We start from the raw sequence: 57,671 nt of genomic DNA on the forward strand, positions 1-57,671 counted from the left end.
CGCGGTGCGACGCTGTGGGAACAGACGGTCGTCCGCGAGGAGATGTGGGCACACCACGAGCCACGAGGCGCCCAGTACATGGGCGTCAACTGGGTCGGCCCGGCGATCATGCGGCACGGCACGGCCGAGCAGCAGCAGCGCCACCTGCCGCCGATCGCCCGCGGTGAGGTGATCTGGTGCCAGGGCTTCAGCGAGCCGGAATCCGGCTCCGACCTCGCCTCGCTGCGCACCACCGCCCATCCGGACGAGGAGTCCGGCGGCTGGCGGGTCAGCGGCCAGAAGGTCTGGACGTCCTACGCGACCATGGCGCAGTGGTGCTTCCTGCTGGCCCGCACCTCCCGGGAGAAGCGGCGGCAGCAGGGGCTGACGGTGTTCCTGGTGCCGATGTCCGACCCGGCGATCGAGGTCCGCCCGATCCCCAGCATGCTCGGCCCGCACCATCTCAACGAGGTCTTCTTCGACGAGCTGCGGGTGACCGAGGCGGACGTCCTCGGCACCGTCGGCGGGGGCTGGTCGATCGTCCAGGAGGTTCTCGCCTTCGAGCGGGTGGGCATCGCCCGCTACGCCCGGGTCGAGCGCCTGCTCCAGGCCGCGCCGGCCGCGCTGGGCGCCGAATGGGACGTGCTGCCGGAGGAGCTGCGCAGCCGTTGGGCCCGGATGCTCGTCCACGCCCGGCGGGCCCGTCTGCTCGCCTACCGCGTCGTCTCCCTGCAGGCCGGTGGACGGATCAGACCGGACGACTCCGCGGCCTACCGGATCGCGGTGACCCGACTGGACCAGGAGAGCGCGGAGGTGCTCATGGACATCGTCGCCGGCGCGTCGCTGCCCGGGGAGGAAGGCCGGCGGTTCCGCCGTGCCGTGGAGGACCACCGGCGTTACTCGGTGTCCGCCACCGTGGCCTCGGGCAGCGTCGAGATGCAGCGGATCCTCATGTCGCGCTCGCTGTTGGCGGCGAGGTGAACACCGAGCTGAGCGAGGAGGCCGTCGAGTACGGCCGGACGGCCCTGCGCGCCTTCGAGGCGGCCGGTGGCGACCAGATCGTCCAGGACGCGGAGCGCGAGCCGGCCCGGCGGGCCGACCTCGTGGAGCCGGTCCTGGCCGAGCTCGGTGCCTGGGATCTCGACCCGCGCGGGGGCGCCGACGAACTCGAGGCGGTGGCCGCGCTGTGCCGGGTGGCCGGCTGGTGGGCGCTGCCCTACCCGGTCGCCGAACGGCTCGCCCGCCCCGCCGACGGCTCCACCGACGGCCTCGTCGTCATCGCGGGCACCGGACCCGGCGGCGCGGCCGGCGCTGCCGGCGCGGGCGACGCCCGCGATGCGGGCGATGCAGGCGATGCGGGCCTCGTCGGGTACGGCCCGGCGGCGCCCGTCGCCGGTCTCGGGCGGCGGTGGTCGACGGTGACGTTCGACGGAGGCCGCGGCGTCGCCACCGCCGCGCCGCCGACGACGACCCCCCGCTACGGCGCCTTCGTCACCGGGCTGGTCGACGATCCGGCGCTCGTCCCGAGCCAGGCGTCCCGCGACGGCGACGGGCTCGCCGACCTGGCGCTCGGCCTGGTGCTGCCGTGCTGGACCCTGCTCGGCATGCTCGACCGGGCGATCGACCTGACCCGCGCCCATGTCCTCGCGCGCGAGCAGTTCGGCCAGCCCCTCGCGCGGTTCCAGGGAGTGCAGTTCCAGCTGACCGACGCCGAGGTGGAACGGCTCGGGGTCGAGGAGCTGGCGAAGTACGCCCTGTGGGCCGTCGCCACCGGCCGCGGCGAGGCCGTCGACGACGCGCTCGCGCTGCGCCTCGCCATCCTCGAAGCCGCTGACCAGGTGTTCCGTGTCGCGCATCAGCTCCACGGCGCGATGGGCTTCTGCGACGAGACCACGCTGTCGTGGATCTCGCGGTACAGCCAGCCGGTCCGGCGCCTGCCGCTGGGTCTGTCGGCCACCCGTGACGAGCTCACCCGCCGGATCGGCCGGGCGGGCCTGGCCGGGCCCTTCGCCCCGCGCCGCGAGCCGAACCTGGAGGTGCAGCCGCTGTGACGAGCCCCGCGATCTCCACTGCGGATCTGGCGGAGTTCCGGGCCGAGGTGCGGCGCTGGTGCCGTGCCGAGGTGCCGTCCGACTGGCGGCGCACGCAGGCCGGCGCGTCCGACGACGAGTTCGTCCGCTTCCAGCAGGAGTGGTTCCAGCGGCTGCGCACGGCGGGTTTCGCCGTCCCGCACTGGCCCGCCGAGTGGGGCGGCGGGATGCCGGTCGCCCAGCAGGTGGTGCTGTACCAGGAGCTGGCGGCACATGACGCACCCCGGCTCGTCCTCGGCTTCGTCTCGATCCACCACGCGGCGTCGACGCTGCTCGCGGCGGGGACGGACGAGCAGCGGCGCCGGCACCTGCCCGCGATCCTCGACGGCGAGATCTGGGTGCAGGGCTTCTCCGAGCCCGAAGCCGGCTCCGACCTGGCCAGCCTGCGCACCACCGCGCGCCGCGAGGGCGACGGGTTCGTCGTCGACGGGCAGAAGCTGTGGGCCAGCGGGGCCGCGCACGCCGACTGGTGCCTCCTGCTCGCCCGGACCGACCCGGCCGCGCCCAAGCGGCGGGGGATCTCCTACTTCCTGATGGACATGCGCACGCCCGGCATCGACGTCCGGCCGGTGCGTAACGCGGCGGGCGAGTCGCACTTCTGCGAGATCTTCCTCAACGGTGTGGTGATCCCGGCCGAGAACCTGGTCGGCCCGGTCGACCAGGGCTGGCAGGTGGCCCAGTCGACGCTGAGCGCCGAACGTGGGATGACCATGCTGGAACTGGCCGAGCGGCTGGGCAACGCGGGCTTCCGGTGGCTGGTGGAGACCTGCCGCACGCCGGGGCCCGGCGGCGGGCGTCCCGTCGACGACCCGCGGGTACTGGACCGGCTGGCGGAGCTCGACACCGAGATCGCCGGCCTGCGGGCGTTGTGTCGCGGCCTGGTCGAGCGGCACGAGGCGGGCACCGCCGGCCCGGTGGAGGCCTCGGTGGTGAAGCTGTACTACAGCGAACTGCTGCAACGGACCATGGACTTCGCCGTCGAGGTGGCCGGGCTGCCCGCCCACGCCGAGCTGCGCAAGCCCGCGTCCAGCGGCTGGGAGTCGGGAGCGTGGGTGCTGGACTTCATCGGATCGTGGGAGTGGACGATCCCCGGCGGGACGAGCGAGATCCAGCGGACCATCATCGGTGAGCGCGGCCTCGGCCTGCCCCGGGAGCCGGTGGTGTCGTCATGAGCGCCCGTCCCGACGAGCAGGGCGGCTCGGGCAGCGCGGGCGGTTCGGGCGGCTCCGGCGGTGCGGCCGATCTCGGCGATCTCGGCGAGCTGCACCGGGAGCTGCGCGCTGTGGCCCGGGACCTGCTGCGCCGCAACGCAGCCAAGGCCGGCCCCGACCAGACGTATGCCACGGTCGACTGGTCGCTGCTCGCCGACACCGGCTGGCTCGGGTTGGAGGCACCGGAGGAGCTCGACGGCGCGGGTGTGACCTTCGCCGAGGTCGCGGTCGTCCTGCACGAGCTCGGTCGGGCCGCGGCGAGCACCCCCTACCTGGGCTCGGCTGTGCTCGGTGTCGGCGCACTGCGTCTGCTCGAGGCCGGGCCGGGGCGGGACGAGCTGCTGCGCGCGGCCGCCGTGGGCAGCCAGCGCCTCGCGGTCGCGCTGCCCACGGGCGATGACGACACGGCCGCCTTCCGGCTCGACGCGCACCGGGTGAGCGGCCAGGCCGACTTCGTGCCGGACGCGGCCGGCGCCGACCAGGTCCTGCTGCTCGCCGTCGACCCGGACGGGCTGCCGGTGGTGGTGCGGGTCCGCCCGGGCGACCCGGGTGTCACCGTCACCGACCGGCCCGTTCTGGACGAGACCCGCGGTCTCGGCACCGTGGTCGTCGACGGTGCCCCGGTTGACCCAGCCTCGGTGTGGCGGTTCGGCGGTGACGACCCGGCGGCGGCCGCCCGGCGGCTGCGTGACCGAGCCGCGCTGGCGATGGCCTGCGACGGCCTCGGCCTGGCGGAGGCGATGCTCGAGACCACTGTCGAGTACGCGGGGACCCGTCGGCAGTTCGGACGTCCCATCGGCTCGTTCCAGGCGGTGAAGCACGCCTGCGCCGACATGTTCGTCCAGATAGYGGTCGGGCGGGAGCTGCTCGGCGAGGCGGTGCGGTCGGTGGCGGCCGACGACCCCGATGCCGGTGTCGCCGTGTCGCGGGCGAAGTCGTACGTCTGCGCCGCCGCCGTCGACATCGTGGGCGCGGCGATGCAGCTGCACGGCGGCATCGGCTACACCTGGGAGGGTGGGGTCCACGTCTACCTGAAACGGGCGCTGCTGAACCGGTCGCTGTTCGGCGCCCCGGCGGCGCACCGCGCCCGGCTCGGCGCGAGGTTCTCCGCCCCCTGAGCGCCCGGACGACTGCATTACGGCCGGATCAGGGGACAACCCCGAGTGACCTGCGGCACAGCGTGAAGCAATATGTCCAGGTCAATAAACGGCCAATACGCGAAATGAACTGACTACAGAAACTAATCGCATGCAGCGGGGCCGGCCCGCGAACCGAATCCCGGTGCAGGGATTCGGTTCGGGACCGGCCCCGAGCTGGCCGACCTGATTACCGTGGATGTCAGCCGAGTGCGCGCACCTTCGAGACGGCGAAGGAGGCACCGTTGGCCGTGCTGCCGTCGAATCCGTAAGTGAGGTGTGCGAAGACGTTGAATCCGCCGGCGCAGACCGGGTCACCCAGGTTGCAGAACTCCTTGGCCTTCGGGCCGTAGAGCGGGCTCGCCGTGGTGATCTTCTGGCCGAACAGCGCGAGCGGGTTACCGAAGACGACGACCGCGGCGACGCGCGGCGCGAGGTCGGCCGGGATGGTCTCGCCGGAGCCGAGGAAGGTCCGGATGCCGATCGAGATGTCGGTGACGCTGCCGCCCTGCGAGTAGCCACCCAGCACGAACTTCGTGTTCGGGCAGGAGGCGGCCACCGAGCGGACGTGCCGGGTCATGTCGGTGGCCCCCGCGCCGGCGGAGGTCTGGGCGATGTCGGCCGCGTAGTTGACGGCGTAGGAGCTGACCGTCTTCCCAGCGAGCCCCTGCTTCACGGAGTTGACGAACGGGGTGCCGGTGATTCCAAGGCCCGGGAATTCGCCACTGCCGCGGGCGAATACCACATCGACGTCGGAACAGGTCGCCGCGGAGGCGGGGCTGGCCGTAATTCCGGCACCCAGTGTGCCGGCGACAGCAGTCAGGAAGACCGCCACAGCGCGCTGTTTCCAGGAACGGGCAAGCCTCATGTGAGTGAGTCTCCTTGCGGGGTTGCTCGACCTTGCACAGCGGCAACCCCAGTCATCCCCCCCATTGGAATGACCTTGCAGTGCAGAAAATATCGTCCGCTCTGTGGAGGTTCAACACCGCCCCCAAGGGTGCTCCCCAAAGGTGCCGGTATTGCTACCGAGAGGTGGTCGCACCCTGGTGCGTGGGGATGGTTTCCCGTCAGTGTTCACCGCGCACCGGCGTGAGATAGCTCCGCGCCGCCACGAGGTCGCGCCCGGTGAATGACGTCGACGGAATGCACGCGGAGCTGCGTGTGCGGCGGGGGGACGGCTATGGCTACGGGTCCGCCGGAGCCTGGCCGTGCCGGGCGGTGCCAGGGATGGGCGGAGCGGGGCCGGCGGGATGCGTGGTCGACCCGTCTGGCGGGTCGGAGCGCGGCCGGCCCCGGCGTCGCGGATGGATCGGCGGGTGTCGCCGGGTGTCGTGCCGTCAGCCCGGTGCGCGTACCCGGGCGGCGGCGAAGGACGCGCTGTCGGGATGCCGATGGAGATGTCGGTGACGCTGGCGCCCTGCGAGTAGCCGCCGAGTAGGAACGTGGTGTTCGGGCAGGAGGCCGCGACCGAGACGACGTGGCGGGTCATGTCGGTGGCGCCGGGTCCGGCGGAGGTCTGGGCGACGTCGGCCGCGTAGTTCACCGCGTAGGAGCTGACCGACTTCCCGGTGAGGTTCTGCCGCAGGGAGTTGACGAACGGGGTGCCGGTGATTCCCAGGCCGGGTGATTCACCGCTGCCCCGGGCGAAGTCGATGTCCACGTCGGAACATGCTGCAGCGCTGGCCGGTCCGGCCGTGAAACCGATTCCAACCGTGCCGGCGGAGGTGGCCATGGCCAGTGCTACTGCCACCCTTTTTCAGGAACGAAGTATTTTCATGCACATCTCTCCCAAGAATAATTCGCCTGATGCTGCGGATTATTCCCAGTCATCCCCCATTGTGGATGACCTTGCGCATGAGAAACTAGTGTCCGTGCTAATTGGAATCAACTTCTCCGCCTGCGGGGCTCCCCCAAGGCGCCGGCGCGGTCGCTGCGCGTGAACACGGTGTGGGTGAGCCGGTGACGACCTGGCYAACACCCGCCTTCGGGAGGGAGCGCGGGGTCGTCATGCGTGCCTGTCCGGCTACATCAGCGATCCACCGTGGGTCGGCCGAGAACCGCGGTTGGGTCGCCGTGGGTGTGCGCGGGGGCGGATGGGGTGAAGCCGGGGTCGCGGATCGTGCGCCGCGGCCCCGGCTTCATGGCTGGGTCAGCGGGGTGTCCCAGCGGGTCGGCCTGTCAGCCCAGTGCACGCACCCGGGTTGCGGCGAAGGTGGCACCGTTGGCTGTGCTGCCGTCGAACCCGTAGGTGAGATGCGCGTAGATGTTGAAACCGCCGGCGCAGACCGGGTCGCCGAGGTTGCAGTACTCCTTGGCCTTCGGGCCGTAGAGCGGGCTGACCGTGGTGATCCGCTGGCCGTAGAGGGCGAGCGGGTTGCCGAACACGACGACCGCGGCGACCCGCGGCGCGAGGTTGGTGGGGATGGTCTGGCCCGAGCCGAGCAGCGTCGGGATGCCGATGGAGATGTCGGTGACGCTGCCTCCCTGCGAGTACCCGCCGAGCACGAACTTGGTGTTCGGGCAGGAGGCCGCGACCGAGACGACGTGGCGGGTCATGTCGGTGGCGCCGGGTCCGGCGGAGGTCTGGGCGACGTCGGCCGCGTAGTTCACCGCGTAGGAGCTGACCGACTTCCCGGTGAGGTTCTGCCGCAGGGAGTTCACGAACGGTGTGCCGGTGATGCCCAGCCCAGGTGCTTCGCCGCTGCCGCGGGCAAACACGATGTCCACGTCGGAACACGTCGCAGCGCTGGCCGGACCGGCGGCCAGCCCGATTCCCATCGTTCCGGCGGCGACTGCCATTGTCAGTGCCAGGGTCCGCCTTTTCCAGGAGCGGATGATTTTCACGTGCGCCTCGTCTCTCGGGAACAGTCGGCCTGGTTCAGCCGGCTATTTCCGGTCATCCCCCCCGTTGTGAATGACCGTGCGCACGAGAAACTAGTGTCCGTCCTAATTCGAATCAACTTGTCCCCTTGCGGGGCTACCCCAAGGTGCCATCGTGGTCGCGGGGTGTGCCTCCAGTGGGGCGGACCGGCGCCCGACCCGGTCGTTGCTTCCGCGGAGGTCGGACTTTGTTGCCCTGTGTACGTGGCCGGCTACAGTCTGGCCGGGTCTGCTGTCAGGGCAGGACTGCGACGAACTTCCAGTCGAGCACGTCGCGGTCGGGGTCCCCGTCGGCGCGCACGCGGGAGCGGAGGCCGACGAGCCCGCCGCCGGCGGCGAGCGGGGTCAGGTCCTCGACGGTGATCTCGCTGCGCAGGGTGTCACCCTCGTACACCGGGCCGACGTGGTCGCACCCGTGCCAGCCCGCGACCGTCACCAGCGCCGGCAGCGCCCGCGTGACCTGCGCGAACGCCAGCCCGATCGTGTGGCCGCCGTAGACCAGCCGACGTCCGCCGCCGGCGGTGCTGTCGTGGTGGACCTGCGCGATGTTGAGGGTGAGCCTGGCCAGTTCCGGCGCGCTCGACACGACGTCCCCGCCGCCGACGAGCCAGCTCTGCCCGGCCTTCAGGTCGGCGAAGCGGGCGCCCTCGGCGGCGGCGGCGAAGCGGGCGAGGTCCCAGCCGTCGACGACGGCGGCAAGCTCCGCCGGGGCCGGTGGGGCACCGACGGACTCGACGTCGTCGTGGTGGCCGGTCGCCCGCTCCGGGTCACGCAGCGGCAGCATCGCGCAGCGCCAGAAGTCCAGGACCGGACGTCCGTGCTGGTCGACGGTGGTGATCCGGAGCACCGCGAGGCCGGTGGGCCGCCGGCCGGGCCGCACGCTGTTCTGCCGCAGTGCGACGACCTCGGTGGACGTCCGCAGGGTGTCGCCGATCGCCGGGGTGCGGCGGAAGACCAGGCCCCGGTAGAAGAGGTTGGCCTTGACGTGATGGGTGACGACGGTGGACTGGCCGATGGCGACGTCCCAGACGACGTTCGGCGGCGCGAGCGCGGCGCCGCCGGTGACCTCGGCGCACAGCGCGGTGTCGAGGGCGAGCGCGAGCCGGCCGCCGACGATGGAACGGTGGACGTCGGCCAGGCCCGGCGTGAGCGTCACCCCCGGCGCGGAACGGAACGTCTGCCCGACGGCCAGCTCGTCGAAGTAGGGACCCTCGGCGACAGCTCCGATCGTCACCCGCGCGCTCCCGCCGACTCGCCCGACCCTGCCGTGGGCCGGCTGATCACGCCGCTGTCGACCAGCCGCCCGATCTCGGCGTCGCCGAGCCCGAGGACCTCGGCCAGGACGGGCACGGTGTGCTCGCCGAGGCGGGGAGCGGCACCGGGGGCACCGTACCGGCCGTTCCACCGCATCGGCGAGCGTGCGGTGATCGCCGTGACCGGACCGGTCGCCTGGTCCTGGGTGGGCAGCTCGACGTCCGCGAGCACGGGGAGGGGGTTCGCGGCGTGGGCGGCGACGACGTCGACCATGCCCCGGTACCGGCCCCACAGCACCCGGGCGGCGTCGAGCTCGCCCGCGACCTGGGGGTAGTCGCGGGCGGCGAACCAGGGGCGCAGCACCGCGGCGATGGTCTCGCGCAGCCGGTACCGGTCGGCCTCCTGGGTGAGGTCGGCGTCCAGGGCGGTCTCCAACGCCGCGAACACCTCGCCGGTCTTGGTCACCGAGCAGAGCGCCGCCCACTGGCCCTCGGTGAGCGCGACGACCATCACCCGGTTGCCGTCGCTGCAGGTGAAGTCGACACCGAAGCTGCCGTAGACATGGTTGCCGTGCCGCGGCCGCTCCACCCCGCGGGCGGCGGCCTCGGACAGCCAGCCCATGTTCGCGACACCGGCCAGCGCCACGTCGGAGAGGGCCAGCTCGATGAACGCCCCGGCTCCGGTGCGGTCACGGTCGCGCAGCGCGGCGAGGACGGCGGTCGACACACTCATACCGGTGATGTAGTCCCAGGCTGGCAGCACGTGGTTGACCGGCGCGCCGCCCTCCTCTCGACCGGTGATGCCGGGCAGGCCGACCTCGGCGTTGACCGTGTAGTCGACGGCCGGCCGTCCGTCCGGATAGCCCTGGACCCGGACGTGGATCAGGTCCGCCCGGCGCTCGGCGAGGGCGTCGTGTGCCATCCAGCGCCGCCCGACGACATTGTCGACGAGCACGCCCTGCTCCGGGCCCGGTGCGGTGATCAGGGCCGCCACCAGCTCCTTGCCCGCGGGGGAGCGCATGTCGATCGCGACGGAGCGTTTCGCCTTGTTGAGGGACGTCCAGTAGTAGCTCTCGCCGGTCGGGGCGACGGGCCAGCGCTGGTGGTCACTGCCGCCGCCGACCGGGTCGATCCTGATCACGTCGGCGCCGAGCTGGGCGAGGGTCATCCCACCGGTGGGCCCGGCGACGAAGCTCGCACACTCGACCACCCGCAGGCCCGCGAGAGGCCGGGCCACCTCGGGCGTCGTCACGACGCCCGCCCGGCGGTCGGGGCGGGCGCGCTGCGCCAGGTCGCTCCCCGGTCGGCCTCGATGTCCATGCGGGCACCGCCATCCTGCTCGAAGGAATCCGCTGACCCGCACGGCTCGACACTGAGCGTTCTTGCTCGCCGACGCAGGGTGATATTTCTGTTTCCTTCTTCGTTCCTATCAGAATTCAGGCGATGGCATAACTATCTTTCCGGTCCTCGAAGGCGTTGGCGTCGGCGTCGGCCGCCACCGCCGGCAGCCCCGCCGCCGGCGCACCGGAACCGAGGGGTCAGGAGACGCTCGCACCCGCCCCCGAGCGGGCCGCGGCGGTCGACGTCGGACGCTGGTCGGGGACGACGGCGCCGGCTGGCCGCGCCGCCCGTCCGGGAATGGCCAGTGCGAGCAGGCAGGCGGCCAGCGCGGCCCCCGCGCCGATCAGGAACCCGACCCGCATGCCGGTGAGCGAGGGCACGGTGCTCGCGCCGAAGGAGATCGTCATGTTGGCCAGGACCACACCGATCACCGCACTGGCGGTGGACGTCCCGATCGAGCGCATCAGGGTGTTGAGGCCGTTGGCGGYCGCGCCCTCGGACGCCGGCGCCGACGTCATGATCAGGGTCGGCATCGCCGCGTACGCGAGACCGACGCCGGTGCTGATCACCGCGGTGACGATGAGCAGGCCCCACGGCGTGCCGAGCAGGCCCTGCGCCAGCAGGTAGCCCGCCGTGATCACCGCGGACCCGGTGATGAGGGCGGCCCTCGGCCCGCGGGCGGCGATCAGCCGGCCGGCGACCGGTGACATGGCCATCATCACCAGGCCGCCGGGAGCCATCCACAGGCCGGTGGCGACCAGCGACTGGCCGAGGCCGTGCCCGGTCGCCCGGGGCAGCTGCAGCAGCTGCGGACTGATCAGCGACATCGCGTACATCGCGAAGCCCAGCACCGTCGACGCGACGTTCGTCAGGAGCACCGGGCGCCGGCTGGACGTCCGCAGGTCGACCAGGGGAGCGGCGGTGCGGGTCTCCCACCAGCCCCAGGCCAGCAGGACCAGGACGGCGCCCGCGAACAGCCCCAGGGTGGTGGCGCTCGCCCAGCCCCAGGCCGCGCCCTTCGTCACCGCGAGCAGCAGGGCCACCAGGCCGGCGGAGAGCGCCACCGCGCCGGGCAGATCGAAGGTGCCCGTCCCCCGGACGGGGGACTCCGGCACGACCACGGTGATCAGGAYGACGAGGGCGCCGGCCGCGACCAGGGACCCCCAGAACAGCACGTGCCAGTCGAAGTTCTGCGCCACGACCGCCGCGATCGGCAGGCCCAGCGCCCCGCCGATGCCCAGCGAGGAGCTCATCAGGGCCATCGCCGGAATGAGCCGCTTGGGGGGCAGGAGGTCCCGCATGATGCTGATGCCCAGCGGGATGATCGGCAGGCCGAGGCCCTGCAGGGCGCGCCCGGCGACGATCGGCACCAGCGAGCCGCTCAGCGCGCAGATCAGCGACCCGGCGGCGAGGCAGTAGGCGGCGACGAGCAGCATCCGCCGCTTGCCGAAGAGATCACCGAGACGCCCGAACACCGGGTTGGCGACGGCGCCGGTCAGCAGGGTCGCGGTGATGGCCCAGGAGGCGTCCGCGGCACTGCTGTCCAGCAGTCGGGGCAGCACCGGGATCAGCGGGACCATCAGGGTCTGCATCAGCGCGACGACGACGCCCGCCGAGGCCAGGACGGCGATGACCACTTCGACGCGCCGCGCCCCGCCCTCGGTCGCCCCGCCCGCGGAGCCTGCGTCGGGAACCGGCCGGGAGCTGCCAGGGACTTCGCTGGACACCATGTGCACCCCACAGTTAGCTGTATCGTACAACTATGTGTATCACGCACATCGGGGAACGTCCGTGCACGGCCGGTGGGTCGTTGGTCACACCGGGCTTCGAGGCGTCCGGCTGTCGGTCCTGGGTCGTGTCGTGGTCGGCCGGGCAGCGGTTCTGACCCGGAATCTGGCCTGTTTTCCCAGCTCATAAGTATTTGTGCGCACTCGGGGCGCGATGGCTACTATCCTGCGGCATCAACTGAATCATCGGAAAGCGTGACCTGTTGTTGGCGATGGGCGTCTCGACGGGCGTGGCTCGCTACGGTCTGCGACGGCATGGATGTCGTTCGCGTCAGCAAAGGGGATCTCATGCRTAAACACGGACTCGCCGGACCCTTAGGTCTGGCAGCCGCGCTGGCCGTGGCTGCCGTGACGAGCTGCTCCACACCCGGCGCCGGTGCCGAGGCGAACATCGCCTGCGACACGCCCGGTGTCACCGCTGATCACGTGAACCTGGGGTTCGTGTTCTCCAACTCGGGTGTCGGTAGCGCGGCGCTCTCGTCCGCCCGCTCCGGGGTGGACRCGCGGTTGGGCCTGGYCAATGCCAACGGGGGYATCCACGGCCRCACCGTCCTCTACGACTGGCGGGATGACGGCACCTCGCCCATGGCGAACGAACGCATGACGACCGAGCTTGTCCAGCAGCAGTCGGTCTTCGGGCTGCTTATGGTGTCGTCCACGATCGGCGGTTCGCCGGAGCGGCTGGCAAGGGAGGGCATACCGGTCGTCGGGCTCCCGCAGACCGACTTCGCGAAGTACCCGAACTGGTTCTCGCACCTCTACGACGTGTCACCCCAGACCATTGGTCGCTACCTGACCATCCGTGGCGGGTCGAAGGTCGCCGTCGTGACAACCGGTTCGACGCAGTTCGTCCAGGATCTCGCCCGGCGCTACGCGGCCGCGTTCCAGGAGGTCGGGCTCCCGACGGCCGAGATCATCCCCTTCGCGTCCACCGGCGACAGCCCGCGCCAGATCGCGCGGCGGATCGCCGAGAGCGGCGCGGACTCGCTGGTCGGTTTCACCACTCTGGACGACTTCGCGCAGATCTCGCAGGCCGTCCGTGAGACCCGGGTGGAGCTGGCCGCCAGTGTCTCCCTCAGCGGCTACGACCGCAGCACGCTGAGCCGCCTCGGGAAGCAGCTCGTCGGCGTGTCCTTCCCTGTGTACTTCCACCCGTTCGAGGGCGGCGGCCCGGCGATCGAGACCTATCGTGAGGCGATGGGCCGGTTCGCGCCGGAGACCGGGCAGCCCGATCAGCAGTTCGCGATGTACGGGTACATCTACGCCGACATGTTCCTGCGCGGTCTCGAGCTCGCCGRCGACTGCCCCACWCGGGAGTCCTTCATCAGCTCCCTGCGCAACGTGCCCGACTTCGACGCGGGCGGCCTGATCGAACCCATCGACCTGCGCACCAACGCCACCACCCCGCTCCAGTGCAGCGCGTTCGTCGAGATCGACCCGACCGGCCTGGCGTTCGCCGTCGCGCGGGAGAAGCTCTGCGCCAACGACGCGACCTGATCGGCGCACATGCCCCGCTGTGCTGCCTCGGTGGTGGCGTTACTCCCGCCGGTGCTGATCCACCGCTGATCCACCGTCGATCCACCGTCGATCCGACCTCGAACGTCGCCGTGCCGTGCCGCACCRCACCGCACCGCACCTCGTCCGCGGGTGCCGTTGACCGGCACCCGCGGGCCCTGGTGTGTCCGGAACGGGCAGCCGGCGTGCCGCGGGTTTGACGGATCCAGGCGTGTGCCCACATAGTGAGGGGTCCTCATTATGAGGGTCTGGTACTTTTCGGGCCCGGTGAACAACCGCTGTGCGCGCCTGCCGCACCGCAGCGGGATCGGCAGGAGACCGTATGGGCGACACCCGCCGCCGTGGGTCTGACCAGCGTGTTGTCGTCGCCGCGCTCTTCGTCGCGACGATGTTCATCACGATCATGGACAGCACGATCGTGAACGTGGCGCTCCCGTCCATCGCGCGCGACCTCGGAGTCGCGTCCGATTCGGTCGACGAGATCGTGATCAGTTATCTGGTCAGTCTCGCCGTGGTGATCCCGGCCTCGGGCTGGCTGGCGGACAGGTTCGGCACCCGCAGGGTGTTCCTGACCGCCCTCGCGGTCTTCACGGCTGCCTCCGCGCTGTGCGCGCTCGCCGACAGTCTCAGCCAGCTGGTGGCGTTCCGCATCCTGCAGGGGGCTGGTGGCGGGCTGCTCACCCCGGTCGGCATGGCGATGCTCTTCCACGTCTACCCGCCGGCCGACCGGGCCCGCGCCGCGCGCATCCTCGTCGTCCCGACGATCATCGCCCCGGCGGTCGGCCCGGTCCTCGGCGGGGTGCTCACCGACCAGGCCTCCTGGCACTGGGTGTTCCTGGTCAACCTCCCGATCGGCGCGACCGCGTTCATCGTCGGTGCCCTCTTCCTGGTCGATCGCCAGGGGACGCCTACCGGCCGCTTCGACGCGGTCGGTTTCGTGCTCTCCGCGGTCGGTTTCGCGCTGGTCCTGTACGCCCTGTCCGCCGGGCCGACGAAGGGCTGGTCCTCGGCCACGACRCTCGCCGCCGCCGGTGTCGGGATCGCCGCGACCGCGGCGACCGCCTGGTGGGAGCTGCGGCGAACAGGTCCGTTGCTGGAGCTGCGGCTGTTCTCCAACCGGCTGTACCGCAGCGTCAGCCTCACCATCAGCACGATGTTCATGGCCTTCATGGGTGTGCTGTTCCTGATCCCGCTGCTCATGCAGACGGCACGCGGGGCCAGCGCGACGGTGTCCGGGCTGGTGGTCTTCCCCGAGGCCATCGGCGTGCTCGTTGCCACGCAGATCGCGGGAAGCATCTACCCGACGGTCGGGCCGCGCCGGCTGATGACCGGAGGTCTGATCGTCGTCGCCACCGCCGCCCTGACGATGGGGCTGGTGGAGGTCGACGTCTCGCTGTGGGTGCTGCGTGCCCTGCTCTTCGTCTTCGGTCTGGGCGCCGGGTTCGTGATGATGCCGGCACAGGCCGCCGCCTTCGCCACGATCACGCCTGCGCAGAACGCTCAGGCGTCCGCCCTGTTCAACGTGCTGCGCCAGCTGGCCGCGGCCATCGGCGTCGCTCTCGCCTCGACCGCGCTCAGCCTCGCCGGGGGCGACAGCGCCAGCGGGCCGGGCGGGTCCGCCGACCCGGGCGCCTTCCAGTGGGGCTTCTACGTCGCCGCGGTGCTGGCCGTGGTCGGGCTCGCCGTCGCCGTCCGCGTCCACGACGCCGACGCCGTCGTCACGATGCGCCGGCCTGGCGCCCCGCCCCGCGGCGCCAACCCGGATTCCGACAACGGGCCGGTCAGCGAAGGCTCCTGAGTAGCCGCCGCCCGCCCGCCGTCATCCACCTGCCCGGGTCCCGGCCGCCTGGACGTCGCCCACCGCCACCGGGTCGCCGGCCGTCGGGCTGTCGGCCGTCGGACTGCCGGGCACCGGGCCGCCGGCGATCTCGCCGCTGGCCGGCGTTCCGGGGTAGGTCACGCCGGCGAGCGTGTGCAGGCCGGCGCGGATGCGCTGCAGCGACATCTCCCGCGCGGTCATGAGGTAGTCGACGACGTCCGCCCGCAACGCGGTGAACAGGACGTGCGCCAGGTAGTCGGCGTCCTCCTCCGGGCGGGCCACCGTGAGGCGCCGGGTCAGCTCGGCGATCCAGTACCGGCTGGACGCGTTGGCGTAGTAGACGTTCGGTCCGCGGTTCTCCAGCGCCCGGATCAACGTGCGGTTGCCGACCACGAAATCGAGCAGCGCGTCGAGGTAGGCGCGGGTGGCCTCCGCGGGGGAGCCGCCGGGGCCCAGCGGCGGCGCACCGTGCTCGACCTGCTGGCTCAGCCCGTTCACCCGCGGCATCAGAACAGCCTCGATCAGCGCCGTGCGATCACCGAACCGCCGGAAGACGGTGCCCTTCCCGACCCCCGCGGCCTCGGCGATGTCGCTCATCGACACGCTCTCGGCGCCGTCCCGATCGAACAGCGCCGCCGCCGCCGCCAGGATCGCCGCGCGGTTCCGGGCTGCGTCGACGCGCTCCTGCCCATCCATCCGCGGGCCTCCTCCACCTGGTCTGCTGCCTGCACGACGCCCGCGGGCCTCGCCGTCCGTGCAGCTGTATACCCGTACGGTAACGAATGCTCCCTGGCTGGCCCGCCGTTCGACGGTGCCTGGCAACGCCGGCACGCCGGTGGTCGGGGCTGCCCCGTTCGGTCCAGGCACTGACACCGCGGACGAAGATATTTTGCCAGGAGTTCGCCCTGGGCGCCCAGGCATCGGGTGACGAGGCGGTGACCAACGGTGCTGTGGGCGGGCCGCGTCGTGGGTGCTGCCGACGGGCGGCCGCGGTCCATCCCGGACCGTGCACCCGCGAGTCGACCGTGGCGCGGCCCGGGCGAGCGCCGGGCGGGCACCGCGTGGGCGTGCCGGCGCCCCCCTCGTTCCCGCCTGGACCGGACACCGCTCCGTGTACGGAACGGCATTCGGTTCTCCAGATCGGCTCGCGGTGAACTGTGGATGTCGGGACAGTGACGGTGCCRCATTGCCTTCGTGTTCGGGATTAGCGTTGGGCTCAGCCGGAAGGAAATGTGGCCCGGGGTCCGGCCAGCCGGCTCGGGGCTGCCCGGTCGTCGGAACAGTTCAGTCGGCGTGTGCGCGGTGGAATTCCTGCCGAGACGGCCCATGCCGCCGGGGCTCTCTCTGCGACCCACCCCGACTGGTTGCGCGGCTCGACCGCCGACGCGGGGATCGTGCCGATCGGCGGCACCGGTGGCCCGATCAAGGACGGTCCGATCGTGATCTATCCCCCCGTCAGGTAGAAGCACCGCGTCGGGCTGATGCCGGGGCGGCGCGGCACACCGCGGTCCCACGGGCGCGCCGCCGGCCGGCGGCATCAGCCCGTCACCAGCTCCGCAACGGCAGCCGCGAGAGGATGACATGTCGGTCGCCGTGACCATGACGATCACGATCGCGGCGGTGGCGGTCGGTGTGCTGGAACGGCCGCAGCTGCTCATCGGGTTCGTGATCTGCGCGCCCGTCTTCGTGCCGCTCGAACAGCTGGTTCCGCTGGTCCGGCGGCCACCGCGGCGGGACTGGCTCGTCGACGTGGTGCACAGCTTCGCCAACCGGCTGCCGATCACCATCGCCTTCGCGTTGCTGCTCGGTCTGCTCGGTCTGCTCGGGCCCGCACTGCACGCCGCCGTGYCCGAGGTGCTGCGGCGGATCGTGCTGGGTCAGCCCGGCTGGCTGCAGTTCGTCATCCTGGTCCTGCTGGCCGATCTGGCGAACTACGCCGGTCGCCGGGCGCTCCACGAGGTTCCGGTGCTGTGGCGGCTGCACGCGGTGCACCATTCGAGCACCGACCTGGACTGGCTCTCCACCAGTCGTGGCCACCCACTCGACCAGATCATAAACCTGGTCGTGACCGTCGTCCCGGTGTATGCGATCGGTTTCGACGTGACCTTTTCCGCGGCTTTCCTGGTCTTCCAGTTCTACTTTCCGTTCCTGGCCCATGCGAACACCCGCATCATCCTGCGGCCGCTCAGCTCGGTTTTCGTCACCCCCGCGTTTCACCACTGGCATCACGCGCTGGAACCGGCGGCCRTCAACCGCAACTACGGTGCTGTGCTGTCCGTATGGGACTGGCTTTTCCGCACCGCACATCTCCCGGCCGCGATGCCTATCCGCTACGGGATCGGGCAGGAACTGCCGGCGAGTTGGCTCGGCCAGCTCGCCGCCCCCTTCCGCCCGCGGGCGGGGGCCGTGACGCACCTCGAGCCCGAGCCCCGGACGTGACGGGTCACACATGGGTCACGCGCGGCGGCCAGCCGGTCTGGTCCAGTTGAGCCACCACCCGCCGACTCCACGCGGTCGCGTGCCGTCCGCGTGGTTCGGGCGGTCTCGGCGCTCCTTTTCCTGGCCCGGCCAGAAGAGACAGCTGCCCTGGTGAGGTGGGGTGAGTCGGCTCCGCTCGGTGCTGGTGGCGTCTCCATGAGCGAGCATGCGCGGGTGGGTACCCGCAATACTGCGTCCGTGACTCGGACGACGCGCGAGCAGACGGACAGCACACTCACCGGCAGCCAGGACACCACCACGGTTGCCGCCCCGAACGCGACGGTGTCGGTGGCCGCGAACGGGGACGCGACCGCCTCGGCGACCGGGCCGGCGGCCGCGGCCGCAGCGGCGGCGTCAGCGGYGAAGGCCGCAGCGAAGGCGACGGCGACCGCCAGTGGCGCGGCGGCAGACGGGAACGGGGAGGTGGCCGCGCGGCGCTGGGGGATGACGATCCCGCTGCCGGGCGTGCCGCTGCCAGAGCTGCCGGCGTGGTGCGGGCGCCTCGCCGACCTCGGGTTCACCGACGTCTGGTCCTCCGAGGCGACAGCGACCGACGGCATCATCCCGCTGGCGCTCGCGGCCGCCGAGCCGCGGCTGCGGCTGGGCAGCGCGATTCTCCCGGTGTACACGCGGGGCCCGGCACTGCTCGCCCAGACCGCGGCGACGCTGGCGGCGGCCGCTCCGGGCCGGTTCGTCCTCGGCCTGGGCACCTCGTCGAACGTGATCGTCTCGAACTGGAACTCCGTCCCGTTCACCCGTCCCTACCAGCGGGTGCTGGACACCGTCCGCTTCCTGCGCCGGGCGTTCGCCGGTGAGAAGATCAACGAGGAGTTCCCCTCCTTCACGGTGCGCGGTTTCCGGCTCGGCGTCGCCCTGCCGACCCCGCCGAAGATCATGGTGGCGGCGCTGCGGCCACGGATGCTGGAGCTCGCCGGCCGCGAGGCCGACGGAGTCATCCTCAACTGGCTCTCGCCGGACGACTGCGACACCGTCCTCCCGCACGTGCGTGAGCACGGCCCGGACGCCGAGGTGATCGCCCGGATCTTCGTGTACGTCCACGACGGTGACCGGGAGCGGGCCCGTCCGGCGCTGCGGCAGCTGGTCGCCGCCTACCTCACGGTGCCGGTGTACCGGCAGTTCCACGTCTGGCTCGGCCGCGAGGCGGCCCTGGCGGGCATGTGGGAGGCCTGGGAGGCCGGGGACCGCAGGGGCGCGCTGGCCGCCATCCCGGACGAGGTCGTCGACGACCTGATCGTGCACGGGACGGCGGAGCAGTGCCGGGCCGGTCTCCAGCGGTACGTCGACCACGGGATCACCACCCCTGTGCTCGCTCTCATGAACAGCGGCCCGGACGTCGCGGACGCCGTGTCGGCCCTCGCCGCGCCCTGAGCCCTGCCCCTGATCCCGTCGCCGTCGGGCGGAGCCGGTCAGGCCTCGACGGGGTGGTTGGCCCGCACGACGTCCCCGGGGTCGAACGTGGCCTTCACCTGGCGGAGTCGCTGGTACGTCCCGGTGCCGAACAGGTCCGCACCGGGGCGGCGCCGCTCGGTGAAGTTCGCCGCCGAGCCGCTACGGGGTCAGCTCTTCCCGACGCTCCCGATCGCGGTGACGAGGCGCTGCGCGACGTCGACGATCTCGTGGCCCGGGGCCGTCGCGAGGATCTCGGCCGTCAGGACGACGTCCTTGGCGAGCGTGGGCCCGGCGGGCGTCCCGGCGACAGCGGCCAGCGAGCCGGCGCGCAGCCGCACCCCGGAGCCGACACAGGACGAGCTGCTCGTCAGCAGGACCGACGCGAGGCCCTCCGGGTCGACACCGAGGGAGCTCCCGGCCACCATCGCCTGGTCCGCGAGCGCGATCTGGGCGGCGAGCAGCGTGTTGTTGATGAGCTTTGCGGCCGAGGCCGTGCCGACCGCGCCGAGGTGCACGACGTGGTTCGAGAACGCCGCCAGCAGCTCGGTGACGTCGGCGAGGGCACCGGCGTCGCCTCCGATCATGACGGTCAGCTCGCCGGCGAGGGCGCGCGGAGCGCCACCGCTCACCGGGGCGTCGAGAACGCGCAGGCCAGCCTCACCAGCCCGTACGGCGATGGCGCGGATCTGCAGGGGCGAGACGGTGCTGTGCACGAGCACGACGGTGCCGGGGCGGGCGGTGGTGGCGATGCCGTCAGCGCCGAAGAGGACCTCCTCGACGCCGGCCGCGTCGAACACGCAGACGCCGACCGCGTCGATCTGCGCTCCGAGAGCCGCCGGGGTCGAGGCGACGGTGGCCTCCGTACCGGCGAACGGCGCCAGCGTGGCTTCCCGGCGGGCGTACAGGGCGAGCTCATGGCCCGCGGACAGGATCCGCTGTGCCATCGGCAGGCCCATGCTGCCCAGACCGATGAATCCGACCTTCATCCCGATCTCCCCTGTTGGTCTCGTCCTGGAAGGAGCCGCCTCGACCGATCGGCCCGGTATCGCCCAGGTATCAGCCCAGGTCCAGGGGCGTGGGGACGTACCTCATGGGCGCGCGCCCCGGCGTCAGGACGAGCTCGGTACCCGGCTCGCCGGCCCGCAGCAGCTCGACGATCGCGGCGCCCACGTCGTCCGAGGTCAGCATGGGGATGCCCGCGGCCTGGAACCGCTCACGCCCCGGAGCGGTCAGCGGGGTGTCGACGAGCCCGGGGCAGACCGCGCCGAGGCGGATCCCCTCCCGCGCGAGCGGCTCGGACAGCGCCCGGACCAGGCCGATGACGGCATGTTTGGTCATCGTGTAGATCGGGTCCTGCTCGACGCCCCGCAGCGCCGCGTGCGAGGCGGTGACCACGATCGAGCCGCCGCCGTGGCGGCGCATCACCGGGAGCGCCGCGCGCAGCCCGTACACCACGGAGTGCTGGTTGACCCCGACGACCGCCTGGTAGCGGCCGAGATCCATGGTCGCCGGGTCCTTGTCCACCGAGTTGTGTCCGGCGTTGAGAACGAGCAGGTCCAGCCGGTCACCGGCGGCGGCGACCATCCGCAGCGAGAGGTCGGGGTCGGTCAGGTCACCGACGAGCGCCTCGCCGCCGAGGGAGGCCGCGACGTCCGTCACCGCCGGGTTGCGGTCGACGAGGACGCAGTGCGTGCCGCCGGCCGCCAGCTGGCGCGCGACCGACTCCCCGATGCCGCCCGCGGCCCCTGTGACGATCGCGACCTCGCTCATCTACCCGTCTCCCGTCCGACGACCCGCATTCATCCCTCAGGGCACGTTAGCGGGACGTCCGGTGACAGGTGCGGCCCGAGCGGGTCGAACGCTCTCAGGCGGGTGGCTACGGCTTGCGGGCGACGCCGCTGTACATGTAGACCTGCCGGTCGCTCAGCGCGGCCGCCTCCTCGTCAGGGTGCCAGCGGTGGGCGAGCACGACACCCGGGTCGAGCAGGTCCAGGCCCTTGAAGAAGCCTTCGACGGTGCCCCGGTCCCGCGCGGTCAGCGGAATGCCGTTGGCCCGGTAGGCAGCCACACCGGCGTTCACCTCGTCGGGGGTGAAGTCCGCCGTGGTGGTGGTGAGCGCCAGCATGCTGCCCGGTGGGAGCGGCGCCATGAGCTGGTCGATGACGGTCTGCACGACGCCGTCGTCGGGAATGAAGTGCACGATCGCGATCAGGCTCAGTGCGACGGGCCGGCGCAGATCGAAGGTGTCCCGCAGCTGCTCGGATTCCAGGATGGCGCCCGGGTCGGTGAAGTCGGCGTCCAGATAGGCGGTGCGGCCTTCGGGGGCGCTGGTGAGCAGGGCCCGGGCGTGCACCAGCACGATGGGATCGTTGTCGACGTAGACGACCCGCGATTCCGGGGCGACCTGCTGGACGACCTCGTGCAGGTTCGGCGCTGTCGGCAGCCCGGTCCCGATGTCGAGGAACTGCCGGATACCGTGCTTCGCGGCGAGGACGCGGGCCGACCGGACCATGAAGTTCCGGTTCGCCCGCATGGACGTCGGCAGGTTCGGCAGGCTCCTGGTGAACTCGCCGGCCGCCGCGCGGTCGGCGGGAAAGTTGTCCTTGCCGCCGAGGATGTAGTCGTAGACCCGGGCCGAATGCGCCACGTCGCTCTTCAGGTCGACGTTCGGAGGAGCCCAGTCCACCGCCGAGCTCAAAGGAATCCAGCCCACCACCGAGCCGATGTCCTGACCAGCGTCGTCGCCGTCAGTCACGACTACCCCCGTCTGATTTGAGAGAACGCCGTTCACATGTGGCGCCTGCCGCTTTCTAGCAGACCTCTGCCATCACCCGGTCCGGGGGGGCCGGACGCGGGTCGGCCGGTCCGTGCCGCCGGGCGTCGCTGCCTGCGGGGCGGCCCGCCCGGGCGGCACGGATCAGGGCTGTCCGGCCCTCCGAGGGCCCTCGGAGGGCCCTCGGAGCCCGCTCAGGGCGTGGCGGCAGGGGCGAGGCCGAACCGGTCGAGGTTCGACACCTTCACCCAGGCCGCGACGAAGTCGCGGACGAACTTCTCCCGGGCATCGTCGCTCGCGTACACCTCCGCCAGCGCCCGCAGCTCCGAGTTCGACCCGAAGACGAGGTCGACGCGGCTCGCCGTCCAGCGCAGTTCGCCGGTCGCGGCGTCCCGGCCCTCGAAGACACCCGCGTCGCCTGCCGCGGGCGCCCAGACGGTGCCCAGGTCGAGGAGGTTGACGAAGAAGTCGTTCGACAGAGTCCCCGGGGTGGAGGTGAGCACGCCGAGCGGCGACTGCCGGTGGTTCGCGCCGAGGACGCGCAGGCCGCCGACGAGGACGGTCAGCTCCGGTGCGCTCAGGGTCAGCAGGTTCGCCCGGTCGACGAGGAGGAACTCGGCCGGCAGGCGGTGGCCCTTGCCGACATAGTTGCGGAACCCGTCCACGGTCGGCTCCAGCGGGACGAACGACTCGACGTCCGTCTGCTCCTGCGAGGCGTCCGTCCGCCCGGGTGTGAACGGGACGGCCACCTCGACACCGGCGTCGCGCGCGGCCTGCTCGACCGCGGCGGCACCCGCGAGCACGATCAGGTCGGCGAGCGAGATCCGCCGGCCGCCGGTCTGCGCCGCGTTGAAGCTCTCCTGGATCTCCGTCAGGGTGCGCAGGAGCACGGCGAGCTCGTCGGGCTCGTTCACCTCCCACCCGCGCTGCGGCTCCAGCCGGATGCGCGCCCCGTTCGCGCCGCCGCGCCTGTCCCCGCCGCGGAACGTCGAGGCGGACGCCCACGCCACGCTGACCAGCCGCGACACCGACAGGCCCGAGGCGAGAACGCGAGCCTTGAGGTCGGCGACGTCCTCGGCGGTGACGAGCTCGTGGTCGACCGCCGGCACCGGGTCCTGCCAGATCAGCGTCTCAGCCGGGACCTCCGGGCCGAGATAACGCGCGATCGGGCCCATGTCGCGGTGCGTCAGCTTGAACCAGGCGCGGGCGAACGCGTCGGCGAACTCCTCCGGGTGCTCCAGGAAGCGCCGCGAGATCGGCTCGTAGACCGGGTCGGCGCGCAGCGCGAGGTCCGTCGTCAGCATCGTCGGCGCGTGGGTCCGGGACGGGTCGTGCGCGTCCGGGACAGTCCCGGCGCCCGCGCCGTCCGCCGGCTTCCACTGGTACGCCCCTGCGGGGCTGCGTGTCAGCTCCCACTCGTAGCCGAAAAGGATCTCGAAGAAGCTGTTGTCCCAGGTCACCGGGGTGTTCGTCCAGATGCCCTCGAGGCCGCTGGTGATCGTGTCGCCGCCCTTGCCGGTGCCGAAGCTGTTCTTCCAGCCGAGGCCCTGCTCCTCCAGCGGGGCGCCCTCGGGCTCGGCGCCGACGTACTCGTCGGGGTTCGCCGCGCCGTGGGTCTTGCCGAAGGTGTGGCCGCCGGCGATCAGGGCGACGGTCTCGGTGTCGTCCATCGCCATCCGGCGGAACGTCTCGCGGATGTCGCGGGCCGCGGCGAGCGGGTCCGGCGTGCCGTTCGGGCCCTCCGGGTTGACGTAGATCAGGCCCATCTGGACCGCGCCGAGCGGCTCCTCGAGCTCCCGGTCACCGGTGTAGCGCTCGTCGCCGAGCCAGGTCTGCTCCGGGCCCCAGTAGACGTCCTCGTCGGGCTCCCAGACATCTGGCCGGCCGCCGGCGAAACCGAAGGTGGTGAAGCCCATCGACTCCAGCGCGACATTGCCGGCGAGCACGAGCAGGTCCGCCCAGGAAAGCGCCTGGCCGTACTTCTTCTTGACCGGCCAGAGCAGGCGGCGGGCCTTGTCCAGGTTCGCGTTGTCCGGCCAGCTGTTGAGCGGCGCGAAACGCTGCTGGCCGGAGCCGGCGCCACCGCGGCCGTCACTGATCCGGTAGGTGCCGGCGGCGTGCCAGGCCATCCGGATGACAAACGGGCCGTAGTGGCCGAAGTCGGCCGGCCACCAGTCCTGCGAGGTGGTCAGGACCTGCGCGATGTCCTGCTTCACGGCCGGGAGGTCGAGGGTGCCGAACGCCGCCGCGTAGTCGAAGTCAGCGCCCAGGGGATTCGCCACGGCCGGGTTCTTGGCGAGAATCCGCAGGTTCAGCTGGTTCGGCCACCAGCCGCGGTTACCACCCCCCTGGGTGGGGTGCGGGGCGCGCCCGTGCGCGACCGGGCAACGCTCGTTGCTCTCGGTGTCGGTCGGGAATACCTCGGCCTTGTCGTGGGCGGTGTTCTCGGACATTGCACCCTCCGGGCACGTTGATCAACAATGATCGTGGCGTTTCAGAGACGTCCGGTGTGTTCGGGGCCTGCTGGCTGGGGGATCGTGCGGTGCTGGTTCGCTGCTGCTGGTCAGGGACGACTACCTGGTCAGGGACGACTGCCGGCTGTGGAACAGGCGGGGCAGAGGCCCCAGTAGACGACCTCGGCCTCGTCGATCGAGAACCCGTGATCGTCGGACGCGGTCAGGCAGGGGGCGTCGCCGACGGCGCAGTCGACGTCCGAGACGGCGCCGCAGGACCGGCAGACGACGTGGTGGTGGTTGTCGCCGACCCGCGACTCGTAGCGGGCCACCGAGCCGGCCGGCTGGATGCGCCGCACCAGGCCCGCGTTCGTGAGGACCCGCAGCGAGTCGTAGACGGCCTGGTGGGAGGCGTCGGGGAGCTCCTCGCGCACGGCGGAGATGATCGATTCGGTGTCGGCGTGCGGATGCGCGTGCACCGCACCGAGGACCGCGACCCGAGGACGGGTGACGCGCAGCGCGACCCCCCGCAGCAGCTGCTGGAGGTCCGCGGGCGACGTCATGGCTAGTACGGTGCGCTCTTTTCCTGAACCAGTCAAGAAAACGATCGAAGATCTTTCGGGAGTGCCGGGAGGGGCGAGCCGTGTCGCCCGCCGGGCTCGGAGAAGTGCTCCGGACGTCGGGCTCGCCCCGAGCGGACGACGTCCGGGCGCGGGTGGCTACGGCTTGCGGGCGATTCCGCCGTACATGTAGACCTGGCTGTCGGTGTACGTGGCCGCATCGGCGTCGGGGTGCCAGCGGTGGACGAGCGTGACCCCGGGGTCCAGGAGTTCCAGCCCCGCGAAGAAGGCCTCGACACCCTTCCGGTCCCGGGCGGTCAGCGGGATGCCGCTGGCCCGGTAGGCGGCGACGCCCGCGTGCACCTCTTCCGGTGAGTAGTCGGCCGTCGTCGTGGACACGGCGAGAATGCTCCCCGACGGCAGCGGAGCCATGAGCTGGTCGATGACCTTCTGCACGACGCCGTCGTCGGGAATGAAGTGCACGACCGCGAGGAGGCTGACCGCCACCGGCCGGCTCAGGTCGAGCGTCTCCTGCAGCTGGTCGGACCCGAGGATCTCGTCCGGCCTGCTCAGATCGGCGTCCAGATAGGCGGTGCGGCCTTCGGGAGTGCTGGTGAGCAGGGCCCGGGCGTGCACCAGCACGATGGGATCGTTGTCGACGTAGACGACCCGCGATTCCGGGGCGACCTGCTGGACGACCTCGTGCAGGTTCGGCGCTGTCGGCAGCCCGGAGCCGATGTCGAGGAACTGCCGGATACCGTGCTCGGCGGCCAGGGCGCGAGCCATCCGGGCCATGAAGTTCCGGTTCGCCCGCATGGACGTCGGCAGGTTCGGCAGGCTTCTGCTGAATTCTCCGGCCGCGGCCCGGTCCGCCGGGAAGTTCTCCGTCCCRCCGAGGATGTAGTCGTAGACCYGCGCCGGGTGCGGAATGTCGGTCTGCAGGTCGACGTCCAGCGTCGTTCCGTCTGCCGCGACCAGGCTGTGGCCTCCGACAGGCTCGTTACCTAAGGTCACGAATCCCCCATTTCAAGACAACGTCTGTATGCGGAGTGCACCCTATCGCTCGCCCCGGGCGCCTCTGTGCCCTTCGGTCGGATGGAGCGGATCGTCCCGGTGGGCGGCCAGGCGCCCTCAGCGGTGCGGGCGCAGTCCGTCCAGGACGAGATCGAGCAGGCGTCCGACCTGGGCGCGGTCGCCGCCGCGGGCGCACGCGTCGTGTCGGTGAGCTCCAGCGCGCATCACCTCTCGCCAGTGGTCTTCGACGACATCCACTTCGAGCGGCGCCCCTACGATCCGTGGTCGGCCTACGGCCAGTCGAAGACGGCCAACGTGCTGTTCGCCGTCGAGGCCAGCCGGCGGTGGGCCGGCGACGACATCGCCGTGAACGCGCTGATGCCCGGCGGCATCCGCACGAACCTGCAGCGCCATGTCTCCGACGAGGAACTGGACCGGTTGCGCGTCGCCGCCGGCGGCGACGTGAAATGGAAGACCCCGGAGCAGGGCGCCGCGACGTCCATCCTGGTCGCGGTGTCCCCGCTGCTCGCCGGGGTCGGCGGGCGCTACTTCGAGGACTGCAACGAGGCTGAGGTCGGCGTGCTGAGCGCCCGCAACGGCGTGACGCCCTACGCCCTCGACCCGCAGGCCGCCGCGCGGCTCTGGGACGTCTCCGAGCAGACCCTCCACACCGGCCGCGCGGCCACCCTCGCCTGATCCGGCGCCGGTGGGCCGCTGGGTCAGTACTGGAGGGCGGTCACGGTGTCGCGGCCGATGTTCTCGACGGCGGCCAGGTCGAGCGCGTAGTGGACGTAGTGGCCGTTGCGCTCGACCCGGACGAGGCCCAGCTCGCGCAGATGCCGCAGGTGGCGGGAGACCTGCGGGCGGGTCATCGACAGCCGGTCCGCCAGGTCGGCGGTGGTCATGGCCTGGCGGGCGATCAGCCGACACAGCCGCATCCGGCGTGGGTCGGTGAGGGCGAGCAGCCGGCTGCGGGCGAGGGTGGCGCCGACATCGGGGGCGTCGACGGGGAAGTGCACGACGGGCGGCAGCCCCGGCTCGTTCTTGACCAGCAGGTGCGGGGCGCCGTACCGGGTGGGGATCAGCAGGACGGGGCCGCGGGCCGGGCTGATCACCGCATGGTGCACCTTGTCGAGGACCACCCGCACCGGCCCGGCCGTCGCTGTCGGACCAGCCGTCGTGGCCGGGTTGGTCCGGTTGGTCGGCGCGGTGACGAGGCGGGCGGTGGACGGGCTGAGAGACATCAGCGCGGACGCCGGCCCCTCGTCGGCGAGGCGTCGCCGGAGCCGGTCGGCGGCGCGGGCGAGGACGGGGCGGGTACCGGCCCACAGGTCGGCGAAGTACACGCGCGGGCACAGGTCGAGGAAGGCGATGAGGTCGGTACGCAGCGCCTCCGCGTCGCGCAGCAGATCCTCTGCGAGGGCGAGGTGCGGCTCGGGCAGCGCGCCGGCCGCCTGCCGCAGCACGGCTGCCTGCTCAGGGCAGTGGCGGACGCGGTCGAACGCGAAGCCGTGATAGCCGCTGGCGCAGGTGTAGGCGGTGAGGCGGGCGAACTCGTCCAGGCTCAGCCCCGCCACCGGTCCCCCCGGCCCTGACCCACCGCCCGATTCCGGGTAGAAGGCGCGCCAGCGCAGCGCCGTCCACAGCGGGGTGAACCGGCGCAGCCCGGTGCGGAAGTCGGAGGGGGCGCTGCGCAGCACCTGCTCGGCCCAGGACGTGTGCTCGGGATGGTGCTCGATTCCGGTGAGCACGTGCAGGCTCGCGACGAGTTCCGCCAGCGGGGGTACGGCGACGGTGAACCGGTCGGCGCCGCCCCCCGCGAGGACGATCACTACGGACACGGCGGGCCGACCGGTCGTGCATGGCGGGTCTCGCCGGCCCCGGCTGGCGGATTCGCCATCCCGGTCATGTCGATGATGATCTCATCGGCCGTGCTGTGCCGCGCCGCTGAGCTCCCGGCGAGGTTCCTGACGCGGATCCTGGCGCGCGCCGGTGAACTCCTCGCGGGCGGCGGTGAGCAGCTCCGGTTCGGTGAGCAGGTCGGCGACCACCCGGGCCAGCCCGGCGGCCGCCACCTGGGTGCGGTCGTGGGCGAACGGTGTCGCGGCGGCCTCGCGCATCGCGTCCGAATGGCCGGGCGTCCCCGTCTCGGCGACCTGAATGTACGGGTGGATGACCGGCATGAGCTGCGACAGGTTGCCGATGTCGGACGAGCCGGCGGGGCTGTCCGGGTCGCCGGGGGCGATCTCCACACCGAGGGCGCGCACCGCCGTCGCGAAGCGTTCGGCGAGCACCGTGTTGTTGCGCCGCTCCTCGTACAGCGGGCCGGTCTCGGAGACGTCGACCTCGGTGCCGGTGGCGAGCGCGGCGCCCGCCGCCGCCTGCCGGACCCGTCCGACCAGCTCACGGGCCGAGACGGCGGTGCGGTCGCGGACGTACAGGTCGACCGCGGCGTGTGCCGGGACGACGTTGGGGGCCTGGCCGCCGTCCGAGACGACGCCGTGGACCCGGGCGGTCGGTGGGATGAACTGACGCAGCGCGTCCAGCGCGGTCAGGAACACCTGGACGCCCGCCAGCGCGCTGCGGCCCCGCCAGGGGGAGACGGCGGCGTGCGCGCTCAGCCCGGTGAACGCGACGCGCAGATGCGCGGCGGCCAGGCCGGGCCGGCCGGTGAGCGAGTGGTCTCCGGGGTGGAACATGACCGCGGCGTCCACGTCGTCGAACACGCCGGCCGCGGCGAGCCGGACCTTGCCGGCGCCGCCCATCTCCTCTCCGGGCGTGCCGACGAGCAGCACCGTGCCGGGGTGGTCGGGCAGCGCGCGGGCGACAGCGATCGCGGCGGCCGCCGCGCCGGCGCCGATCAGGTTGTGGCCGCAGCCGTGTCCGATGCCGGGCAGCGCGTCGTACTCGGCGAGGACGGCGACGCACGGCCCGGGCCGGCTCCCGGTGTGCGTGGCCACGAACGCCGTGCTCAGCCCGCCGGCGGGCAGCAGCAGCGAGAAGCCCGCCTCGGCCAGCCAGCCACTGAGCAGTGCCTGGGCGTGGAACTCGGCGAACTTCAGCTCCGGACAGGCGTGGATCGCCAGGCTCACCGCGTCCATGCGCGGGCGCAGCGCGGTGAGCTGGGCGGTGAGCATTTCCAGAGAGGGGGTCGGGGACGTCGGCGTGATCGCGGGCATGGGGGCTCCCATCAGGAGGAGACACACAACCGGCCACAGAAGGTGAACGGTGCGCGCCTGCCTGCTCGCGCCGTGTCGCCACTGATGCCGATACTGCGCCCATGCCCGCGCCACCGGCGGGGAGTTACCGCGCCGCGGGTAACCGCCGGGATCGAGGCGTGTCCGACCCGATCACAGGCCGGGGAGCCGCAGGGTGGAGATCCCTGCGAGGAGCGTGACGTCGACGGGGGACGGGTTCGGGGTCAGCGTGTTCGCCGCTCCGCCGGACAGACGCAGCGCGAGGCGGTGGCCTTCGGCGAAGCGGTGGTGCTGGGCGMGGATGTCGACGGTGAACGTCGTCGGCTGCCCCGGCGTGACCGGCGTCGGAGTGACGTGCGACGAGCGGTGGCTGGCGCGCAGGAAGCCGTTGTTGACCAGGACACTGGTGCCGTCGGGGGCGACATCGAGCAGCTCGGCGTACAGGTTGGCGTCGGGCCCGGACAGGGTCGCGCGCAGGGTCAGCCGGGGCCGTCCGATCAGCACCTGTGGGCTGGGGAGGGGCGCCGTGGTGAAGGTGGCCGAGCCACCCGGGCTGGTCGGGTCGGCCGGCTGGGTGAAGCCGACCGTGCCACCCGGCCCGCTGCCAGCGCCACCGACCGGAGTGAGGGTCGCGTCCGCGCCGAGGGAGAGAACCAGGGGGGTGGTACCCGCCGGCGTCCAGCGGGTCAGCTGCCGCCAGCCGGTACCGCTGCCGGTCGGGCCCTCATAGCTGACGAAGGTCGGCCGGGCCGGCACGGGGACGTTCGGCAGCTTCTTCACCCAGCGGTCGAACCAGGCGAGCAGCAGCCCTGGGGACAGAGCCTCCGCCGGCGGGTTCGGGTAGCTGGCGAACCGGAACGGCATGGAATGCGCCCACGGACCGTAGATGGCCCAGGTCCGGTCGGCCGTGTTCTCGATGTTGGTGATGGTGCCGGCGCGGAAGAACTGGTCGTTCCAGCCGCCCACCATGAGCATCGGTACGCGGATGGCGTTGTACCTGCCGGCGAACGAACGGTCCTGCCAGTAGGCGTCGAAGGTGGGATGCGCCCGGTTGGCGGCGTATTCGGCGTCGGCGTCGATCCGRCCGCCGCTGAGCACGGCGGCGCCGTCGGGCCATGTGTCGATGGTGCCGCGCTCGGTGGTCTTGACCCCGCCGGGGTAGATCACGTCGTCGTACAGTGCGGACGGCGCCTGCATGGGCACGGCGGTCCGCAGGTGCGGGGGTGCCTCGACCGCCGCCCCGAGCGCTGTCTGGCCGCCGTAGCTCTCGCCGTAGATCCCGACGTCACCGTTGCCGAACGGCTGGGTGGCGAGCCATTCGACGAGGTCGTGGGCGTCCCTGCCATCCTGGGAGGACATCGCGTGCTGCCAGGTCCCGCCGGAGGCACCGGTTCCCCGCAGGTTGCAGACCAGCACGTTGTAGCCGTGTTCGGCGAAGTACTTCGCCTCGCCCTCCAACGTGGACCGGATGAGGGCGTACGGGGTGAACTCGGCGACCAGCCCCGGGAACCGGCCGGTGGCGGCGGCGCCGTCCTGCGCCGGGCGCACCAGCAGACAGTCCAGCGGTGTCTGATCCCGCATCGGGACGGTGACGTTCGTCGTCACCGAGCCGAAGTCGGCCGGCCGGTCGTACGCCCACCACGCCTGGGTGGCCGCCGACAGCGGTCCGCTCACGCCGCCGCCACTCCCGCCGCCCGGGGGCGGCACCGGAACCTGACACCCACCGGCACCGGCGGCCACTGCCAGCATCCCGGCCGACACCGACAGGGCAATGCGTTCCGAACGCGCCCGTCGCCACCTTGGTAAGCCCATACGAGTACCTTTCGTCCCGCCGGGAGTCGCACCATCTCGGTATCCCTGCTCCGGGGACGAATGCGTTCCCTTGTTTTCCCGCAGCCGACCGGTCGCGAGGAAACCATCCTGACAGCGCTCGAACGCATCCGCGCATTGTGGCGATGTAATTCAATGGCGGCGCTGGCTGATGGAACGTTCCGGCTGATTTGGGCGGCGGACGGCGGGGCCTGAATGTGTCAGGGCGGTCAGTTTCGCGGAAAAGGCATGGAAGTCGCTCCACCGCTGGTCGCTCACGGGTACACCAGACTCGGGTCGGTGCTCAGCGCTGCCTTGGCCTCGGCGCTCTCCCTGTCGGCGATGACCTCGACCTGGCCGGCCACAAGGCCGTCGAGCGCGGCGCGGACGACGTCCGCCGGATCGTTCTTGGGGATGTCCCAGGCGGCCATCATGTCGGTGTCGGTGCTGCTGAGCACCAGGCCGGTGACAAGGGTGCCCTGCTCCCGCAGCTCCAGGCGGATGCCGTTGGTGAGGCTCCACTCGGCGGCCTTCGCCGCGCTGTAGGCGTTCGCGCCGACGAACGACAGCCACGACAGGCGGGACAGGACGTTCAGCACCGCGCCGCCGCGGTTACGGGCGAGTACGGGCGCGAAGGCACGGACCATCGACAGCGTGCCGAAGAAATGGGTGTCCATCTCCAGGCGGATCCGGTCCAGATCGCCGGTGACGAGGTTCTGCGCTGTGGAAACCCCCGCGTTGTTGATCAGAACTGTCACGTCGGAGGCGGCCGCGGCGACCGCGGCGACCGAATCCGGATCGGTGATGTCGAGCCGCAGCACCTCGACGCCGGGCAGGTCGACCGCTCGGGGGTCGCGTGCCGTCGCATAGACCTTCGCCGCGCCGCGGTCACGCAGCTGGGCGGCGAAGTGGCGGCCCAGACCGCGGTTGGCGCCGGTGACGAGGGCGATGCTTCCTGAAAGGTCCATGACCAGCACCGTATGACTCAGGAAATGAGCCTGTAGATGCCTGCAAGGCTCAGTTTGATGTCTGTTTGTCGCACACCCTGCCGGTGGTCGATACTGCTTCGCATGGACGTACTGGCGGACGTGCTCGCCGTGTCCGGTGTCCGCGGGACCATCGCGGCCCGCATCGACGCGGGGGAGGACTGGGGGTGGTGGGCCGAGGCGACGCCCGGCGCGGCGTTCCACGCGGTGACCTCGGGAACCGCCTGGCTGGGGCGCCCCGGCCACCCGCCGTGCCAGCTGATGCCCGGGGATGTCGTGCTGCTCCCCGGCGGCGCCGAGCACGTCCTGGCGAGCGACCCGCGCGCGCTCGCCCGCACCGGCGCGAACGCCTCCGACGGCTATGAGCGGACCGCGGCCGGCGCCGTGCGGATCGGGTCCGGGCCCGTCCGCACCCACATCCTGTGCGCGCACTACCAGCACGACCCGGCGGTGACGACGCAGGTGTTCGCCCTGCTCCCCGCGCTTGTCCACCTCCGTGCGGAGAACGGGGGTGGATGCCTGGAGGACACTGTCCGGCTGCTCGCCCGGGAGCTGGCCCGGCCCCAGCTGGGGACGGCGGTCGTCCTCGACAGCCTCGTCGACATCCTGCTCGTGCAGCTGCTGCGGGGGTGGCTCGCGACCGACCCGGAGCGGGCCGGGGCGTCCTGGCTGGGTGTGCTGGACGACCCGGTCGTCGGCGCCGCCGTCGCGCGGCTGCACGAGGACCCCGCTCGTGCCTGGACCACCGCGGCACTCGCCGGCGAGGTCGCGGTGTCCCGCGCGACCCTGGCACGCCGCTTCCCCGCGGTCCTCGGCGAGACTCCCGGCGCCTACCTGACCCGGTGGCGGATGGACCTGGYCGCCCGCCGGCTGCGCGACACCGACGACACCCTGGAGACCATCGCCCGCTCGGTCGGCTACACCTCCGTCTACGCCTTCAACCGTGCCTTCCACCGCGCCCGCGCCCAGCCCCCCGGCCGGTACCGGGCCGCCGTCCGTACCCCCACATCCACCCCCGTCGGAGTGCCCCGACCGTGATCGACCGGCCTGCCGGCGGTCGGGTGCTGCCGGCGGTCAGGCGCTGTCGGGGCGGGCGAAGTCGACGCGCAGGCGGGTCAGGGTCAGGGAACTGATCTGCCAGGTGCTGTCGGTTTTCGTGTAGGTCTCGTGGTAATGGCCGTAGCCGGTCAGGTCGGTACCGTCGGGGAAACGGACCCGGTCCTCCATCGCCCAGATCCCGGTCGCCATGTCCGGCGCGGTGGCGGTGATCTCAGGGGTGTGACAGTGGTGGACGGTCACCGCCTCCGTGAGGGCCCGGCGCACGAAGTCCACGATCGCGTCACCACCGGTGAGGGCGTTGCCGCCGGAGCTCGTCGTGTCCATCACCGCCTTGTCGGTGAACAGCTCGCGGAAACCGTCCCAGTCCTTCGTGTCGAGCAGTCGGCAGTACCGGGCCTTGAGCTGCCTGATCGCCTCGATGTCGTCCATGGCCGCCTCTCCTGCGCCGACTTTTCCCGCCGGTACCTCCGCCAGCCCGGACCTCGGCTCCGCCAGCCTGGTCTCGGCTCCGCTGGCCTGGTACTCAGGCGTCATTCTGGCTGCCGGGGGCGGTCCGGCGCGCGTCTTTCCCGACCGGTGATGATCCACGGAGGGACCCGCCCGGGTGGGACGGTGACCCACGCCGGAGGCGTGACAACTCGGACTGTTCGGACTGTTGTCAGAGCTGCTTCTGGTAGTACTCCAGCATCGCCGGGTAGTAGTCGCGCTCGAAGTCGATCGTGGACGGATCGCCGCCGGACTCCGCGGCGACCAGCCGGTCCAGGTAGTACTCCCAGCCGGGCCCGATGTTCTCCGCGGCGGCGGGGTCGATACCGGGCTGGGAGAAGGTCAGAGTCGTGATGCCGTTGTTCTCGGTGAGCTCGAGGTCGAGCAGCCAGTGGTCGTCACCGGCGTGCGCGGTCACCTTCAGGGTGTGCGGGGGAGTGCATTCCCGGATCTCCATCTCCTCGGGTGTTGCGCCCTCTTCGGCGGTCATCTGGAACATCACACGGCCGGCGGCCGGATCGCCGGTGAACGTGCCGATCCAGCGCGCCAGCCGGTCCGGTTCGGTGACGGCGGCCCAGACGTCCTCCACAGGTGCGCGGAAGGCACGGGTGAGGAGAAGAACATGCCCCTCGCCGCGCTGCTCGAGCCGGCCGGTGGGCGCTGGGGCGGGGGTCGAGGTCACGCGGTCTCCTGGTCTGGTTCGTGGCGGTCGTGGCGGTCGTGGCCCGCGGCCCGGCGGTCGCGGGTGGTACGCCGGATCTCGGTGTCGAGGGCGTCAAGGGCATTGCCGCTGAGCAGGGCGGATGCGGTGGGGGAGGCCAGCTGGCCGAGGAACGCGCGGACGTCGGCCAGCCCGGCTGGCCGGAGCGCGTAGTGGCGTTCCCGGCCGTGGTCGGTGACCTGGACGAGCCCCGCGCCGGTCAGCAGCCGCAGATGCTTGCTGATCGCCGGGCGGGACACGGGRTGCGCCGCGGCGAGGTCGACGACTCGCTGTGGCCCGCCGGTGAGCTGGATGAGCAACGCCCGCCGCACCGGGTCCGCGAGCGCGGCGAAGACGTCCACGCCGAAAGGGTAACCCATAGGTTACCAATTCGGTCTTACCGGCGCCGCCGGCCTGGTCAGCGTGTCGGGCCGCCGGCCCGGGCCGGGTGCGAGGGTTCCCTCGCCGGGGCGTCGGGGGCGTCGGGGGCGGTGGGCTCGTCCAGGGGACGCAGCGGGTGTGTCCGATCGATGTGGATCATCGCGTCGAACTGGTCGGCGGCCCGGGCCCGGAAGTAGCCGTCCCGGGGATCCCTGTCGGCGCAGTGCAGGATGCCGACCGCCCGCTGCAGCCGGGCCGAGGCCAGTGCCTCGGCGGCCCAGGAGCGGCCGTGGGGTGCGATGAGGAAGTCCGTCTCGCCGACCTCGTGGAAGATTTCCTCCAGACTGCCGGGGAGGGCCGGGCTGAGTTCCGTGCTGGTGGCGGGGCTGCCCCGGTTCTCCGCGGTGGTCACCGCCCCGGCGTAGGTGGTGAGGCCCACGAGGCGGCAGCGCCCCGGGTACCGCGCCCGGACGATCTGCCCGAGGCTGACCCGGCCGAGCGCGGCCAGCTCCGTCGCCGCCGCGTCGCCCACATGGGAGCTGTGCGCCCAGACCACGATCTTCGCCGGGGCCGAGCGGTGGTGGGCCAGCCGGGCCATCAGGTCGTCGAGGTCGTCGGCCATCCGCCGCTCACCCGCGTTCCACCGGGTCGTGCTGCCGCCGAAGATCGGGTGACGCGGGTCCGCGTCCGCTGTGCCCTCGTCGGTCCACAGCCCGTAGAAACCGGCCTTGGCGGGCTCGTACCCGCCGAACCGGTCGTTGCGCTCCCGCAACCAGGCGACGAAGTCGGCCATGACCCGGTTGCGCATCATCCAGTCGGGAAAGTGCGCGAACGCCCGGAGTGCATCCTCCGCGTTCACGTCCGTGCCACCCGCCGCGTGCGTTCCGGCCGTCGCGACGGCCACGTCCGCCGTGACGCGCGACTCGCTCGGACCGTCCGCGCGCGCACCGAGACCGCGGACGAAACGGTTCACCTGCGAGGCGTCCGCCCAGTCCGCCGGCACCGCCACCGCGGTGAACCCGCGTTCCTCGATCAGCCGCCGGGTCATCGCCGCCCGGGCCGCGTGGAACTCGAAGGTGCCGTGGGCCGCCGCGCCGAGCAGCACCACGTCCGCGTCGCCGACCAGGGCGAACAGCGCGTCGTCCGGAGGGATCCCGCCGCCGGCGGCGACGGCTTCGGCGCGCACGATCGCCGGATCGGTGCGGAAGACCCCGGAGCCGGCTGGCAACCGTGTCGCTGAGGCCGCGCGGAGCAGATCACGGACCCCCGTGTCCCTGCTCGCGACACCGCCCCAGGACGACGGTCCCACCGCGGAACAGGGCGACGGGGTGGTCGCGCAGACCACCCCGTCGGCCAGCGCGTCGAGAAGCTGGCAGCTGGAGGCGGGCGCCGCCGGCACCGCTACGACGATCCGGCCCGTCCGCGCCCGGCGCAGGGAGAGCACGGCGGCGTGCAGCGCGACACCGGTCGACAGCCCGTCGTCGACAAGGATCACCGTCCGCCCCGCCGGCTCGGCGGGCGGGAGCCCGGACCGCAGCTCCTCCTCCTGGCGCCGCAGCTCGCGGTGCTCGATCTCGACAAGCCGCTCGATCAGCTCCGGTGCCAGCCGCAGCCCCCGGACGACGTCGTCGTTGAGAACGACCGTGCCGCCGCCAGCCACCGCGCCCAGCGCCAGCCCAGCTGCCCCACGCGGGGGCGTCGTCGGGAGCTGCCCGACCATCAGTTTTCTGACCACCAGCGGGTTGAGCGGCGCGCACAGCTCCCGCGCGACGTCGAACGCGACCGTCAGGCCGCCCGGGGCCACACCCATCACCAGTACCGCCGGGTCGCACCGGTACCGCTCGAGGAGGCCGGCCAGGAACCGGCCCGCCTCGCGGCGGTCACGGAACACCTGACCGCCAGTCGTGTCGTGCCCGGGTGACATCGTCGACATCGATCTCCCCGTCCGTCTCTGCTGGTCTGCCGGCCGCGGCTGCCGGCTCCCTCCCTCCCTACCTACCTGCCCGTCACGGCACTACCTGTTGTGCCCGTCCCGCGCCGTTCTGCCCGTGCGGTCGGGGGTGGTCGCGGGCCGGGTGAGCGCGTCCGCGACCAGGGCGGCGATGGCGGCCATGCCGGTGGCGTTCGGGTGGTAGCCGATGCCCGTGGCGTCGGAGCCCTCCACCCAGCGGCTGCCCGGCGCGGCACAGATGTCGTGCCCGGCGCTGGCGGCGTAGACGTCCACCAGTGGTGTGCCGGTGTCGGCGGCGGCGTGCTGGAAGACGGTGTCGAGGGCGAGCCCGATCGCGGCGATCGTCTCGCTGTCCGGGCCGCTGATGTTGTTACCCGTGCAGGTGACCGGCGGATCCGGGAACAGCCGCGGGTAGGAGACCAGGTACACCCGTGCGCCCGGGGCGGTGGCGGCGATCGTCGTGATCAGCTGGACGAGGCCTCTGCGCAGGGCTGCCGCCGCGGCGGCGGTCTCGGTCGGGTGGGGGAGGCCTGTCCACGGTCGGCCGGTCGTCGCCGCGTCGGCGCAGAGCAGCGCGGCTGCGGCGTACCCCAGGTCGTTGCCGCCGACCGTGATGGTGACCAGCCCGGTGTCGGCCGTCACCGCCTCGAGCTGCGGCGGGTGCCCGTCCTGCGGGGTGGCGAGCAGGTTCGCGATGGTGGCACCGCCGCAGGTGACATCGGTGAGGGCGAGCCCGAGTCGGGCCGCGAGCAGGCGCGGGTAGCTGCGCGCCGAGCGCAGGCAGCCGTCGCTGATGTCGGGGCCGATGCCTGATCCGGCGGCGAAGGAGCTGCCCATCGCCACATACCGCCCGCCTGGGACCAGGCCTGGACGTCGGTTCTCGCTCACGCCGGGCGGTTGGTTCGGTTCCACTCCTTCATACGTCGCGGGTAGCCGACCACGGCCGCGTCGTACACCGGGATCCCGAGGTCACGGGCGAGACGGCGGGCCACGGCCGGGCTGCCGACCCGGCGTCTGATCCAGGCGCCGTCGCCGTCGACCGCGACCACCGTGGCGTCGGTGGCGGTCGTCTCGGGTTCGGCGAAGAACTCGACGCCCCGGTGCTCCCCGACGAAGCGGCGCAGGTCGCCGAGGTCGTCGGGTGTCGCCTCACGGTCCAGCACGGTCCGCCGCTCGGCGTGGCGCCGCAGCAGCCAACGGTCCCTGATGCTCATGGCTGGGCTCCTTCTCCGCGAACAGCTCGGCTTCTCCGGGAGCGGCGCGGCGGGCGTCGCGGCGCGGCGCCGCCGGCCGCCACCATCACAGAACGCCAGCCCTAACGGATCCTTAGAGCTCCGCCAGAAGATCCTTGGGATGTCCGGTGTACGGCTCAGGACACGTACGCGACGCGGCTCAGGACACGTACGCGAACAGCAGCGCGCTGACGATGAGCACCGCGGCGGAGGTCAGGTAGCGCGCGGCGAACAGCCAGCAGCGGGCCGTCCCGGCCGGGGCCTCGCCGAGCGAACTGACCCTGCGCAGTTCGACGTACGGGCTGGGTGCCCGCAGGTACCAGCCCGTCACCTCGACCTCGGTGCCGACGAAGGACTCGGCACGGGTCAGCCCGAACAGGAGCCGGCTGCCCGGCACCGGGTTGAGGTAGAGAAGCGGCACCGTCCCGCTCTCATCGGCGAGGACGAGGTCGGGCGAGGCCGCGAAGCCACCCCGGCCCACGATCGTCCCGCGCAGGCGGGCCGGGATCGCGCTGAGCGGGCCGGCATCGAGCCGGTCGAGCAGCCCGACGACGGCCTCGATCGGCTCCGGGGCACCGAGCGGGGCCCGCAGACAGGCCCGGATCACCAGCAGCACCCCGGCGGCTGCCAGCAGGCCGGCGACGAGCACCGGGTTTACCCGGTCAGGCCCCGTCCGGCCGAGGAACAGCGCCGCACCCAGGCAGATCCAGCCGCCGAACTGGATCGGCAGCTCCACCAGGAACTGCCCGCGGGCCCGGATCCGTTCGCCGGTGCTCACCCGCGCCGCGTCCCGTGCCCCCCGCCACACCCGCGGCGCGCCCGGCAGGCCACTCGCCTCAAGCGCGGCGATGCGGGTCGCGACGAGCGGATGGGTCGAGAAGATCTCCTGCCAACGTGCCCAGGGGCTGGCGATCTCCCAGCGCAGCGCCCGGACCAGCCGCTCCGGTGGCAGATCCGGACCGACCATGTCGACGGAGGGCGCGGACCCGTCGCTGGCGATACCGAGGGCTCCGACGGCCCGGACCCTGCTTTCTCGGCGTGCCAGGCGGCGGGCCGCGCGCTTCTCGTCGCTCTCCCGCAGCGCGTGGACGCGGGCGGCGAGGTCCTGATCGCGTTCCTTCATCCCGTACACGATCTTGACGAGAGCGGAGCACAGGGCGTCGCCGTCGCCGGTGGCCGCGCAGGAGGCGTGGTCGGCGCCGAGCTCGCGGGCGCGGGAGAAGGCCAGCAGCGCCACCTCGGRGAGCAGGTAGGCGGCGACCCCGATCAGGCGGACCGGGTCGTTGCCCCCGGACTGGTCGCTGCCGCTGTGCATACCGGCCCCGGCGTAGTACATCAACGCCGGGATCACGGAAAGTACCGTCATGACGGCGACGTCGCGGTGCCGGATGTGGCCGATCTCGTGTGCCACCACCGCCTCGACCTCACGCTCGTCCAACCGGTCGAGCAGGCCACGGGAAATCCACACCCGGGCATCCCGCCGGGACCGGCCGAACGTGAAGGCGTTGGGGTCACCGTCCTCGATGATCCCGAGYCGGACCAGCGGAATGCCGGCCAGCCGGCACTGCCGCGCGACAATGCCGGCAACCGGCTCGTCGCTGAGGTACCGTTCGCCGTCGCTGGCCTGCTCCTGGGCCGGAACGAGCCACTCGATCACGCGCGGACCCACCAGGAACTGCAGGACGGTCAGGCCGAACAGGATCGCCACCGGCACCAGGACGGGCACCGGCGTGACGGCCGCCAGCAGCCAGCAGGCCAGGATCAGCACACCGCCCAGCGCCGACAGCGCGGCCATCGAACGCCGCCAGACATAACTGGTCACGGGCCCCACCCCCCGGAAACAACCCAGACGCCCCATCAGGCCACGCAAAGTTACCGGAAACCCGCTCAAGGCGGAGCAAATTCGTCCGGATGTGCTCGGTGGCTCGGAGGTGGAGACCGGGCTGCCTACGCGTCGTGCTGCCCCGGGGGAAGGGGCGCCGCTGATCTCAGGGCGCGGCAGGCGGCGTAGATCTCCTTGATGATCCGCCTGGCCTCGGGAGAATCCGGAGCCGCGTTCACCCGGAGATAGTCCGCCTGGGTGTATCTGCTCTCCAGCGCCTGCAGTGTGCAGGTGCAGTAGGCCTGGTTTCCCCCACTGCTGCGGAGGCAGGTGTCCAGATAACTGAAGCGGACGGCCTCGTCATAGCGGGCCCCGGGTGGGCCTGTTCCAGCCTGCGGGGTCGCCGTCGGCGGGCTCGGCTGGCCACCCGCCAGCGCGGATGCGGTCGGCGGGGAGGTGCTGGTCGCCGGCACGTCACCAGCCGGTGTGGCACTGGCTGCCAGTGTGTCGTTGGCTGCCGGTGTGTCGCTGACCGGCAGCGGGCTGCCGCCGGCCGAKGTGTCCCTATCCCTCGACCCTCGTCAGGGACGGTGTTGATCAGCAWAGCGACCACCGGCCCGCGGCCCTCCCGGTGCGTTTCGCTGCTCGGCGGTGGCCGGGCGTCAGCCGGCGGTCGTCTCCGCGTAACGGCGCGCCGCGGCCAGCGCGGTCCGCACGGTGTCGGGGCCGGTCGGGTGAGGTTCGCCGGTGATGCCGTCACCACCGGCGTAGAGGCCCGCGTAGGCGGCGGTGTCCCGCTGGTACCGCCATCCCTCGGACAGCGGCCCGGCGTCCACGGCGTCGTAGCCGATGGCGTCGAGGAACGCGGTCACCGTTGCCTTCGCGTCCGCGTCGTCGCCCGCGATGGCCAGCGCCGTGCGGTCGGGGGCACCACTCGGCCGGGCGAGGGTCAGCAGGTGCCTGAAATAGATGTTGTTGAACGCCTTGACCACCTTGGATGTCGGCAGATGTGCCGCGAGCAGCTCACTCGTGGTGGTCGACTCGTTCTCGAGGGCGTCGATGGTGCCGTCGCGCTCCGGATAGTAGTTGTTCGTGTCGATGACCACCTTGCCTGCGAGCGGCTCGACCGGAACGGCGAGGTATGCCCGCAACGGCACCGTCACGACCACCAGGTCGCCGGCGGCGGCGGCTTCGGCCGACGTCGCCGCCCGGGCGTGCGGCCCGAGCTCGGACACCAGATCCTGCAGGGTCTCCGGCCCGCGCGAGTTGCTCAGCACAACGTCATAACCGGCGTTCACGGCAAGCCTCGCCAGAGTTCCGCCGATGTTTCCACTGCCTATCAGTCCCAGCGTCGTCATGCTCCGTGCAACTTCCCCCGTCGCGCTCGCCATTCCCCGACCAACCGCCGCCACCGCGGTCGCAGGCCGGTTTCGCGCCGGCGAGACCCCGGGTCCCACCCGATACCCGGGGAATCCATGTTCATAGCGCTGAATTTCCGTTATCCAGTACCGGTCGTCCGCCCTGAGCGGAACGTCGGTCACGGCACTGGGCACGGTCCGGATCGACAGCCACCGGAGCGGGATCACTTCGGCCTGGGGCGGGGGCCGGAGGTGGCGGGGCGGCGAAGATGGTCAGCATCTGTTCCATCGCGAGGTCGACGCCGGCACGGTCGCCGGTGGCCAGCAGGTCCAGCAGAAGTCCCCGGGTGGCCGCCAGGCCGAGCCGGGCCTGCGCACGGGCCTCGGCCGGCTCCCGCCCTTCGCGCATCAGGTATTCGGTCACCGGGCCGAGCCAGTCCTCCACCACCCCGTCGAGCAGCGGCTGGGCGTAGGCGCGGCCCTGCAGCGCCTGACCGTAGATCTCGAAGAAGAGGCGTTCGAACGGGGCCAGCGCCGGGTCGCTGAGCCGGCGCCACATCCGCCGCCCCAGCTCGACCGCGGACGTCGCCGGTTCGCTCTGCATCTCGGCGAACGTGGCGCGTTGCTGCTTCTCCATGGCCCGCACGACCTCGACGAGGAGGCCGTCCCGTGAACCGAAATGATAGATGATCATGCGATGGCTGGAGCCGACCGCGGCGGCCAGCTGTCGGAGGCTCAGATCGCCTATCCCGTGCTCGGCCAGGTGGGCGAGGACGTCGCCGAGGAGGCGCTGCCGTCCCGCGCCGTCCTGCGCGCTGTCCGATGGCGGACCTTGCCGAGTCATGAACCAGATGGTACATGTACCAAGTGGTACACGATGTGGCGGGTTCCCGCCGCGTACCGCAGGACTCCGAATCGCTACGGGAGGCACCCGATGTACTACGAGACCTCGGTGATCATCGACGCACCGGCCGACGACGTCTGGGCCGTGATGCGCGACGTCGAGCGCTGGCCCACCTGGACTCCGACGATGACCACCGTGGAGGCCAGGAACGCGACCGGCGCCCCGGACGGCGAGCTGCGGGAGGGGAGCGTCGTGCGTATCCGGCAGCCCCGGCTCCCGGCAGCCGCCTGGACCGTGACCGACCTGGCCCCGGGCGCAGGCTTCTCCTGGACGTCGAAGGCGACTGGCATGACCACGGTCGCCGACCACCGCATCACGCCCACTCCGGATGACGGGACCGTGACGGTGCGGCTGAGCCTGCGCCAGTCCGGGCCCCTGGCCCCTGTGGTGGCACTTCTCATGGCCCGGCTGGTCCGTCAGTACGTCGACACCGAGGCCCAGGGTCTGCGGGAGTACTGCGAGCAACAACACCGCGCCAGCCGGCCCCGGACGTGACCCGCCGCGTCGGTGCCTGTGGTGCCTGTGGTGCCTGCGGTGACGACCCGCCGGGACGTCAGGTGGTGGCGGTGGCGGTGGGTTCGCCGGGCAGATCGTGGTCGTCGTCGTGGTGGTCGAGGCGGTCGGCGTGGAACAGCGCCTGCCGGAGGAGGCGCGCGACGTGCTCGTCAGCAGCGGAGTAGTAGACGAAGGTGCCCTCACGGCGGCCTTTGACCAGCCCGGCCAGGCGAAGTTTGGCCAGGTGCTGGCTGACTGCGGTCGGCGCCGCTCCGGCGAGCTCGGCGAGACACGCGACTGACGACTCGCCCTGCAGCAGCGCCCACAGCACCCTGATCCGGGTCGGGTCGCCGAGCATCCGGAACGTCTCCGCGGCCAGATGCACCTGCTCCTCGTTGGGCATCTCGAAGTCCGACAGTGACGTGTGCACACCTCCAGCCTAGCGCGCCTTCTCGACTGCCTTCGTATCTGCGTGCATGCGTATGTACGCTGCCAGTGTGGCAGTCTCCGCGGACACCCCCGCTCCCGTCCGGTCAGCTCGGATGTCCGCACGGCGCACCGGGATGTGGTCGCTGCCCGAGGTGCGTTCGGCGGCGACCGCGACCGCGCTGTTCGCCCTGGGTCTCCTCGCCGACCTGGCCGACGCCTCGGACGCGCTGACCTGGGCGCTCTACCTGGGCTGCTACGTCGCCGGCGGCGCGGAGCCCGGCCTCGCCGGGCTACGGGCGCTGCGGGCGAGGACCCTGGACGTCGACCTGCTGATGGTCGTCGCCGCGCTCGGGGCCGCGGCCGTCGGGCAGGTTCTCGACGGCGCCCTGCTGATCGTGATCTTCGCGACGTCCGGCGCGTTGGAGGCGCTCGCGACGAAGCGCACGGAGGACTCCGTGCGCGGCCTGCTCGATCTCGCTCCTGAGCGCGCCACCCGGCTCGGTGTCACCGGCGAGGAGATCATCCCCACCGCCGACCTGAGGGTCGGTGATGTGATCCTGGTGCGGCCCGGTGAACGCATCGGCGGCGACGGAGAGGTCGTCGGGGGAGCGAGTGAGGTCGACCAGGCCACCATCACCGGTGAGCCGCTCCCCGCCGACAAACGGGTCGGAGACCGCGTGTTCGCCGGCACTGTAAACGGCAACGGGGCGCTGCGGGTGCGTGTCACCCGCCCTGCCGGCGACACGCTGATCGCCCGCATCGTCGCCATGGTCGAACGAGCCAGCGCGACCAAGGCCCGAACCCAGCTTTTCGTCGAGAAGGTCGAGCGCCGGTACTCGATCGGCATGGTCGCCGCGACCCTCGCGCTGTTTGCCGTACCCCTGCTTTTCGGCGCCGAGCTGCGGCCCACGCTCCTCCGCGCCATGACGTTCATGATTGTCGCCTCGCCCTGCGCGCTGGTGCTCGCGACCATGCCGCCACTGCTTTCCGGGATCGCCACCGCCGGCCAGCACGGCGTTCTGGTCAAATCGACCGTGGTGCTGGAGAAGTTCGGCACCGCGACCCACGTCGCGTTCGACAAGACCGGCACGCTCACCGACGGCACCCCCCGGCTCGCCCACATCCACCCCCTCGGGTCCGCCCCGGCTCACGAGGTCCTGGCCTGGGCTGCCGCCGCGGAGGTTCCCTCCGAGCATCCGCTCGCACGCGCCATCGTCGCCGCCGCCCGGGAGGCCGGGATCCGTCCGTCGACCGCCGAGGAGTTCAGCTCCAGCCCGGGCCGCGGAGTCACCGCGCGAGTGGACGGGCGTCTCGTCGAGATCGGCAGCCCCGCCCGTGTTCCGGTGCCGGACGATCAGCATGACCTCGTGTCCACGGCGGTCGCCGAAGCGGAGCACGCCGGTTTCACCGCCGTGCTTGTCCGTGTGGACGGAGCACCCGCCGCCGTTCTCGGACTGGCCGACCAGGTGCGTGCCGGCGCGGCGGACACCGTCACCCGGCTGACCGTGCTGACGGGCAACCGGCCGATCCTGCTCACCGGCGACAATCCGCACGCCGCCGCCCGGCTCGCCGCCGAGGTCGGCATCAGCGACGTGCGCGCCGCCCTCCTCCCCGAGGACAAGGTCACAGCCGTGCGCGAACTCGAGGCCGCCGGCGGCCGCGTCGTGGTCGTCGGCGACGGCGTCAACGACGCGCCCGCCCTGGCCGCCGCGCATGCCGGAATCGCGATGGGCGGCGCCGGCTCCGACCTCGCACTCGACACCGCCGACGCGGTGATCACCCGGGACGATGTCGCCGCGCTGCCCGCCCTGATCGCGCTGGCCCGCCGCGCCCGCCGGCTGGTGAACGTGAACCTCGGCATCGCGGCGGCCTTCATCGCCGTTCTCGTCGCCTGGGACCTGCTCGGCACGCTGCCACTCCCGCTCGGCGTCGCCGGGCACGAGGGCTCCACCATCATCGTCGGCCTCAACGGCCTTCGCCTTCTCCGCTCCCAGGCCTGGCAGCGGTGGCGGTAGCGGCCGCGGGTGACGGTGCCCGTCGAACTCCTTGTGCCCGTCGGGCGGCGCGCCTAGCGTAGTGAGCGCCTACTCATCAGCAGGAGGCGGTCGACTGGCGTCAGGCCCGGATGGCCGGCGCCTCTGCGTTCAGGAGACGAGCATGCTTGCGGACGAAATCGTGACGGATTTATGGYGCCACTGGGAGGACGGTTTCAACCAGTACGACGTCGACCTTGTGATGAGGCCCGTCGACCAGGACGTGGTGTTCAGCTCGCCGTTCGTGCCGAGAATCACCGGTGACCCCGAGAAGGTGACCATCGAGGGGTTCGACGCGTTCCGCGACTACATAGACGACTCGATGCGCCGTGTTCCCGGCATCCGTTACTCGATCGACTCGTTCTTCGTGAGCACCCAGACGGTTGTGTTCGTCTACACCTGCAGTTTCTCCGACGGCCGGCCCCCGGCGACCGGCGCGGACTCCATCCGCGTCAACAAGGCCGGCCGAATCGTCGAATGGCGCTGCCACTACTCGCGCGTCTTCGTCGACGATCGTCTGTAGAAGCAGCACGCCGCGGGCGCCCGAGCACCGGGGCAGGCCACTGCCGGACGGACCGCCGCCGGGTCGGATGAGCCGCCGGGTCGGGCGGGCCGCCGGACGGGCCGCCGGGCGGGATCAGCCGACGCGCAGATTCTCGCCCGGCAGCGTGACTTCGTCACCCACCCGCAGCTGGCGGCCCCGCCGCGTTTCGACCTCGCCGTTGACACGGACGCTTCCGCTTGCCAGAACCGCCTTGACCGCCGCGCCCGCCTCCACGACGTCGGCCAGCTTGAGGAACTGGCCGAGTCGGATGACCTCGTCGCCGATGCTCACTTCGCGCATCTCCCCAGCATGCCGGACTGGACGGGCGGTGCCCTCGCCGGTCGGCCAGCCTCGCTTCTCCGCGGCGTTTCCGTGCTCGTTCCGGGGAGATGGATCTGTGGAGTTCGTCCCGGCCGTGGTGAGGCCGGGCTCCCGACCCGGAGGTGACAGGTGAGCCACAGTGTCGCGGTGAGCAGCCAGCTCATGGCCCAGATGGGTGGAGGCGGCGACGCGGGTGGGGGCGGCACCCAGGATGTGTCGAACCTCGGTGGCTTCACCGGCTGGGCAGCAGACCTGATGGTCTCGCTGGGTTCCGCCGGCGTCGGGCTCATCACCCTGCTCGAGACGGTGTTCCCACCGGTGCCGAGCGAGGTCGTGCTGCCGCTGGCCGGCTACCTGATCGGCCGGGACCGGCTCCCCCTGCCGGGCGTCGTCATCGCGGCCACCGCCGGTTCCCTGCTCGGCGCGCTCGTCTTCTATGGGCTGGCCGCGAAACTCGGCGCGGACAGGGCACGCAGGGCGGTCGGCCGCATCCCGCTGATGAGGGAGGAGGATGCCGACCGCGCGACGGACTGGTTCCAGCGGCACGGCCGCTTCGCCGTGTTCACCGGCCGGCTCGTCCCCGGGGTGCGCAGCCTGGTGTCGCTGCCGGCCGGCGCCACCCGCATGCCGCTGCTGTCGTTCTGCCTGTTCACCCTGCTCGGGAGCCTGCTGTGGAACAGCCTGCTCATCGGCGCCGGCCTGCTTCTGTCCAGCCGGTGGCGGGAGGTCGAGAAGTACTCGACGGTCCTCGACGTGGTGGTGATCGGCGCCATCGTCGTGATGATCGCCGCGGGTGTCGTCCGCAAGGTGCGGGCCACACACCGCTGAAGCCCGGGCCCTACGCCACCGGGCCTCCCGCCTTCGGCCCGGGGAACGTCGGCGGTGCGGCAGCCGTGGCCGGCGCCGCACCGGGGAAGGCGGCCAGTCGAGGAAGAACCTGGGCGCCGACCGTGTACAGCAGCTGTTCCCGCGCCTGTTCCTCGTCCAGATCGAACAGGTCCACCCAGGTCAGTGTCCGCAGGGCGGCAGGTGGGTCCACCGGCTCGATGCGTACGGGCAGCAGGGTCCTGCGGGCCAGCGCCGCCGTCCACTCGGTGGTGCACCAGTAGGAGTCGAAGTAGGCGCGGGAGTAGACCGCGACCGTCCACTGCGCGCCGGCGAGCTGGGTAGTCATCCACTCCACGAAGTTCCGACCCGGCAGGGAATCCCACACCTGCACCCGGGCGGCGAGACCGGCACCCTCCAGCACCGAGGCGATCCATGTCGCCCACGCCTCGTCCTGCGCTGTGTAGGACACGAAGACAAACGGTCCGGTCTCTCCCTGCGTCATCCTCCTGTTCTACGCGATGCCCACCGGCCGGTGATCTTCAGGGTGGTGTCGGGGCATCGGCCGATGACGTCACGGGGAGGTCCGTGCACAGGCCTGAGGTCCGAGACGGGGCACCGGCGCCCATTGCTTTCTCAAGTAGCAAATATATTATCTTGTCCGTGTCGATCGATCCTGTGCAGCCGCGCGGAGACCGAGGCGCGGCGGGCCGGCGGGCGCCGGGCGCCGGTGTCGGTGCGAGTGGGCTCGCCCCGCCGGTGCCCTCGCCCTGCTTCCTGGCCACCGACCTCTTCCACACCGGCCTCGTCGTCGAGCATCTCGACGAGGCGATGGACGAACTCGGCCGGCTGGGCGGCTACGGGTGGCTGCCGCCCATCGAGCACACCGTGCCGGTGTGGACGCCCGACGGCGAGACGCCGGTGCGGCTGCGAATGGTCTACTCCCGCGACGAGCCGCTTCTGGAGCTCATCGAGCAGGTGCCGGGCACGATCTGGATGCCGTCGCCGGGCAACCCGATCCACCACCTCGGCTACTTCGTCGACGACATCACGGCAGCGTCGCGGGCGTTGGTCGACGCCGGGGTGCCTCTCGACGCGTGCGGAACCGGACCGATCCGTCCCAGCGGGTTCGCGTATCACACGACCGCCGCCGGCCTGCGCATCGAGCTGGCTCCCCGGTCGGTGCTGCGGGACATGCGTGCGCTGCTGGCGGCACGGCAGGCGGAGGACGAACCGGCCGGGGAGGCCCACTGATGAAGGCTGTCCGCAACGCCCCGCCCGGCGTCGAGCTGGTCGAGGTGGACGAGCCGGCCGGCGCCGGTGAACTGATCAGAGTGGCGGCGGTCGGCATCTGCGCGTCGGACTTCCTGTATCTGGACTTCGGGAGCACGCAGATCGCCGGCCACGAGATCGCCGGGGTCATGGCGGACGGGACGCCGGTCGCCGTCGAGGCGATCGTCGGCTGCGGGGACTGCGTCCACTGCGACGCCGGGAACTGGCAGTTCTGCGACACACTGCTGGGCAGCGCGCTGGGGATGACGGCGCCCGGCGGGATGGCCGAGTACTTCCGTGCCCCCCGCCGCGCGCTCACCCCGCTGCCCGCCGGCCTCGCGCTGGGCGACGCCTGCCTGGTGGAACCCGGGTCGGTGGCGTGGCACGCCGTCCGGCTCGGCGGGGTTGGCCCGGGCAGCCGGGTCGCGGTCGTCGGCGCGGGCGGGATCGGCATCCTCGCCGCCGCGGCGGCGCAGGCGCTGGGCGCGGCGGAGGTCGCCGTGGAGGCACGGCATCCCCATCAGCAGGAGGCCCGCGAGCGTCTCGGGGCGGTGCCGCCCGGCACGGACTACGACGTGGTGATCGAGACCGGCGGCAGTGAGAGCGCGCTGCACCGCGGCATCGAGCTGGTTCGGCGACGCGGGACGGTGGTCTACGCCGGCATCCTCCAGGGCGTCGCGCTGCCGCACTCCGAACTCGCCCTGAAGGAGGTCGCGCTGCGGCCGTCACTCGGGTACAGCGCGCACAACGGCCGACGCGAGTTCGCGGAGGTGGCGGACATGCTCGCGGCCCGGCCGGAGATCCCCGCCATGCTGATCTCCCACCGGTTCCCGATCGACGATGCCCTGGCCGCGTTCGAGACCGCCCGCGACCGCTCGAAGGGCGTCTTCCGCGTCGTCGTCGAGCCCTGACCGCAGGCGCCGGTGCGGGCTCGTTGCTTCCCCCATGATTGCGGGCAGGCTAACGAAGTGGACTGTTGGCGGTGCGGCACGAGGACGCGGGCATGACTGTCGGGCGGATGACGCCGGGCCGCGATCCGCCGATGGCGACGGAGCCACCGGTGGTGCTGCACGCGACGGATCAGACCCGGATCAGTCGGCTGACGCTGGCCCGGCCCGGCGAGCGGGGCATCCGTGTGATCCGGAAGGAGCCGTTGGGTCCGGACGCCCAGCGGCGGGTGCGCCACGAGACCGAGATCCTCGAGCGGCTGTCGGGAGTCGAGGGCGTCGTGCACCTCGCCGCCGGACCGGCCGAGGGCGCGGGCCCGGCGGCGGATGGCACCGGCGTGGCGGATGGCACCGGAGCGGCAGATGGCGCCGGATCAGTCCTGCTGGCCGATGTCGGCGGTGCGGCGCTGTCCCGTCGGGAGACCCCGCTGGAGCCCGCCGAGCTGATCGACCTCGCCCTCTCGCTGGCGCACGCGGTGGCGGGGATGCACCACCGGGGGGTGGTGCACCGGGACCTCTGCCCGGAGAACATCGTCGTGAGCGAGGACAGCGGGGCGCCGTGCCTGATCGACTTCGCGCTGGCCACCACCTTCTCGGTGGTCCGGCCCGAGTTCGCTCCTCGCGGAGCGACAGTCGGGACCGTGCCGTACCTGGCCCCGGAACAGACCGGGCGGACCGGACGTCCGGTCGACCAGCGGGCCGACCTGTACGCGCTGGGCGCCGTCCTGTACGAGCTGGCCACCGGCGCGCCGCCGTTCGGCACGGAGGACCCGATCAGGATCATCCACGAGCACCTGACCCGGGTGCCGGACCAGCCGGGGACCGTCAATCCGGCCGTGCCCGCCGCACTTTCCGCGATCATCATGCACCTGTTGGAGAAGGAGCCTGACGACCGTTACCAGACAGCCGACGGGCTGGCGTACGACCTCGCGCTGGTACACCGCGGCGTGACGTTGGTGCGCCCCGGCGATCATGATCATCCGACCCGGCCGCTGGCTCCCTGCCGGCTCGCCGGGCGGGAACGGGAGATCGACGAGCTTGACGCGGCGTTCACCGAGGCCGCCACCGGGAAGTCCCGCGGGGTCCTCGTCGCGGGCGCGCCGGGGGTGGGCAAGACATCCCTGGTCAATGTGCTGCGGCCGATCGTGGCCGGCGCCGGTGGCTGGTTCGTGGCGGGCAAGTTCGACCAGTACCGCCGCGACCAGGAGTTCGACGCGGTCCGACAGGGCCTGCGGGCGCTGGGCCGGCTGCTGCTGGCCGAGCCCGAGCGCGACCTGGTCGAGATACGGGAGCGGATGCTGCGGGGCCTGGGCCCCAACGCCGGCCTGTTGACCGCCACCGTGCCGGAGTTCGCGGCGCTGCTGAAGGCGCCGCAGGACCCGGGCGATCCGATGACCGCGCAGGCACGACTCTCCCGGACGCCGGTCGAGGTGCTGCGTGCCGTGGTCTCCCCGCAGCGGCCGGCGGTGTTCTTCGTGGACGATCTCCAGTGGGCCGGGCGCACCCCGCTCGGCTTCGTCGATCTGATCTTCGGCGGCGAGGAGCAGATCGCGGGGCTGCTGCTGGTCGCCGCCTACCGCGAGAGCGATGTCGACGCCGCGCATCCGCTGACCCCGATGCTCGCCCGCTGGCGTGAGCAGCAGGACGGCCCGCGCCATCTGTGGCTGGGGACCCTGCCGTCGGCGGGCCAGGCGGCCATGGTCGCCGACATGCTGCACCTGGCGCCGGAACCCGCCGCCCAGCTGGCCCGGGCGATCATGCCGTCCACCGGCGGCAATCCGTACGACGTCGTGGAGCTGCTCAACTCGCTGCGGCGTGAGGGCATCCTGACCGCGGGCGCGGACGGCTGGCGGTGGGACCGGGCGGTACTGCGCCGCCGGCTCGACCGGCTCGACCGGGGGGAGGTCACCGCGCTGCTGACCGCCCGGGTGGACGCGCTGCCGCCGGAGAGCGCGGAGCTGCTTGCGGTGATGGCCAGCCTGGCGGGCCAGGTGGATCTGGATCTTCTCGCGGCCGCGACGGGCCTGGGGTCGGACGAGGTCGAACGGCGGCTCGCCCCCGCGTTCGGCGAGGGCCTGCTGGTGCTGCAGTGCGACGGCCGGCCCGGCGTGCGGTTCAACCACGACCGGACGCGCGAGACCGTGCTGGGTGGCCGCCCGGCGCAGGAGCAGCGCGTACGGTACCTGCGGCTGGCGCGGCGGCTGGCCGACCGGCCGGAGTTCTTCGCGGTCGCCGCCGAGCAGTACCTGCACGTGGCGGACCTCGTGCACAGCACCGGCGAGCGGCGGACGGCGGTCGCGCTCTTCCGCCGGGCGGCCGAGGAAGCGAGGGTGCTGAGCAACCATCCGCTGATGGAGCGGTTACTGAGCACGGCGCTTCGGCTCGTCGACCCGACCGACACCGACCTGCTGATCGCCGTCCACACCGACCGGCATGCCGCTCTGTACTGCCTCGGCCGGCTGGGCGACGCGGACGACACCTACCGGACCATCGGCCGGCTGTGCGCCGCGGCGGCCCAGTGCACCTTCGCGACCACGGTGCAGGTCATCAGCCTCACCAACCGGGGACGTGCCGACGAGGCGATGCGGCTCGGCCTCGGCCAGCTGCGGCGCCTCGGCATCTCCGTTCCGGCCGGGAACGCGCTGGACGCGGCGATCGACCACGGCCTCGACGACGTCCGTCGGTGGATCGACACCACCAGCGAGGCGGATGATCTGCGCAAGCCCGAGATCACCGACCAGTCCCGCCTGCTCACCCTCCGGCTCGTCAACCGGGTCATGGTCGCGGCGTTCTTCTGCGACCACACGATGATGGCCTGGCTGGCCATCAGGGCTCTGCAGATGTGGGAACGCTACGGCCCGGATCGCACCCTGGTCGGCCCGGCCAGCCACATCCCGATCGTGACCATTGTCCGTAAGGGTGACTACCACCTCGGGCCGCGCGTCCTGCGGCGGATTCTCGCGGTGGCCAGGGCCCGCGGCTATGAGCCCGACGTGTGGCAGGCACTCTTCATCTACGTGATCACCAGCGGCCACTGGTTCGCACCCCTGGAGGACAACCTCCCCGAGGGCCGTCGCGCGCTGGAGGGCCTCCTCATGGGCGGTGACCTGCAGAACGCCTGCTGGGCCCATTACGGACTGGTGTGCGACCTGCTGGACTGCGCGCCGACGCTCGACGTCTTCGCCACGGCGGTCGACGAGGCACTCGCGTTCGCCGCCCGCACCGGCAACGGGCACGCCGAGGCGACGTTCCGGTCCTTCCACCGGATGGTCCGGGTGCTGCGGGGAGAGCCCGTCGAGCCGGCCGGCGACGAGGCGGCCGAACTGAACGTGCTGGCGGCCGACCCGTTCTCCCTCGCCAACCTGCATGTCGCCCGGGCGCTCACGGCCGCGGTCCTCGACCATCCGGCCGACGCCGCGCGGCACGCCGCGGCCGTGATGCCCTGCGGGGCCTCGATCGGGACGAACTACTCCATGGCGGTGGCGCGGGTGCTGCTCGCGCTGACGCTGGCGGCACGGGTGCGCACCGCGGGGGCGGACCGGCGCGGCGCCCTGCTGGCCGAGCTGGACGAGCTGATCGAGTGGCTGGCCTCGCGCGCCGCCGACGCGCCGGACAACTTCCTGCATCTGCTGCGGATGGTGGAGGCGGAGCGGGCGTGGGCCGTCGGGGACTTCCACGAGGCGGCGTACACGTTCGACGTGGCGCTGCGTGAGACGCCCGCCCGGACCCGCCCGTGGCACCGGGCGCTCGCCCTGGAACGGGCCGCCCGCTTCTACCTGGCACACGCCATGGAGGAAGCCGGCCACACCCTGCTGCGCGCCGCCCGCGACCAGTACCTGGCCTGGGGCGCGACGGCCAAGGTCAGCCAGCTGGACTGGGCCTACCCGGCGCTGCGGACAGCCGCCACCGCGGCCGCCGCGCCGCCACTGACCATCCATCCGCGGACGGAGCTGTCCGGACACCGCTCGACCGTGGCGGCCGGCACCGTCGACCTGCTCGCCGTCGTCGCGGCGGCCCAGGCACTCAGCTCGGAGACCAGCGTGGACGGCCTGGAGACAAAGGTCGCCGGAATACTCTCCGAGATGACCGGCGCCACCAGCGTCCACCTTCTGCTGCGGGAAAGGGAGCGGGACGGATGGCTGGTGCCGACCGGCGCCGGCGGCACCCGCACGCTCCGTGAGGCCGGCCAGCAGAGCCTGCTGCCGCTGTCGGTCATCCGCTACGCCACCCGCACCCGCGAACCTGTCGTCGCCGCCAACGCCACCCGGGACGACCGCTTCCAGCGCGACCCCTACTTCGCCGGGCTTGACCGCTGTTCGCTGCTCGCCGTCCCCGTCATGATCCGGGGCAGTCTGCGGGCGATGCTCCTGCTGGAGAACCGGATGATCCGCGGCGCGTTCTCCACCGAACGCCTCGAAGGCATCCTGATCATCGCGGGGCAGCTCGCGGTCTCGCTGGACAACGCCCTGATCTACGTGTCGCTGGAACGGCAGGTCGCCGAACGCACCAGACAGCTGGCCGCGTCGAACAGRCAGCTCGCCGCGGCGAACCAGCAGCTCGAACAGCTCTCGATCACAGACCCGCTCACCCGGCTGGCCAACCGGCGGCGCCTCGAGGAGGTACTGGCCGTCGAGTGGGAGCGGGCCCGGCAGCATGCCGCACCGATCGCCCTGGCGATGATCGACATCGACCATTTCAAGCGCTACAACGACCACTTCGGGCACGCCGCCGGTGACCGGTGCCTGCAGCGGGTCGCCACCTGTCTCGCCGGGAACGTCGGCGACACCCTGCTCGCCGCGCGCTACGGGGGAGAGGAGTTCACCGTTGTGATGCCCGACACCGACCTGGCTGCCGGCGCCCGGGTCTGCCGGCGTCTCTGCCGTGCCGTCGAGGACCTGGCCGAACCCCACCCGCTGACAGCCGAGCGCATCATCACCGTCAGCATCGGCGTCACCGCGGCGATCCCCACAGCCGGCGAGGGCGCGGCGGCGGGCGACGCCCTGGCGGCCTTCGTCCGGAGCGCGGACATCGCGTTGTACCGGGCGAAGAACGGTGGACGTAACCAGGTGGAGACGATGGAGACGGCGAGCTCTCTCTGAGAACATGATTCTCGTACGGTCACGCGCTTGGGAAATGCTCTGCTCGGCCTCAGGGAGGCAGCCGTGCGCATCGGTCTGACGGCGGCGCCTCGACGCCCGACAAGATCGTCCAACAGGCCAGGCAGGCTGAGAAGGACGGCTTCCACCGACCACCCCGGGCGCAGTACCGAGGAGTACCTGACGATCCTCGGGCCGCTCCTGCGCGGCGAGGACGTCGACTTCCAGGGGCAGGACTGGTCGGCCCGCAGCGCCGGCAGGGTGACGCCTCCCGCCCACCCGGTGCCGGTCCTGCTCGCCGCGCTGTCACCGCGTCTGCTGCGCATCGCCGGCCAGCTCGCCGACGGCGTCGTCCTGTGGATGGCCCCGCCCCGGGCGATCGAGACCCACGTGGCACCGCGGCTGCACGCCGCCGCGTCGGCCGCGGGGCGGCCGGCACCGCGGATCGTCGCCGGGCTGCCGGTCGCCGTCCACGACGACGAGGCCGAGGCCCGGGCGGCCACGGCGGCGACCGCCACCGGGTACGCGGGGATGGCGAACTACCAGCGCATCCTCGCCCTCGGCGGCGCCGACACCCCCGGCGAAGCAGCGATCGTCGGAGCCGAGGGATCCGTCCGCGCGCAGCTGCAGGGCCTGCTCGATGCCGGCGCCACCGACATCTGGGCGAACATCGTGCCGGTCGGCGGCACCCGCGAGGCCCGCCTCGACTCGGTACGCCGTACCACCAGCCTGCTGCAGGAACTGCTCGACTGACGCCGGCGCCCGGTACCCGTGGCTTCGGGCCGCGACGGAGCACTCCCGACCGCGACCGGCGGCGAGCTCCTGGCCGGCCGCGGGATGCGGCAGTGCCTCAGATCGCGACCTGGCTGCCGGCCCGCAGTGCCACGACGGCGCCAACGAGCACGACCAGGGCAGCCGTCGCCACCGGCGTCCAGCGCAGGCCCGCGGAGAACCCCGGCACGAGCGTCGAGGCGCGCTGGAGCAGGGGAAGGAGGGTGCGGTCGAGCAGGAACCCGACGCCGACGAGCGTCGCCGCCATTCCCACGCCGTAGGCGAGAACCAGCAGGACTCCGAACCACGCCCGGCCCAGCGCGGCCGCTCCCAGCAGCACGACGACGGCCGACGGCGTCGGCACCATTCCGCCGACGAGTCCCGTGGCGAGCAGGCTGCGCAACCCCGGCTGGTCCCCGACGGACGGATGCACGTGCCAGCGCCCGCCGTGCGTGTGACCGTGCTCGCGCAGGTGACCGTGCTCGTGCGTGCGACCGTGCTCGTGCGTGCGACTGTGCTCGTGCGTGCGACTGTGCTGGTGGGCATGGTCGTGCGCATGCGCATGGTCGCGGGAAGGGCCGTGGCTGTGCTCTTCATGGACGTGGCCCACGGTCAGCAGGTGGCGATACGGCGCCACGGTCAACCTCGCCCGGAGCAGGCTGGCCCCGAGGCCGATCATCAGCAGTCCGCTTGCGACACCCAGCCACGGATAGATCTTCTCCGGGGCGAAGCCGCTCGAAGCCGACAGCACGACCGCGAGGACCAGAACGCCGAGGGTGTGGGTGAGCGTGACCGCTCCGGCGGTGGCGGCGAGCTGCCGCCCCGTCGCCGAGCCGCCGACGATCCGGGCCGCCATCACCGTCTTGCCATGCCCGGGGGCGAAGGCGTGCGCCGTCCCCAGCACGACTGCGGCAAGCAGGGCGAGCACCCCCAGGCCGAGCGAGAGCGAGTCCCGTTCGGCCAGTCCGCCCACCCAGCCGGCGAGGCCGCCAGCCTCCTGCCGGGTGCCGTCTGATCCGCCGTCACCAGGTGTTCCGCTGCCGACAGCGCCCGCCGGCGGCAGGGGGTCGGCCGCGGCGGGCCCACCCGGGCGCACGGTCAGCGTTGCGCGGGTGACATCGGAGCCGCTGCCCAGGGGATCCTCGGGGTACCGGGTCAACAGATCCGTCAACGAGCTGGACGGGACGTCCGAGGAGACCACCGTCGTGCCGTCCCCGACCGCGACCGTCTCGCGCCAGCCGACCCGGTCGGCGTACGCGGCCAGCGAGTACCGAATCGTCGTCGTGCCCGCCGCGGCGGTTCCAGCGGTCGCGGCCGAGTAGCGGCAGACCAACCGCATCGTCGACAGTCCACCGTCGCCTGGTGGGAACGACAGCGAGCTGCCGGTCAGGACGAGCGGGTGGACCCGGCCGTCGACCGCCAGTGTCGCCTGACCGGCGGTGCGGGCACACTCCGCCTCACGCCAGCGGGCGGCTCCCTGCGCCTCGACGTCCGGCCGGACCTGCGCGGCCGGTATCTCGGCGAAGTCGGCGACGACATCGACGAGTACCTCCTCGACGCCTACCCGCAGCACGCTGGCGCTGTTGACGGTGAAACTCCCGAGGGGGTGCGCCGACGCCGACCCGCCCGCCGTCAGGACGAACAGGGCCACCGTCACGGCCAGGACGGCCGCCCGGCGCAGCGTGGTCAACGCGCACCCGCATCAGGGGACGTGAGGGACTCGAGAAGGGCCTGGGCCCGGGGCGCGTGCAACGGCGAGAAGTTCGGGTCGGTGTCCAGCGCCGCCCGTAGGTCCGCGACCGCCGCATCGGTCTGGCCGAGCGCGGCGTGCACGACACCCCGGTGGTAGGAGAACAGCGCTCGGCGGGTGCCGAGGCCGAGCGCTGACCGGGCCGATGCCAGCGCCTCGTCATCCCGGCCGAGCTGGTGCAGCACCCAGCCGCGGGCGTCGTCCACGAAGACCCCGGCCCGGTGCGGTTCGCCGGCCGGCGCCGGGGACAGCGCTGCGAGCGCGGCGGCGGGGTCGCCGTGGTCGGCCTCGAACAGCGCCAGCTCGACGTCGACCTCGACGCCCTGCGCGCGCATCAGCGCCGCGGTGGATCGCACCAGGGAGTACTGCCGCGCCGCCTCTCCGGGCCGACCCAGGGCTTCGAGCAGCTCTCCGTACTCGGCGACGATCCACGGCTGTGGGCTCCGCGTGGCCGCGACGGCGTAGTCCGCCAGGGCGGCCTCGCTCTCGCCCCGGGCGGCGGCCACCCGGGCGCGACCGACAAGCAGCGACACCGACGACGGGTCGCGTGCCTGCCCGCGCCGGTAGGCCTCGTCCGCCCCGGCGAGGTCGCCCGCGTGCCGTGCCAGTTCACCGAGATGGAAGTAGGCGAACGCGGCGTCGGCTGCCGACGTCGCGTCGTCGGCCACCCGTCGCAGCATCGCGGCGGCCTGGTCGCTCTCACCGCGCAGTTCGAACGCGTAGGCGACCCGGGCCAGTGACGCGACATCGGGACGCAGGTCGACCCCGGTCTGCGCCGCCTGCCACGCTTCGGGATAGCGCCCGAGCTCGACGAGCGCGTCGAAGCGCACCCCGTGCGCGGTCGCGTTGAACGGGTTGACGGCGATCGCGGCGTCCGCGGCGCGCAGCGCACCGGGAAAGTCGTGACGTGCGGCGGCCAGAGCCGCCTGCCCGGCGAGAGCGGAGTCGTTCTCCGCGGGGCGCAGTTCCAGCGAGCGGGCGAACGCCCTGTCCGCGCGCGGGTAGGACGTCGGATCACCGGTCACTCTGGCCTGCTCCACATAGGCGAGGCCGAGCTCGGCCCAGGCCGACCAGTCGCCCGGCACCCGGTCAAGCCGGTCACGCAGACCCGCGACGGGCGCGGCCGCCGCCCTGCCCGCCGAGGACCACGCCTCGTCCACGGCCGCCGCCCCCGCCGATGCGGCGCCGCGGCCGGGGCTCTCCCGGTCAGAGCTCTCCCGGTCGGGCAGCGAGTCGACCGCCGAGCGCGTGTCCGCGCCCATCAGGCCGACCGCGCCCACCAGGCCGGCCGCGCCCACCAGGCCGGCCACGCAGACCAGGCCGACGAGCACCCGCCCCCGACTCGCCGGGCTGCCCTGTCGCCGCTTCATGCGTGCCCTCCCCGCATCCGTTCCGCTGGTCGTTCGCCAGCGATTCGGATCCGTGGCGGTCACGGACCGCACCTGAGCCCTACGAGTTGTGTCCGGCAGCCGACACGATCCATGCACCGTCTGGCGCCGAACCAGGGGCGTTCACCGGACGGGCGCATCGGTCCGGTCCGTCGATCCCTGAGGGAGAACCATGAGCCGACTGACATCTGCCCGCGGCGGGGTGCCCGGCCGCCG

Annotated in this window: 49 protein-coding genes and 3 pseudogenes (2 of these 52 cut by a window edge); 19 read left to right on the forward strand and 33 right to left on the reverse strand. The window is 72.2% G+C overall.

The window, feature by feature from the left end:
* The 4 genes in view from CC117_RS17270 to CC117_RS17285 are tightly spaced (each overlapping or abutting the next) and all read left to right on the forward strand, a layout consistent with a single transcriptional unit that may run on beyond the window.
* Nucleotides 1–960: the 3' portion of an acyl-CoA dehydrogenase family protein gene (locus tag CC117_RS17270; protein ID WP_241830191.1), read on the forward strand. The gene continues 183 nt to the left of window position 1, outside the view; the window shows 960 of its 1,143 coding nt (coding positions 184–1,143); its start codon lies beyond the left edge, outside the window; it ends in the stop codon at nucleotides 958–960.
* Complete coding sequence (locus tag CC117_RS17275) at nucleotides 957–2,030, forward strand: acyl-CoA dehydrogenase family protein (protein WP_071085395.1); 1,074 nt, start codon at nucleotides 957–959, stop codon at nucleotides 2,028–2,030. The genes CC117_RS17270 and CC117_RS17275 overlap by 4 nt, the downstream gene beginning before the upstream one ends.
* On the forward strand, nucleotides 2,027–3,241 hold the full coding sequence (locus CC117_RS17280) for an acyl-CoA dehydrogenase family protein (RefSeq protein WP_198541887.1): 1,215 nt from the start codon (nucleotides 2,027–2,029) through the stop codon (nucleotides 3,239–3,241). Before CC117_RS17275 ends, CC117_RS17280 begins: the two co-directional genes overlap by 4 nt.
* The gene (locus CC117_RS17285; RefSeq protein WP_241830192.1) at nucleotides 3,238–4,398 is read left to right on the forward strand and encodes an acyl-CoA dehydrogenase family protein; all 1,161 of its coding nucleotides are present in this window, start codon (nucleotides 3,238–3,240) and stop codon (nucleotides 4,396–4,398) included. The genes CC117_RS17280 and CC117_RS17285 overlap by 4 nt, the downstream gene beginning before the upstream one ends.
* Nucleotides 4,399–4,618: 220 nt before the next feature.
* Here the strand turns inward: CC117_RS17285 and CC117_RS17290 are convergent, their stop codons facing one another.
* The 6 genes from CC117_RS17290 to CC117_RS17310 all read right to left on the reverse strand — a co-directional run bounded on the left by CC117_RS17290 (nucleotide 4,619) and on the right by CC117_RS17310 (nucleotide 11,620).
* Nucleotides 4,619–5,284 carry a cutinase family protein gene (locus CC117_RS17290; protein WP_071085397.1) on the reverse strand — a complete coding sequence of 222 codons (666 nt, stop codon included), beginning with the start codon at nucleotides 5,282–5,284 and terminating at the stop codon, nucleotides 4,619–4,621.
* Nucleotides 5,285–5,395: 111 nt separating this feature from the next.
* Complete coding sequence (locus CC117_RS34990) at nucleotides 5,396–6,148, reverse strand: cutinase family protein (RefSeq protein ID WP_116287823.1); 753 nt, start codon at nucleotides 6,146–6,148, stop codon at nucleotides 5,396–5,398.
* A 446-nt stretch (nucleotides 6,149–6,594) separates the two neighbouring features.
* Complete coding sequence (locus CC117_RS17295; protein WP_071085399.1) at nucleotides 6,595–7,215, reverse strand: cutinase family protein; 621 nt, start codon at nucleotides 7,213–7,215, stop codon at nucleotides 6,595–6,597.
* A gap of 316 nt (nucleotides 7,216–7,531) precedes the next feature.
* A complete protein-coding gene (locus tag CC117_RS17300) occupies nucleotides 7,532–8,530 on the reverse strand; it encodes a MaoC family dehydratase (protein WP_071085401.1) in 999 nt (332 codons plus the stop codon).
* Entirely contained in the window at nucleotides 8,527–9,801 is a 1,275-nt protein-coding gene (locus CC117_RS17305) for a CoA transferase (protein WP_241830194.1), read from the reverse strand. The genes CC117_RS17300 and CC117_RS17305 overlap by 4 nt, the downstream gene beginning before the upstream one ends.
* A gap of 286 nt (nucleotides 9,802–10,087) precedes the next feature.
* Entirely contained in the window at nucleotides 10,088–11,620 is a 1,533-nt protein-coding gene (locus CC117_RS17310) for an MFS transporter (protein ID WP_071085405.1), read from the reverse strand.
* A 345-nt stretch (nucleotides 11,621–11,965) separates the two neighbouring features.
* Between CC117_RS17310 and CC117_RS17315 the strand changes: the two genes are divergently transcribed.
* Together CC117_RS17315 and CC117_RS17320 are read left to right on the forward strand one after the other, a co-directional pair.
* Nucleotides 11,966–13,174 carry an ABC transporter substrate-binding protein gene (locus CC117_RS17315; protein ID WP_071085407.1) on the forward strand — a complete coding sequence of 403 codons (1,209 nt, stop codon included), beginning with the start codon at nucleotides 11,966–11,968 and terminating at the stop codon, nucleotides 13,172–13,174.
* Between the two features lie 340 nt (nucleotides 13,175–13,514).
* Nucleotides 13,515–14,990 carry an MDR family MFS transporter gene (locus tag CC117_RS17320; RefSeq protein ID WP_071085409.1) on the forward strand — a complete coding sequence of 492 codons (1,476 nt, stop codon included), beginning with the start codon at nucleotides 13,515–13,517 and terminating at the stop codon, nucleotides 14,988–14,990.
* A gap of 21 nt (nucleotides 14,991–15,011) precedes the next feature.
* Here CC117_RS17320 and CC117_RS17325 read toward each other — a convergent pair whose 3' ends face one another.
* Nucleotides 15,012–15,707 (reverse strand): TetR/AcrR family transcriptional regulator, encoded by a 696-nt coding sequence (locus CC117_RS17325; protein WP_071085411.1) that lies wholly within the window; start codon nucleotides 15,705–15,707, stop codon nucleotides 15,012–15,014.
* Nucleotides 15,708–16,592: 885 nt separating this feature from the next.
* Here CC117_RS17325 and CC117_RS17335 point away from each other — a divergent pair.
* Together CC117_RS17335 and CC117_RS17340 are read left to right on the forward strand one after the other, a co-directional pair.
* Entirely contained in the window at nucleotides 16,593–17,450 is an 858-nt protein-coding gene (locus CC117_RS17335) for a sterol desaturase family protein (RefSeq protein ID WP_084132280.1), read from the forward strand.
* A gap of 483 nt (nucleotides 17,451–17,933) precedes the next feature.
* Complete coding sequence (locus CC117_RS17340; RefSeq protein WP_071085492.1) at nucleotides 17,934–18,878, forward strand: LLM class F420-dependent oxidoreductase; 945 nt, start codon at nucleotides 17,934–17,936, stop codon at nucleotides 18,876–18,878.
* A 38-nt stretch (nucleotides 18,879–18,916) separates the two neighbouring features.
* Here CC117_RS17340 and CC117_RS40575 read toward each other — a convergent pair whose 3' ends face one another.
* From CC117_RS40575 to CC117_RS17370, 7 genes are all read right to left on the reverse strand, one after another.
* Nucleotides 18,917–19,012, reverse strand: a complete 96-nt coding sequence (locus tag CC117_RS40575) for a BBE domain-containing protein (protein ID WP_084132294.1) — start codon at nucleotides 19,010–19,012, stop codon at nucleotides 18,917–18,919.
* Between the two features lie 54 nt (nucleotides 19,013–19,066).
* A complete protein-coding gene (locus CC117_RS17345) occupies nucleotides 19,067–19,885 on the reverse strand; it encodes an NAD(P)-dependent oxidoreductase (RefSeq protein WP_071085418.1) in 819 nt (272 codons plus the stop codon).
* A 70-nt stretch (nucleotides 19,886–19,955) separates the two neighbouring features.
* A complete protein-coding gene (locus CC117_RS17350; protein WP_071085421.1) occupies nucleotides 19,956–20,669 on the reverse strand; it encodes an SDR family oxidoreductase in 714 nt (237 codons plus the stop codon).
* A gap of 106 nt (nucleotides 20,670–20,775) precedes the next feature.
* Nucleotides 20,776–21,654 (reverse strand): SAM-dependent methyltransferase, encoded by an 879-nt coding sequence (locus CC117_RS17355; RefSeq protein ID WP_407673550.1) that lies wholly within the window; start codon nucleotides 21,652–21,654, stop codon nucleotides 20,776–20,778.
* A 212-nt stretch (nucleotides 21,655–21,866) separates the two neighbouring features.
* Complete coding sequence (katG, locus tag CC117_RS17360) at nucleotides 21,867–24,125, reverse strand: catalase/peroxidase HPI (protein ID WP_071085423.1); 2,259 nt, start codon at nucleotides 24,123–24,125, stop codon at nucleotides 21,867–21,869.
* A gap of 128 nt (nucleotides 24,126–24,253) precedes the next feature.
* Nucleotides 24,254–24,688: a Fur family transcriptional regulator gene (locus tag CC117_RS17365; protein WP_071085425.1), complete on the reverse strand. Its 435-nt coding sequence runs from the start codon at nucleotides 24,686–24,688 to the stop codon at nucleotides 24,254–24,256.
* A 156-nt stretch (nucleotides 24,689–24,844) separates the two neighbouring features.
* Entirely contained in the window at nucleotides 24,845–25,699 is an 855-nt protein-coding gene (locus CC117_RS17370; protein ID WP_071085427.1) for an SAM-dependent methyltransferase, read from the reverse strand.
* Between the two features lie 177 nt (nucleotides 25,700–25,876).
* Here CC117_RS17370 and CC117_RS17375 point away from each other — a divergent pair.
* Nucleotides 25,877–26,395, forward strand: a pseudogene (locus CC117_RS17375) (SDR family NAD(P)-dependent oxidoreductase); the annotation flags it as partial.
* A gap of 23 nt (nucleotides 26,396–26,418) precedes the next feature.
* Here the strand turns inward: CC117_RS17375 and CC117_RS17380 are convergent.
* The 4 genes from CC117_RS17380 to CC117_RS17395 form a co-directional block, all read right to left on the reverse strand.
* Nucleotides 26,419–27,540 (reverse strand): ArsR/SmtB family transcription factor, encoded by a 1,122-nt coding sequence (locus tag CC117_RS17380; RefSeq protein WP_071085429.1) that lies wholly within the window; start codon nucleotides 27,538–27,540, stop codon nucleotides 26,419–26,421.
* 81 nt (nucleotides 27,541–27,621) lie between these two features.
* Nucleotides 27,622–28,878 carry an amidohydrolase gene (locus tag CC117_RS17385; protein WP_084132282.1) on the reverse strand — a complete coding sequence of 419 codons (1,257 nt, stop codon included), beginning with the start codon at nucleotides 28,876–28,878 and terminating at the stop codon, nucleotides 27,622–27,624.
* 171 nt (nucleotides 28,879–29,049) lie between these two features.
* A complete protein-coding gene (locus tag CC117_RS17390) occupies nucleotides 29,050–30,570 on the reverse strand; it encodes a CocE/NonD family hydrolase (protein WP_241830196.1) in 1,521 nt (506 codons plus the stop codon).
* A 410-nt stretch (nucleotides 30,571–30,980) separates the two neighbouring features.
* A complete protein-coding gene (locus CC117_RS17395) occupies nucleotides 30,981–31,673 on the reverse strand; it encodes an SDR family oxidoreductase (RefSeq protein ID WP_071085496.1) in 693 nt (230 codons plus the stop codon).
* Nucleotides 31,674–31,775: 102 nt separating this feature from the next.
* Here CC117_RS17395 and CC117_RS17400 point away from each other — a divergent pair, with 102 nt between their 5' ends.
* Nucleotides 31,776–32,729 carry an AraC family transcriptional regulator gene (locus CC117_RS17400; RefSeq protein WP_071085433.1) on the forward strand — a complete coding sequence of 318 codons (954 nt, stop codon included), beginning with the start codon at nucleotides 31,776–31,778 and terminating at the stop codon, nucleotides 32,727–32,729.
* Nucleotides 32,730–32,765: 36 nt separating this feature from the next.
* Here the strand turns inward: CC117_RS17400 and CC117_RS17405 are convergent, their stop codons facing one another.
* From CC117_RS17405 to CC117_RS17450, 10 genes and pseudogenes are all read right to left on the reverse strand, one after another.
* A complete protein-coding gene (locus tag CC117_RS17405; RefSeq protein WP_321572620.1) occupies nucleotides 32,766–33,284 on the reverse strand; it encodes a nuclear transport factor 2 family protein in 519 nt (172 codons plus the stop codon).
* Nucleotides 33,285–33,408: 124 nt separating this feature from the next.
* Nucleotides 33,409–33,918, reverse strand: a complete 510-nt coding sequence (locus CC117_RS17410) for an SRPBCC family protein (protein ID WP_071085437.1) — start codon at nucleotides 33,916–33,918, stop codon at nucleotides 33,409–33,411.
* A complete protein-coding gene (locus CC117_RS17415) occupies nucleotides 33,915–34,298 on the reverse strand; it encodes an ArsR/SmtB family transcription factor (protein ID WP_071085498.1) in 384 nt (127 codons plus the stop codon). Before CC117_RS17415 ends, CC117_RS17410 begins: the two co-directional genes overlap by 4 nt.
* A 56-nt stretch (nucleotides 34,299–34,354) precedes the next feature.
* Entirely contained in the window at nucleotides 34,355–36,250 is a 1,896-nt protein-coding gene (locus CC117_RS17420; protein ID WP_071085439.1) for an erythromycin esterase family protein, read from the reverse strand.
* Between the two features lie 81 nt (nucleotides 36,251–36,331).
* Nucleotides 36,332–37,105, reverse strand: a complete 774-nt coding sequence (locus tag CC117_RS17425; protein WP_241830197.1) for an SGNH/GDSL hydrolase family protein — start codon at nucleotides 37,103–37,105, stop codon at nucleotides 36,332–36,334.
* Between the two features lie 47 nt (nucleotides 37,106–37,152).
* Nucleotides 37,153–37,482, reverse strand: coding sequence for a hypothetical protein (locus tag CC117_RS17430; protein WP_071085445.1), 330 nt, complete (start codon nucleotides 37,480–37,482; stop codon nucleotides 37,153–37,155).
* 178 nt (nucleotides 37,483–37,660) lie between these two features.
* Nucleotides 37,661–39,322, reverse strand: coding sequence for a M48 family metalloprotease (locus CC117_RS17435; protein WP_084132287.1), 1,662 nt, complete (start codon nucleotides 39,320–39,322; stop codon nucleotides 37,661–37,663).
* A 125-nt stretch (nucleotides 39,323–39,447) separates the two neighbouring features.
* Entirely contained in the window at nucleotides 39,448–39,795 is a 348-nt protein-coding gene (locus CC117_RS17440; protein WP_071085448.1) for a hypothetical protein, read from the reverse strand.
* Between the two features lie 189 nt (nucleotides 39,796–39,984).
* On the reverse strand, nucleotides 39,985–40,680 hold the full coding sequence (locus CC117_RS17445) for an NADPH-dependent F420 reductase (RefSeq protein ID WP_071085450.1): 696 nt from the start codon (nucleotides 40,678–40,680) through the stop codon (nucleotides 39,985–39,987).
* Nucleotides 40,681–40,912: 232 nt separating this feature from the next.
* Nucleotides 40,913–41,524 (reverse strand): annotated as a pseudogene (locus CC117_RS17450) (TetR family transcriptional regulator); the annotation flags it as partial.
* Nucleotides 41,525–41,614: 90 nt separating this feature from the next.
* Here CC117_RS17450 and CC117_RS17455 point away from each other — a divergent pair.
* The gene (locus CC117_RS17455; RefSeq protein ID WP_071085452.1) at nucleotides 41,615–42,079 is read left to right on the forward strand and encodes an SRPBCC family protein; all 465 of its coding nucleotides are present in this window, start codon (nucleotides 41,615–41,617) and stop codon (nucleotides 42,077–42,079) included.
* A gap of 58 nt (nucleotides 42,080–42,137) precedes the next feature.
* Here CC117_RS17455 and CC117_RS17460 read toward each other — a convergent pair whose 3' ends face one another.
* Nucleotides 42,138–42,509, reverse strand: coding sequence for an ArsR/SmtB family transcription factor (locus CC117_RS17460; RefSeq protein ID WP_071085454.1), 372 nt, complete (start codon nucleotides 42,507–42,509; stop codon nucleotides 42,138–42,140).
* A gap of 112 nt (nucleotides 42,510–42,621) precedes the next feature.
* Between CC117_RS17460 and CC117_RS17465 the strand changes: the two genes are divergently transcribed.
* Nucleotides 42,622–44,523: a heavy metal translocating P-type ATPase gene (locus CC117_RS17465; protein WP_321572621.1), complete on the forward strand. Its 1,902-nt coding sequence runs from the start codon at nucleotides 42,622–42,624 to the stop codon at nucleotides 44,521–44,523.
* A gap of 142 nt (nucleotides 44,524–44,665) precedes the next feature.
* On the forward strand, nucleotides 44,666–45,064 hold the full coding sequence (locus CC117_RS17470) for a nuclear transport factor 2 family protein (RefSeq protein ID WP_071085458.1): 399 nt from the start codon (nucleotides 44,666–44,668) through the stop codon (nucleotides 45,062–45,064).
* 114 nt (nucleotides 45,065–45,178) lie between these two features.
* On the opposite strand, the gene CC117_RS17475 is transcribed toward CC117_RS17470, so the two are convergent.
* Nucleotides 45,179–45,385 carry an RNA-binding S4 domain-containing protein gene (locus CC117_RS17475; RefSeq protein ID WP_026311020.1) on the reverse strand — a complete coding sequence of 69 codons (207 nt, stop codon included), beginning with the start codon at nucleotides 45,383–45,385 and terminating at the stop codon, nucleotides 45,179–45,181.
* Between the two features lie 150 nt (nucleotides 45,386–45,535).
* Between CC117_RS17475 and CC117_RS17480 the strand changes: the two genes are divergently transcribed.
* Nucleotides 45,536–46,234 (forward strand): DedA family protein, encoded by a 699-nt coding sequence (locus CC117_RS17480; RefSeq protein ID WP_116287824.1) that lies wholly within the window; start codon nucleotides 45,536–45,538, stop codon nucleotides 46,232–46,234.
* Between the two features lie 10 nt (nucleotides 46,235–46,244).
* Here the strand turns inward: CC117_RS17480 and CC117_RS17485 are convergent, their stop codons facing one another.
* A complete protein-coding gene (locus CC117_RS17485) occupies nucleotides 46,245–46,736 on the reverse strand; it encodes a toll/interleukin-1 receptor domain-containing protein (RefSeq protein WP_071085460.1) in 492 nt (163 codons plus the stop codon).
* Between the two features lie 158 nt (nucleotides 46,737–46,894).
* Here CC117_RS17485 and CC117_RS35000 point away from each other — a divergent pair, with 158 nt between their 5' ends.
* From CC117_RS35000 to CC117_RS17505, 4 genes and pseudogenes are all read left to right on the forward strand, one after another.
* Complete coding sequence (locus tag CC117_RS35000) at nucleotides 46,895–47,485, forward strand: VOC family protein (protein ID WP_241830199.1); 591 nt, start codon at nucleotides 46,895–46,897, stop codon at nucleotides 47,483–47,485.
* Nucleotides 47,485–48,414 carry a zinc-dependent alcohol dehydrogenase gene (locus CC117_RS17495; RefSeq protein ID WP_071085462.1) on the forward strand — a complete coding sequence of 310 codons (930 nt, stop codon included), beginning with the start codon at nucleotides 47,485–47,487 and terminating at the stop codon, nucleotides 48,412–48,414. The genes CC117_RS35000 and CC117_RS17495 overlap by 1 nt, the downstream gene beginning before the upstream one ends.
* Before the next feature lie 92 nt (nucleotides 48,415–48,506).
* On the forward strand, nucleotides 48,507–53,549 hold the full coding sequence (locus tag CC117_RS17500) for a diguanylate cyclase (RefSeq protein ID WP_071085506.1): 5,043 nt from the start codon (nucleotides 48,507–48,509) through the stop codon (nucleotides 53,547–53,549).
* A 141-nt stretch (nucleotides 53,550–53,690) separates the two neighbouring features.
* Nucleotides 53,691–54,299 (forward strand): annotated as a pseudogene (locus CC117_RS17505) (LLM class flavin-dependent oxidoreductase); the annotation flags it as partial.
* Nucleotides 54,300–54,396: 97 nt separating this feature from the next.
* Here the strand turns inward: CC117_RS17505 and CC117_RS17510 are convergent.
* Together CC117_RS17510 and CC117_RS17515 are read right to left on the reverse strand one after the other, a co-directional pair.
* Entirely contained in the window at nucleotides 54,397–56,007 is a 1,611-nt protein-coding gene (locus CC117_RS17510) for a HoxN/HupN/NixA family nickel/cobalt transporter (protein WP_071085464.1), read from the reverse strand.
* Entirely contained in the window at nucleotides 56,004–57,437 is a 1,434-nt protein-coding gene (locus CC117_RS17515) for a tetratricopeptide repeat protein (protein ID WP_071085466.1), read from the reverse strand. The genes CC117_RS17510 and CC117_RS17515 overlap by 4 nt, the downstream gene beginning before the upstream one ends.
* Before the next feature lie 190 nt (nucleotides 57,438–57,627).
* Between CC117_RS17515 and CC117_RS17520 the strand changes: the two genes are divergently transcribed.
* Nucleotides 57,628–57,671 carry the 5' portion of a DUF4331 domain-containing protein gene (locus CC117_RS17520; RefSeq protein ID WP_071085468.1) on the forward strand. The gene runs 1,411 nt beyond the window's last position, so only the first 44 of its 1,455 coding nucleotides appear in the window; its start codon is at nucleotides 57,628–57,630; its stop codon lies off the right edge, out of view.

The organism is Parafrankia colletiae (assembly GCF_001854655.1).
GTDB classification, from domain to species: Bacteria; Actinomycetota; Actinomycetes; order Frankiales; family Frankiaceae; genus Parafrankia; species Parafrankia colletiae.

What these genes read in the sequence shown, in the direction of transcription:
- CC117_RS17290 (WP_071085397.1), bottom strand. Translation starts at nt 5,284, where the DNA reads ATGAGGCTTGCCCGTTCCTGGAAACAGCGCGCTGTGGCGGTCTTCCTG.
- CC117_RS34990 (WP_116287823.1), bottom strand. Translation starts at nt 6,148, where the DNA reads ATGGCCACCTCCGCCGGCACGGTTGGAATCGGTTTCACGGCCGGACCG.
- CC117_RS17295 (WP_071085399.1), bottom strand. Translation starts at nt 7,215, where the DNA reads ATGGCAGTCGCCGCCGGAACGATGGGAATCGGGCTGGCCGCCGGTCCG.
- CC117_RS17325 (WP_071085411.1), bottom strand. Translation starts at nt 15,707, where the DNA reads ATGGATGGGCAGGAGCGCGTCGACGCAGCCCGGAACCGCGCGGCGATC.
- CC117_RS17340 (WP_071085492.1), top strand. Translation starts at nt 17,934, where the DNA reads ATGACGATCCCGCTGCCGGGCGTGCCGCTGCCAGAGCTGCCGGCGTGG.
- CC117_RS17345 (WP_071085418.1), bottom strand. Translation starts at nt 19,885, where the DNA reads ATGAAGGTCGGATTCATCGGTCTGGGCAGCATGGGCCTGCCGATGGCA.
- CC117_RS17350 (WP_071085421.1), bottom strand. Translation starts at nt 20,669, where the DNA reads ATGAGCGAGGTCGCGATCGTCACAGGGGCCGCGGGCGGCATCGGGGAG.
- katG (WP_071085423.1), bottom strand. Translation starts at nt 24,125, where the DNA reads ATGTCCGAGAACACCGCCCACGACAAGGCCGAGGTATTCCCGACCGAC.
- CC117_RS17365 (WP_071085425.1), bottom strand. Translation starts at nt 24,688, where the DNA reads ATGACGTCGCCCGCGGACCTCCAGCAGCTGCTGCGGGGGGTCGCGCTG.
- CC117_RS17385 (WP_084132282.1), bottom strand. Translation starts at nt 28,878, where the DNA reads ATGCCCGCGATCACGCCGACGTCCCCGACCCCCTCTCTGGAAATGCTC.
- CC117_RS17395 (WP_071085496.1), bottom strand. Translation starts at nt 31,673, where the DNA reads ATGGACCTTTCAGGAAGCATCGCCCTCGTCACCGGCGCCAACCGCGGT.
- CC117_RS17405 (WP_321572620.1), bottom strand. Translation starts at nt 33,284, where the DNA reads ATGACGCCTGAGTACCAGGCCAGCGGAGCCGAGACCAGGCTGGCGGAG.
- CC117_RS17420 (WP_071085439.1), bottom strand. Translation starts at nt 36,250, where the DNA reads ATGTCGACGATGTCACCCGGGCACGACACGACTGGCGGTCAGGTGTTC.
- CC117_RS17425 (WP_241830197.1), bottom strand. Translation starts at nt 37,105, where the DNA reads ATGGGCAGCTCCTTCGCCGCCGGATCAGGCATCGGCCCCGACATCAGC.
- CC117_RS17430 (WP_071085445.1), bottom strand. Translation starts at nt 37,482, where the DNA reads ATGAGCATCAGGGACCGTTGGCTGCTGCGGCGCCACGCCGAGCGGCGG.
- CC117_RS17445 (WP_071085450.1), bottom strand. Translation starts at nt 40,680, where the DNA reads ATGACGACGCTGGGACTGATAGGCAGTGGAAACATCGGCGGAACTCTG.
- CC117_RS17455 (WP_071085452.1), top strand. Translation starts at nt 41,615, where the DNA reads ATGTACTACGAGACCTCGGTGATCATCGACGCACCGGCCGACGACGTC.
- CC117_RS17465 (WP_321572621.1), top strand. Translation starts at nt 42,622, where the DNA reads ATGTCCGCACGGCGCACCGGGATGTGGTCGCTGCCCGAGGTGCGTTCG.
- CC117_RS17475 (WP_026311020.1), bottom strand. Translation starts at nt 45,385, where the DNA reads ATGCGCGAAGTGAGCATCGGCGACGAGGTCATCCGACTCGGCCAGTTC.
- CC117_RS17485 (WP_071085460.1), bottom strand. Translation starts at nt 46,736, where the DNA reads ATGACGCAGGGAGAGACCGGACCGTTTGTCTTCGTGTCCTACACAGCG.
- CC117_RS17495 (WP_071085462.1), top strand. Translation starts at nt 47,485, where the DNA reads ATGAAGGCTGTCCGCAACGCCCCGCCCGGCGTCGAGCTGGTCGAGGTG.
- CC117_RS17515 (WP_071085466.1), bottom strand. Translation starts at nt 57,437, where the DNA reads ATGAAGCGGCGACAGGGCAGCCCGGCGAGTCGGGGGCGGGTGCTCGTC.